The 54,532-nt window shown below is 67.2% G+C and carries 58 protein-coding genes, 1 pseudogene and 1 riboswitch (1 of these 60 cut by a window edge); of the genes and pseudogenes, 16 read left to right on the plus strand and 43 right to left on the minus strand.

The window, feature by feature from the left end; translation table 11 throughout:
• Positions 1 to 125 precede the first annotated feature (125 nt).
• The 12 genes and pseudogenes from OC184_RS07285 to OC184_RS07340 form a co-directional block, all read right to left on the minus strand.
• A pseudogene (locus OC184_RS07285) lies at positions 126 to 553 on the minus strand (transposase); the annotation flags it as partial.
• Between the two features lie 289 nt (positions 554 to 842).
• The gene (gene ggt / locus OC184_RS07290; RefSeq protein ID WP_265506530.1) at positions 843 to 2,648 is read right to left on the minus strand and encodes a gamma-glutamyltransferase; all 1,806 of its coding nucleotides are present in this window, start codon (positions 2,646 to 2,648) and stop codon (positions 843 to 845) included.
• A 68-nt stretch (positions 2,649 to 2,716) separates the two neighbouring features.
• The gene (locus OC184_RS07295) at positions 2,717 to 3,259 is read right to left on the minus strand and encodes a DsbE family thiol:disulfide interchange protein (protein ID WP_265506531.1); all 543 of its coding nucleotides are present in this window, start codon (positions 3,257 to 3,259) and stop codon (positions 2,717 to 2,719) included.
• Entirely contained in the window at positions 3,252 to 3,395 is a 144-nt protein-coding gene (ccmD, locus tag OC184_RS07300) for a heme exporter protein CcmD (protein ID WP_265506532.1), read from the minus strand. Before ccmD ends, OC184_RS07295 begins: the two co-directional genes overlap by 8 nt.
• The gene (locus tag OC184_RS07305) at positions 3,392 to 4,117 is read right to left on the minus strand and encodes a heme ABC transporter permease (protein WP_265506533.1); all 726 of its coding nucleotides are present in this window, start codon (positions 4,115 to 4,117) and stop codon (positions 3,392 to 3,394) included. Before OC184_RS07305 ends, ccmD begins: the two co-directional genes overlap by 4 nt.
• A gap of 40 nt (positions 4,118 to 4,157) precedes the next feature.
• Positions 4,158 to 4,814 (minus strand): heme exporter protein CcmB, encoded by a 657-nt coding sequence (ccmB, locus tag OC184_RS07310; protein WP_265506535.1) that lies wholly within the window; start codon positions 4,812 to 4,814, stop codon positions 4,158 to 4,160.
• The gene (ccmA, locus tag OC184_RS07315; protein WP_265506537.1) at positions 4,811 to 5,440 is read right to left on the minus strand and encodes a heme ABC exporter ATP-binding protein CcmA; all 630 of its coding nucleotides are present in this window, start codon (positions 5,438 to 5,440) and stop codon (positions 4,811 to 4,813) included. The genes ccmB and ccmA overlap by 4 nt, the downstream gene beginning before the upstream one ends.
• Positions 5,437 to 5,787, minus strand: a complete 351-nt coding sequence (locus OC184_RS07320) for an Mth938-like domain-containing protein (RefSeq protein ID WP_265506538.1) — start codon at positions 5,785 to 5,787, stop codon at positions 5,437 to 5,439. The genes ccmA and OC184_RS07320 overlap by 4 nt, the downstream gene beginning before the upstream one ends.
• On the minus strand, positions 5,787 to 6,782 hold the full coding sequence (gene secF / locus OC184_RS07325) for a protein translocase subunit SecF (RefSeq protein WP_265506539.1): 996 nt from the start codon (positions 6,780 to 6,782) through the stop codon (positions 5,787 to 5,789). The genes OC184_RS07320 and secF overlap by 1 nt, the downstream gene beginning before the upstream one ends.
• A gap of 1 nt (position 6,783) precedes the next feature.
• Positions 6,784 to 8,448 carry a protein translocase subunit SecD gene (gene secD, locus OC184_RS07330; protein ID WP_265506540.1) on the minus strand — a complete coding sequence of 555 codons (1,665 nt, stop codon included), beginning with the start codon at positions 8,446 to 8,448 and terminating at the stop codon, positions 6,784 to 6,786.
• A gap of 15 nt (positions 8,449 to 8,463) precedes the next feature.
• Complete coding sequence (gene yajC, locus OC184_RS07335; RefSeq protein ID WP_265506541.1) at positions 8,464 to 8,796, minus strand: preprotein translocase subunit YajC; 333 nt, start codon at positions 8,794 to 8,796, stop codon at positions 8,464 to 8,466.
• Between the two features lie 212 nt (positions 8,797 to 9,008).
• The gene (locus OC184_RS07340; protein WP_265506542.1) at positions 9,009 to 10,169 is read right to left on the minus strand and encodes a M20 aminoacylase family protein; all 1,161 of its coding nucleotides are present in this window, start codon (positions 10,167 to 10,169) and stop codon (positions 9,009 to 9,011) included.
• A gap of 65 nt (positions 10,170 to 10,234) precedes the next feature.
• Here OC184_RS07340 and mazG point away from each other — a divergent pair, with 65 nt between their 5' ends.
• Complete coding sequence (mazG, locus tag OC184_RS07345; RefSeq protein ID WP_265506543.1) at positions 10,235 to 11,047, plus strand: nucleoside triphosphate pyrophosphohydrolase; 813 nt, start codon at positions 10,235 to 10,237, stop codon at positions 11,045 to 11,047.
• Between the two features lie 2 nt (positions 11,048 to 11,049).
• Here the strand turns inward: mazG and dusA are convergent, their stop codons facing one another.
• Complete coding sequence (gene dusA / locus OC184_RS07350) at positions 11,050 to 12,045, minus strand: tRNA dihydrouridine(20/20a) synthase DusA (RefSeq protein ID WP_265506544.1); 996 nt, start codon at positions 12,043 to 12,045, stop codon at positions 11,050 to 11,052.
• A gap of 154 nt (positions 12,046 to 12,199) precedes the next feature.
• A riboswitch (cobalamin riboswitch) is annotated at positions 12,200 to 12,416 on the plus strand.
• A 150-nt stretch (positions 12,417 to 12,566) separates the two neighbouring features.
• Between dusA and OC184_RS07355 the strand changes: the two genes are divergently transcribed.
• The 3 genes from OC184_RS07355 to OC184_RS07365 are packed head-to-tail and all read left to right on the plus strand — an operon-like array spanning position 12,567 to position 15,387.
• On the plus strand, positions 12,567 to 13,574 hold the full coding sequence (locus tag OC184_RS07355; protein WP_378926960.1) for an ABC transporter substrate-binding protein: 1,008 nt from the start codon (positions 12,567 to 12,569) through the stop codon (positions 13,572 to 13,574).
• Positions 13,571 to 14,626 (plus strand): FecCD family ABC transporter permease, encoded by a 1,056-nt coding sequence (locus OC184_RS07360; protein ID WP_378926962.1) that lies wholly within the window; start codon positions 13,571 to 13,573, stop codon positions 14,624 to 14,626. Before OC184_RS07355 ends, OC184_RS07360 begins: the two co-directional genes overlap by 4 nt.
• Positions 14,623 to 15,387: an ABC transporter ATP-binding protein gene (locus OC184_RS07365; RefSeq protein WP_265506546.1), complete on the plus strand. Its 765-nt coding sequence runs from the start codon at positions 14,623 to 14,625 to the stop codon at positions 15,385 to 15,387. The genes OC184_RS07360 and OC184_RS07365 overlap by 4 nt, the downstream gene beginning before the upstream one ends.
• Before the next feature lie 112 nt (positions 15,388 to 15,499).
• On the opposite strand, the gene OC184_RS07370 is transcribed toward OC184_RS07365, so the two are convergent.
• Positions 15,500 to 16,216: a sugar transferase gene (locus OC184_RS07370; RefSeq protein ID WP_265506547.1), complete on the minus strand. Its 717-nt coding sequence runs from the start codon at positions 16,214 to 16,216 to the stop codon at positions 15,500 to 15,502.
• Between the two features lie 357 nt (positions 16,217 to 16,573).
• A complete protein-coding gene (locus tag OC184_RS07375) occupies positions 16,574 to 17,206 on the minus strand; it encodes a flavodoxin family protein (protein ID WP_265506548.1) in 633 nt (210 codons plus the stop codon).
• A gap of 62 nt (positions 17,207 to 17,268) precedes the next feature.
• Here OC184_RS07375 and OC184_RS07380 point away from each other — a divergent pair, with 62 nt between their 5' ends.
• A complete protein-coding gene (locus OC184_RS07380) occupies positions 17,269 to 18,639 on the plus strand; it encodes an erythromycin esterase family protein (RefSeq protein WP_265506549.1) in 1,371 nt (456 codons plus the stop codon).
• Positions 18,640 to 18,665: 26 nt separating this feature from the next.
• On the opposite strand, the gene OC184_RS07385 is transcribed toward OC184_RS07380, so the two are convergent.
• The 3 genes from OC184_RS07385 to OC184_RS07395 are packed head-to-tail and all read right to left on the minus strand — an operon-like array spanning position 18,666 to position 21,614.
• Positions 18,666 to 19,448, minus strand: coding sequence for an ABC transporter ATP-binding protein (locus OC184_RS07385; protein ID WP_265506550.1), 783 nt, complete (start codon positions 19,446 to 19,448; stop codon positions 18,666 to 18,668).
• Positions 19,442 to 20,500, minus strand: a complete 1,059-nt coding sequence (locus OC184_RS07390) for a FecCD family ABC transporter permease (protein WP_265506551.1) — start codon at positions 20,498 to 20,500, stop codon at positions 19,442 to 19,444. The genes OC184_RS07385 and OC184_RS07390 overlap by 7 nt, the downstream gene beginning before the upstream one ends.
• Complete coding sequence (locus OC184_RS07395; RefSeq protein WP_265506552.1) at positions 20,490 to 21,614, minus strand: ABC transporter substrate-binding protein; 1,125 nt, start codon at positions 21,612 to 21,614, stop codon at positions 20,490 to 20,492. The genes OC184_RS07390 and OC184_RS07395 overlap by 11 nt, the downstream gene beginning before the upstream one ends.
• A gap of 183 nt (positions 21,615 to 21,797) precedes the next feature.
• Between OC184_RS07395 and OC184_RS07400 the strand changes: the two genes are divergently transcribed.
• The gene (locus tag OC184_RS07400; protein WP_265506553.1) at positions 21,798 to 21,968 is read left to right on the plus strand and encodes a hypothetical protein; all 171 of its coding nucleotides are present in this window, start codon (positions 21,798 to 21,800) and stop codon (positions 21,966 to 21,968) included.
• Positions 21,969 to 22,054: 86 nt separating this feature from the next.
• On the opposite strand, the gene madM is transcribed toward OC184_RS07400, so the two are convergent.
• The 4 genes from madM to OC184_RS07420 form a co-directional block, all read right to left on the minus strand.
• Positions 22,055 to 22,816: a malonate transporter subunit MadM gene (gene madM / locus OC184_RS07405; protein ID WP_265506555.1), complete on the minus strand. Its 762-nt coding sequence runs from the start codon at positions 22,814 to 22,816 to the stop codon at positions 22,055 to 22,057.
• Between the two features lie 3 nt (positions 22,817 to 22,819).
• Positions 22,820 to 23,212 (minus strand): malonate transporter subunit MadL, encoded by a 393-nt coding sequence (gene madL, locus OC184_RS07410; RefSeq protein ID WP_265506556.1) that lies wholly within the window; start codon positions 23,210 to 23,212, stop codon positions 22,820 to 22,822.
• Positions 23,213 to 23,277: 65 nt separating this feature from the next.
• Entirely contained in the window at positions 23,278 to 24,792 is a 1,515-nt protein-coding gene (locus OC184_RS07415; protein WP_265506557.1) for a malonate--CoA ligase, read from the minus strand.
• 18 nt (positions 24,793 to 24,810) lie between these two features.
• On the minus strand, positions 24,811 to 26,121 hold the full coding sequence (locus OC184_RS07420) for a malonyl-CoA decarboxylase domain-containing protein (protein WP_265506558.1): 1,311 nt from the start codon (positions 26,119 to 26,121) through the stop codon (positions 24,811 to 24,813).
• A 115-nt stretch (positions 26,122 to 26,236) separates the two neighbouring features.
• On the opposite strand from OC184_RS07420, the gene OC184_RS07425 reads away from it, so the two are divergent.
• Positions 26,237 to 26,884 carry a GntR family transcriptional regulator gene (locus OC184_RS07425; protein ID WP_265506559.1) on the plus strand — a complete coding sequence of 216 codons (648 nt, stop codon included), beginning with the start codon at positions 26,237 to 26,239 and terminating at the stop codon, positions 26,882 to 26,884.
• A 13-nt stretch (positions 26,885 to 26,897) separates the two neighbouring features.
• On the opposite strand, the gene OC184_RS07430 is transcribed toward OC184_RS07425, so the two are convergent.
• On the minus strand, positions 26,898 to 28,226 hold the full coding sequence (locus tag OC184_RS07430; RefSeq protein WP_265506561.1) for a mechanosensitive ion channel family protein: 1,329 nt from the start codon (positions 28,224 to 28,226) through the stop codon (positions 26,898 to 26,900).
• A gap of 314 nt (positions 28,227 to 28,540) precedes the next feature.
• On the opposite strand from OC184_RS07430, the gene ccrA reads away from it, so the two are divergent.
• Entirely contained in the window at positions 28,541 to 29,830 is a 1,290-nt protein-coding gene (ccrA, locus tag OC184_RS07435; RefSeq protein WP_265506562.1) for a crotonyl-CoA carboxylase/reductase, read from the plus strand.
• An 11-nt stretch (positions 29,831 to 29,841) separates the two neighbouring features.
• On the opposite strand, the gene OC184_RS07440 is transcribed toward ccrA, so the two are convergent.
• Both OC184_RS07440 and OC184_RS07445 read right to left on the minus strand, forming a co-directional pair.
• On the minus strand, positions 29,842 to 30,048 hold the full coding sequence (locus OC184_RS07440) for a hypothetical protein (protein ID WP_265506563.1): 207 nt from the start codon (positions 30,046 to 30,048) through the stop codon (positions 29,842 to 29,844).
• A gap of 141 nt (positions 30,049 to 30,189) precedes the next feature.
• Entirely contained in the window at positions 30,190 to 30,396 is a 207-nt protein-coding gene (locus OC184_RS07445) for a hypothetical protein (RefSeq protein ID WP_265506564.1), read from the minus strand.
• 98 nt (positions 30,397 to 30,494) lie between these two features.
• Here OC184_RS07445 and OC184_RS07450 point away from each other — a divergent pair, with 98 nt between their 5' ends.
• The gene (locus tag OC184_RS07450) at positions 30,495 to 32,027 is read left to right on the plus strand and encodes an ATP-dependent DNA helicase (RefSeq protein ID WP_265506565.1); all 1,533 of its coding nucleotides are present in this window, start codon (positions 30,495 to 30,497) and stop codon (positions 32,025 to 32,027) included.
• Between the two features lie 67 nt (positions 32,028 to 32,094).
• Here OC184_RS07450 and OC184_RS07455 read toward each other — a convergent pair whose 3' ends face one another.
• Both OC184_RS07455 and OC184_RS07460 read right to left on the minus strand, forming a co-directional pair.
• Entirely contained in the window at positions 32,095 to 32,862 is a 768-nt protein-coding gene (locus OC184_RS07455) for an EcsC family protein (RefSeq protein ID WP_265506566.1), read from the minus strand.
• The gene (locus OC184_RS07460; protein ID WP_265506567.1) at positions 32,831 to 33,421 is read right to left on the minus strand and encodes a GNAT family N-acetyltransferase; all 591 of its coding nucleotides are present in this window, start codon (positions 33,419 to 33,421) and stop codon (positions 32,831 to 32,833) included. Before OC184_RS07460 ends, OC184_RS07455 begins: the two co-directional genes overlap by 32 nt.
• A 109-nt stretch (positions 33,422 to 33,530) precedes the next feature.
• Between OC184_RS07460 and OC184_RS07465 the strand changes: the two genes are divergently transcribed.
• On the plus strand, positions 33,531 to 34,133 hold the full coding sequence (locus OC184_RS07465) for a flavin reductase family protein (protein WP_265506568.1): 603 nt from the start codon (positions 33,531 to 33,533) through the stop codon (positions 34,131 to 34,133).
• Entirely contained in the window at positions 34,130 to 34,663 is a 534-nt protein-coding gene (locus OC184_RS07470; RefSeq protein WP_265506569.1) for an adenine phosphoribosyltransferase, read from the plus strand. Before OC184_RS07465 ends, OC184_RS07470 begins: the two co-directional genes overlap by 4 nt.
• Here OC184_RS07470 and OC184_RS07475 read toward each other — a convergent pair.
• The 10 genes from OC184_RS07475 to coxB form a co-directional block, all read right to left on the minus strand.
• Entirely contained in the window at positions 34,660 to 36,057 is a 1,398-nt protein-coding gene (locus OC184_RS07475) for an FAD-binding oxidoreductase (protein WP_265506570.1), read from the minus strand. The two genes, OC184_RS07470 and OC184_RS07475, sit on opposite strands and share 4 nt — an antisense overlap.
• A complete protein-coding gene (locus OC184_RS07480; RefSeq protein WP_265506606.1) occupies positions 36,057 to 36,638 on the minus strand; it encodes a GNAT family N-acetyltransferase in 582 nt (193 codons plus the stop codon). The genes OC184_RS07475 and OC184_RS07480 overlap by 1 nt, the downstream gene beginning before the upstream one ends.
• A complete protein-coding gene (locus OC184_RS07485) occupies positions 36,638 to 37,912 on the minus strand; it encodes a M16 family metallopeptidase (protein WP_265506571.1) in 1,275 nt (424 codons plus the stop codon). The genes OC184_RS07480 and OC184_RS07485 overlap by 1 nt, the downstream gene beginning before the upstream one ends.
• Complete coding sequence (thrC, locus tag OC184_RS07490) at positions 37,909 to 39,315, minus strand: threonine synthase (RefSeq protein WP_265506572.1); 1,407 nt, start codon at positions 39,313 to 39,315, stop codon at positions 37,909 to 37,911. Before thrC ends, OC184_RS07485 begins: the two co-directional genes overlap by 4 nt.
• A 10-nt stretch (positions 39,316 to 39,325) precedes the next feature.
• A complete protein-coding gene (locus OC184_RS07495) occupies positions 39,326 to 39,997 on the minus strand; it encodes an SURF1 family protein (protein WP_265506573.1) in 672 nt (223 codons plus the stop codon).
• A gap of 74 nt (positions 39,998 to 40,071) precedes the next feature.
• Complete coding sequence (locus OC184_RS07500) at positions 40,072 to 40,899, minus strand: cytochrome c oxidase subunit 3 (RefSeq protein WP_265506574.1); 828 nt, start codon at positions 40,897 to 40,899, stop codon at positions 40,072 to 40,074.
• Positions 40,900 to 40,931: 32 nt separating this feature from the next.
• Positions 40,932 to 41,504, minus strand: a complete 573-nt coding sequence (locus OC184_RS07505; RefSeq protein WP_265506575.1) for a cytochrome c oxidase assembly protein — start codon at positions 41,502 to 41,504, stop codon at positions 40,932 to 40,934.
• A complete protein-coding gene (locus OC184_RS07510; protein WP_265506576.1) occupies positions 41,501 to 41,704 on the minus strand; it encodes a hypothetical protein in 204 nt (67 codons plus the stop codon). Before OC184_RS07510 ends, OC184_RS07505 begins: the two co-directional genes overlap by 4 nt.
• Positions 41,704 to 42,621, minus strand: a complete 918-nt coding sequence (gene cyoE / locus OC184_RS07515; protein ID WP_265506577.1) for a heme o synthase — start codon at positions 42,619 to 42,621, stop codon at positions 41,704 to 41,706. The genes OC184_RS07510 and cyoE overlap by 1 nt, the downstream gene beginning before the upstream one ends.
• 64 nt (positions 42,622 to 42,685) lie before the next feature.
• The gene (coxB, locus tag OC184_RS07520; RefSeq protein WP_378926972.1) at positions 42,686 to 43,576 is read right to left on the minus strand and encodes a cytochrome c oxidase subunit II; all 891 of its coding nucleotides are present in this window, start codon (positions 43,574 to 43,576) and stop codon (positions 42,686 to 42,688) included.
• Positions 43,577 to 43,791: 215 nt separating this feature from the next.
• Between coxB and tldD the strand changes: the two genes are divergently transcribed.
• The 4 genes from tldD to OC184_RS07540 all read left to right on the plus strand — a co-directional run bounded on the left by tldD (position 43,792) and on the right by OC184_RS07540 (position 49,697).
• Positions 43,792 to 45,213, plus strand: coding sequence for a metalloprotease TldD (gene tldD / locus OC184_RS07525; RefSeq protein ID WP_265506579.1), 1,422 nt, complete (start codon positions 43,792 to 43,794; stop codon positions 45,211 to 45,213).
• A gap of 66 nt (positions 45,214 to 45,279) precedes the next feature.
• Positions 45,280 to 46,407, plus strand: a complete 1,128-nt coding sequence (dprA, locus tag OC184_RS07530; protein WP_265506580.1) for a DNA-processing protein DprA — start codon at positions 45,280 to 45,282, stop codon at positions 46,405 to 46,407.
• A 70-nt stretch (positions 46,408 to 46,477) separates the two neighbouring features.
• Positions 46,478 to 49,150 carry a type I DNA topoisomerase gene (gene topA / locus OC184_RS07535; RefSeq protein WP_265506581.1) on the plus strand — a complete coding sequence of 891 codons (2,673 nt, stop codon included), beginning with the start codon at positions 46,478 to 46,480 and terminating at the stop codon, positions 49,148 to 49,150.
• A gap of 91 nt (positions 49,151 to 49,241) precedes the next feature.
• On the plus strand, positions 49,242 to 49,697 hold the full coding sequence (locus OC184_RS07540; RefSeq protein ID WP_265506582.1) for a DUF2380 domain-containing protein: 456 nt from the start codon (positions 49,242 to 49,244) through the stop codon (positions 49,695 to 49,697).
• Positions 49,698 to 49,716: 19 nt separating this feature from the next.
• Here the strand turns inward: OC184_RS07540 and OC184_RS07545 are convergent, their stop codons facing one another.
• From OC184_RS07545 to OC184_RS07570, 6 genes are all read right to left on the minus strand, one after another.
• Positions 49,717 to 50,706: a magnesium transporter CorA family protein gene (locus OC184_RS07545; RefSeq protein ID WP_322630189.1), complete on the minus strand. Its 990-nt coding sequence runs from the start codon at positions 50,704 to 50,706 to the stop codon at positions 49,717 to 49,719.
• Positions 50,707 to 50,804: 98 nt separating this feature from the next.
• Positions 50,805 to 51,002 (minus strand): CsbD family protein, encoded by a 198-nt coding sequence (locus OC184_RS07550; RefSeq protein WP_265506583.1) that lies wholly within the window; start codon positions 51,000 to 51,002, stop codon positions 50,805 to 50,807.
• A gap of 65 nt (positions 51,003 to 51,067) precedes the next feature.
• Positions 51,068 to 52,015, minus strand: a complete 948-nt coding sequence (locus OC184_RS07555) for a 2-hydroxyacid dehydrogenase (RefSeq protein WP_265506584.1) — start codon at positions 52,013 to 52,015, stop codon at positions 51,068 to 51,070.
• The gene (locus OC184_RS07560) at positions 52,012 to 52,344 is read right to left on the minus strand and encodes a tRNA-binding protein (protein ID WP_265506585.1); all 333 of its coding nucleotides are present in this window, start codon (positions 52,342 to 52,344) and stop codon (positions 52,012 to 52,014) included. Before OC184_RS07560 ends, OC184_RS07555 begins: the two co-directional genes overlap by 4 nt.
• The gene (gene proC, locus OC184_RS07565; protein ID WP_265506586.1) at positions 52,341 to 53,156 is read right to left on the minus strand and encodes a pyrroline-5-carboxylate reductase; all 816 of its coding nucleotides are present in this window, start codon (positions 53,154 to 53,156) and stop codon (positions 52,341 to 52,343) included. Before proC ends, OC184_RS07560 begins: the two co-directional genes overlap by 4 nt.
• Positions 53,157 to 53,193: 37 nt before the next feature.
• Positions 53,194 to 53,697: a type III secretion system chaperone family protein gene (locus tag OC184_RS07570; RefSeq protein ID WP_265506587.1), complete on the minus strand. Its 504-nt coding sequence runs from the start codon at positions 53,695 to 53,697 to the stop codon at positions 53,194 to 53,196.
• Between the two features lie 195 nt (positions 53,698 to 53,892).
• Here OC184_RS07570 and cobD point away from each other — a divergent pair, with 195 nt between their 5' ends.
• Positions 53,893 to 54,532, plus strand: partial view of a threonine-phosphate decarboxylase CobD gene (cobD, locus tag OC184_RS07575; RefSeq protein WP_265506588.1) — the 5' portion only. Its footprint extends 332 nt past the window's final position; the window shows 640 of its 972 coding nt (coding positions 1–640); the start codon lies at positions 53,893 to 53,895; the stop codon falls past the right edge of the window.

Raw genomic sequence — 54,532 nt, forward strand, 5'->3', positions numbered from 1 at the left:
TCTTGGGGAAGAAAGGGCGAAGGCGCACCATCTGTACCTCGGTCAGCCAAAACAGATTGCTCATCAATCAGGTCTCCTTACGAGCCCTGAATCACGCAAAGGAAGTGAAATCAATGGGTCTGGAGCCTATGGCTGGCTGGGCGGCTGCGAAAGGCCCGTAATCCACGCGGGCTGACATTCATCACCTGGCACAGCCGGTCGATCGGGAAGGCCCCATGCTGTTCTTCGATGAACCTGAACCTCACGGTGTCGGGCATTCACTCGGACCCATGGCGTTCATGCCCTCCATGGCTCGCGAAGAACTGGGTGGCTTTTTTAGGATGTCCCTCTCCTCCTTGAGGATACGGTTCTCGCGCCGAAGCCGTTCGTTCTCACGCGCCAGCTCGCGATCCTCGGCTGAGACTACGTCCGTGTCCCGAAGTGCGTTCACCCACTTATTGAGGGTCGACAAGCCGACCCCAAGATCATCCGCAACTTGACGCCGCGAAAGCCCGCTGGTCAGCGTAATCCGCACTGCATCCTTGCGAAATTCATCCGTCCTGACTGTGCCCATGGTTCATCTCCTCTGCTGCACATTACGTGGTCAAAGGAGCGGCACCAAACCGCGACAGGTCCGAAGGTCTTCTTCTCGGCGATCGCGCTCGCCGCAACCGTTATCTATTGGTTATGAGTGCAAACCCTAGACGGCCAAGGGGATCTTGCAGAGCCGAGCCATGACGCAAGACGCGGCCTGCCGCATCGTCTATGCCATTCCGCAGTCCGGCTAACTCCGTTCTGGCTAAGCTAGCCGCGACGCTGCCTGCCGGTTGGGCGGTCGATATGGCGACCGACCGTGCCGGTGATCACCCCCCGATGGCAATGCCTTCGCGGCGGGGGTCCGCCCCGCCCTGAAGCCCCTCGGGCGTGATCACGATACCCTGCAGCCCTGAGGTCAGGTCGGTCTCGTTCACCTCGAACCCCATCGCGGTCAGGTCGTCGGTCAGCGCGGCGGGAAGGTCCGCCTCGACGTCCATGGTGCCGAAACGGTTCACCAGATTCGGCGTTGCGACCGCCTGCTGGATGTCCATGCCCCAGTCCAGATGCGCGACGATGGCCTTGGCGACATAGCCGATGATCCGGCTGCCGCCGGGCGATCCAATAACCATCACCGGCTGCCCGTCCTGGCGCACGATGGTCGGGGCCATTGACGACCGCGGCCGTTTGCCCGGCGCCACCGCATTGGCGATGGGCCAGCCATTGGCGTCATGCGTCTCGAAGCTGAAGTCGGTCAGTTCGTTGTTCAGCAGGAATCCCGCCGCCATCAGGCGCGATCCGAACCCGTTCTCAATGGTCGTGGTCATCGACAAGGCGTTGCCATAGCTGTCGACAATAGAGATATGCGTGGTGGAGGGCAGTTCCAGCGCGCTGTCCTGACCCCACAGCATTGCGTGGCTCCAGCTTGGGTTGCCGGCGCTGACCTCGGGCAGGCTGTCGTCGCCTGACAGAAGTTCGGCACGCCGGGCCAGATAGGCCGGGTCCAGCAGCCCCTCGACCGGCACCGGGACATAGTCGCTGTCGGCCATGTAGCGGCCGCGATCCGCGAAGGCCAGCCGCGAGGCATCGCCGATCAGCCGCCACGCATCGGCACTTTCCGCGCCCATCGAAGCCAGGTCATAGCCGGCCAGCATCCCCAGGATCTGCCCCACCGTCAGCCCGCCGGACGAGGGCGGCCCCATCCCGCAGACGTCGTGGTCACGGTATTCGACGCAGACGGCAGGCCGCTCGACCACGTCATATGATGACAGATCCTCCTGCGACAGCAGGCCCGGATTGTCCTCGGCCCCGCGGACGGCGGCGACGATGTCCTGCGCGATCTCTCCGGTATAGAAGGCATCGGCGCCATCGGCGGCCAGCATCCGCAGCGTTTCGGCATAGGCGGGGTTGGTCAGCGTCGCGCCCTGCGCGATTGGATCACCGCTCGGAAAGAAGTAATCCGTCGTCGCCGGATAGCGGGACAGCGCGTCACCCTCTTCGGCGACCAGTCCGGCCAGGCGGGGCGAGACGGTGAATCCCTCCTCAGCCAGACGGATGCCATCCTCGAAGAGACCCGCCCAGTTGGCGCGTCCCCACTTGCGGTGGGCGACCTCCATCAGCCGAGGTGTGCCGGGGGTGCCGACAGAGCGTCCTCCGACCACGGCCTCCATGAACTCCAGCGGCTCGCCGTTGTTGTCCAGAAACAGGGTCGGCGTGGCCGCCATCGGCGCAGTCTCGCGGCCGTCCAGGGTGGTGATGTCGCCGGTGTCGCCGTCGTGCCAGACAAGGAACGCCCCGCCCCCCAGACCCGAGCTCTGCGGCTCGACCAGACCCAGGACGACCTGTACGGCGACCATGGCATCGGCTGCAGTGCCGCCCTGTTCCAGCACCCGCGCCCCAGCCTGGACCGCCAGCGGATGCGCGGCCGCCACCATCCAGTTCTGTGCGGCGACCGGCCGCCCGTCGGCCTTGGCCGCCAGCGCGTCCCGCGCCGCCTGCGTCAGGTCGCCGAAGCCGTCGGTGGTCACGTCGGCGCCAGATGCGCCCTCGGGCGCCAGCGCGTCGGCGGCCTGCTGTGCGGATACGAATGTCGCGCTGCCCAGAAGCAGCGCCAGTGCAAGTCCTGTCCGTGTCATCGGCTGACCTCATCTGTTCATGATGAAGTCAGTCTGACCCCGGCTTGCCTGTCGTGCAACCCTGAGGATCAGTCCTCGGCCGCCAGTGCGCGTTCCAGTTCGGGCAGGAAGCGGTTCTCGTAATCCTCGCGGATCAGCGGGCCGGCGTGGCGATAGAGGATTTCACCCTCGCCGTTCACGATGAAGGTCTCGGGCGGGGCGGTGACGCCCCAGTCGATGGCGGTGCGCCCGCGCGGATCGGTGGCAAGTGCCGCGAAGGGGTCGCCGTCTTCGGCCAGGAAGGACAGCGCATTGGCCTCGGGGTCCTTCAGGTCGATGCCATAGACCGGCAACTGTTCGGATAGGGCCGTCAGGGTGGGGTGTTCGGCCCGGCAGGGCGGGCACCAGCTGGCCCAGAAGTTCACCAGCTTGACGCCCGGCTCGCGCAGCATCGCATCCGTCAGCTGGGTCTTGCCCGGCAGGGTGGTCTGCGGAACGGCGGGTGCCTGCCGCCCGATCATCGCGGATGGCAGCTTGCCCGGATCGTCGCGGTTCATTCCCCAGAGGAAGGTCGCCGCAAGGGCCGCGAAGACCACGGGCGGCAGGATCATCAGCGGTGACAGCTTAGCCATTTTTGTCATGCTCTTCCAGGGCGCGGCGGGCGCGGGCGTTGGCGGCGACGGTCTGCCAGATCAGTCCCGCCAGCAGGGCCAGCCCCACGCCGTAAGCCAGCCAGACGGTGGCGGCGTATTTGCCAAGGTCGATCATGCGCGCATCTCCCGTGCCTGGAGGGCGGCTAGGCGCCGCCTGCGGATCTCGGTCCGGGTCCGGATCAGGACCAGCGCCAGGAACAGCAGCATGAAGCCCAGCATCGAGAGATAGAGGGGATAGCGATAGACCGCGCTCATCCGTTCGCCGGGCGCGACGGACAGCGACGCGCCCTGGTGCAGGCCCTGGTTCCAGAACAGCACCGCATAGCGCGACAGAAGCGCGAAGACCGATCCGACCAGGCACAGGACGCCCGTCAGGTCGGCGGCGCTGTCCGGGTCTTCGACCGCGGACCAGAGCGCGATATAGCCGACGTAGAACAGGAACAGGATCAGGAAGGAGGTCAGCCGCGGGTCCCATTCCCACCAGGTGCCCCACATCGGCTGGCCCCAGATCGCCCCGGTCGCCAGCGCGATCAGCGTCATCACGGCACCGATGGGCGCGGCGGCCTTGGCGGCCAGGGCGCTGACATGATGGCGGCGGATGATCCAAATGAGGGACGCGACCAGCATCATCACCCAGATGTTGATCGCCATCATGGCGGCGGGGACGTGCAGGAACACGATCTTGACCGTCGATCCCTGGCGGAAATCCTGGGGCGTCAGGAAGCCCCAGACCAGACCGCCCACGCAGCAGACGGCCGCGCCTGCAACCAGCCAGGGCAGAAGCCCGTCGGTCGTGCGCATGAACTTGGTCGGGTTGGCGTATTCCCAGATCGACATTCTTCCTCCTACCCGCGCGGTACGCGCCTTCTCAAGGGCTTCACCGCAGATTGATCCGCAACGCGGCGGCGGCGGCGAAGGGGATCAGCGCCGCCGCCGCCAGCGTGATGCCGGCCAGGAAGACCAGCGGCGTCTGGACGGCCGCACCCTCGGCCCCCCGGCGCGTCACCTCGGCCCCGAAGATCAGTGTGGGGATATAGAGCGGCAGGACCAACAGCGACAAAAGCAGCCCCCCGCGGCGCAGGCCCACGGTGATCGCGGCGCCGAATGCCCCCAGCATTGACAGCGCCGGCGTGCCCAGCAGCAGCGACAGGACCAGCCACGGCATCGCCGCCGGCGGCAATTGCAGCAGCACGCCGAAGACTGGCGCGGCCAGGATCAGCGGCAGGCCCGTCGTGATCCAGTGCGCCAGCGCCTTGACGGCGACCGTGCCTTCCAAGGGCAGGGGCGCCGTCGCCAGCAGGTCCAGGCTGCCGTCCTCGTGATCCAGCGCGAAGATGCGGTCCAGAGACAAAAGGCAGGCCAGCAGCGCGCCAACCCAAAGGATGCCGGGCGCGACCGGCGCCAGCGCCGCGCGATCCGGCCCGATGCCGAAGGGCACCAGCGCCGAGAGGACCAGGAAGAACGCCACACCCAGGCCAAAACCGCCCCCTGCCCTGGTCGCCAGCCGCAGGTCGCGGATCAGCAGCGCGATCATGCAAAGGCCTCGTTGAAGCCCGAGGGGCGGGACGTGCGGCCGGGCCGGGCGCGGAAGGGCGTCAGGTCCAGCACCCGCGCCTCGGCCACGCCAAGGTCGATATGGGTGGCGATCAGCGCCGCGCCCCCTTGCCCCAGGTGGTCGCGAATCACGACTGCAAAGCGCGCGACCGAGGCCGCGTCGAGGGACACGGTCGGTTCGTCCAGCACCCAGAGCGGCCGCCCCGTCACCAGCAGGCGCGCCAGCCCCAGCCGGCGCTTCTGCCCCGCAGACAGTGCTGCCGCCGGACGGTCGGCCAGCGCCTGCAGGTCCATCGCCGCCAGCGCGGCCGCCACACCGTCGCCGCCGAAGACCTGCGCCCAGAAACGCAGGTTCTCGGCGGCGGTCAGGGCGGGCTTCAACCCGTCGGCATGGGCGGCGTAGGCCACCGCGTCATCGGGAATGGTGATGCGCCCTTCCACCGGCGGCTGAAGACCGGCGACGGTGCGCAGCAGCGTCGTCTTGCCGATGCCGTTGGGGCCGCGCAGGATCAGCGCCTGCCCCGGATCGAGGGTGAAGCCGACGCCCTCGACGGCGCGCAGACCGCCGCGGGACACCGCCAGCCCCTCGACGGTCAGAAGCGTCACAGGGGCAGCAGCGCGCAGGCGACGCGGCGGCCTTCGGACAGGGTGACGTTGTAGGTCCGGGCCGCGGTGGGCGACGGCATCGACTCGACCCGGATGCCCAGCCCCTCCAGCAGCGCGGTCAGGGGCCGGGGGGCATAGCCGATCTGCTCGCCAAGGCCCAGGAACAGGACGTCGACCCGACCCTCCAGCGCCCGCAGCGGGTCAAGGTCGCCCAGCCCCTGCCATTGCTGGATGCGGTCGCCCTCGACCACGACGCCGCCTTGGAAGACCTTGCCGGCAATGCGGAAGAAGCCGGGGCCATAGCTGTCGACGGCGTTCTTCCCCTCGAAGTCGGTCGGCTCCAGCACTAGACCTCCTCGGCGCCCTCGAAGGGCGACACGTTGCGGCGCGTCTTGGGGTCCTTGGGATCCGGCTTGCCCCAGTCGCGGCGCACGCCCAGCCACAGGACCACGTTCTTGGCGACGTAGATCGACGAATAGGTACCGATCAGGATGCCGAAGGTGATCGCGAAGACAAAGCCGCGGATCACGTCGCCGCCCAGGGCCAGCAGCGCGATCAGCGCCACCAGCGTCGTGCCCGAGGTCATCACGGTCCGCGACAGCGTCTCGTTCACCGACAGGTTCATCAGTTCGCGCAGCGGACGGGTCTTGTACTTGACCAGGTTCTCTCGCAGGCGGTCGAAGACGACGACGGTGTCGTTGATCGAATAGCCGACGATGGTCAGCAGCGCCGCGATGGTCGTCAGGTCGAACCGGATCTGGAACAGCGCGAAGACCCCCATCGTGATCAGCACGTCATGGAGCAGCGACACGATGGCGCCCATCGCGAACTGCCATTCGAAGCGCAGCCAGATATAGATCGAGATCGCGACAAGCGACGCCAGCACGGCGTAGACCGCCGTCTGCACCAGTTCGCCCGAGACCTTCGGCCCGACCGATTCGACGGACGGGAAGGTGATCGAAGGATCGACCTCCTGCAGCGCGCTTTCGACGGCGGCGATGGTGTCGGGTGTCACGGCCTCGGCCCCGTCCTGGGCGCTGATGCGGACCTGGGCCACGTTCTGTTCGGGCCCGAAGGTCGGGTCGAACACCTCGGTGATGGCGACGTCGCCCAGGTTCAGCGGCTGCAGCGCATTGCGATAGGCACCGACATCGACCGGCTGCACCGATTCCGTGCGGATCGTCGTGCCGCCGCGGAAGTCGATGCCGAAGTTCAGCCCGTTCAAGAACAGCACCACGACGGACGCCACCGCCAGCAGGGTCGAGATCCCGAAGGTCAGGAACTGCCAGCGGAAGAAGTCGATCCGCGTTTCGTCGGGAACCAGTTTCAGACGAAATGCCATGTCAGACCTCAATCTCTTTCGGGCGGGCGCGTTCGAACCAGATGACGGTGATCAGCCGCGTCAGGAACAGCGCTGTGAAGACCGAGGTCACGATGCCGATGGTCAGGGTGACGGCGAACCCCTTGACCGGGCCGGACCCCAGAACAAACAGGATTGCCGCAATGATCAGCGTGGTGATGTTGGCGTCAACGATGGCCGACATGGCCTTTTCATAACCAAGCTCGATCGCGCGGGCGGGGCCGCGGGCGGTCTTCAGCTCTTCCCGGATGCGTTCGAAGACCAGTACGTTGGCGTCGACCGCCATGCCGATGGTCAGCACGATCCCCGCGATGCCAGGCAGCGTCAGCGTCGCGCCGATGATCGAAAGCACGGCGAACAGAAGCAGCATGTTGAAGGCCAGCGCAACGGTCGCGAATATGCCGAAGCGGCCATAGGACAGGATCATCAGCGCCACCACGGCGACGAAGCCCACCGCGGCCGCGACCTTGCCGGCATCGACGCTGTCCTGGCCAAGTTCCGGCCCGATGGTGCGTTCCTCAAGGAAGGTCATCTCGGCCGGCAGGGCGCCTGCGCGCAAAAGGACCGCCAGCCGGTTCGCCTGGTCAAAATCCATCGAGCCCGATATCTGGCCCGACCCCGTCGTGATCGCGGACCGGATCACCGGGGCCGAGATCACCTCGTTGTCCAGGACGATCGCGAAGGGCTGGCCGATATTGGCCGAGGTATAGGCCCCAAAGGCGCGCGCGCCGGTCGGGTTGAACCGGAAATTGACCGAGGGCAGGCCGTTCTCGTCAGTCGCCGGCATGGCGTCGACCAGATCCTCGCCGGTGACGACGGGGCTGTCCTCCAGGATATAGTAGAGGCCTTCCTGATCCACCGACGGCGCGATGGTCTGGCCCAGACCCGGCTGCGCATTGGCATCGCCGGTCGATCCGACGACCGGGTTGAAGGTCAGCTGCGCGGTCGTGCCGATCAGCTCCTTCAGTTCGCTGGCCGAACCGATGCCGGGGACCTGGATCAGGATGCGATCCTCGCCCTGGCGCATGATCGTCGGTTCGCGGGTGCCGACCTCGTCGACGCGGCGGCGCACGATCTCCAGCGACTGCTGGATGGTGCGGTCGTCCGTCACGGCCTTTTCGGCGTCCGACAGCTGGATGGTCAGGGTGGCGCCCTGCGCCTGGATCGCCAGCGACTGCTGACCGGCCCCGGTCAGCGTGGTGACGGGGTTGGAAAAGCCGCGGACGATTTCCACCGCGCGGGCCATCTGGTCAGGGTTGCCGATCTCGATCGCCAGTGTGCCTTCGGGGGAGGGCACGCGGCGGATGGCGCCGACCGTCTCGCGCTCGGCCGCCAGGGCGCGGCGCAGTTCCGGCCAGAGCGAATCCATGCGGGCCTTGTAGACCTGCTCGACCTGCACCTCGCCCAGAAGATGGGCGCCGCCGCGCAGGTCCAGGCCCAGATTGACCAGGCTGTTGGGCATCCAGGACGGCCAGCCGTCACGGGCCGCCGCCAGTTCGGGCGTCTCGACGCCAGTCGCCTCGATCCGGGCCACGGCGTCGTTATGCGCCTCGACCCGCGAATAGAAGGCATTGGGCAGCGCATAGAGCAGGCCCAGAAGGCAGATCCCGATGATCAGGATGCGCTTCCAGCGGTCAATCTGCAGCATGGTGGCTTACGCCTTTCACTTGTTGGCGGCGACCGGTTCGGTCTTGCTGACCACCTGGGCCAGGGTGCTGCGGATCACGCGGACACGGACGCCCTGCGCGATCTCGACTTCCAGTTCATCGTCGCGGACGGCGGCGACCTTGCCCAGGATGCCGCCCTGTGTGACCACCTGATCGCCCTTCTTGACCGCCTCGACCATGGCGCGGTGCTGCTTGAGGCGCTTCTGCTGCGGGCGGATCATCAGGAAGTACATGATCGCGAAGATCAGGATCAGCGGGATGAACTGCGCGAAGGCAGCGCCCGCACCGGCGCCGCCGGCGGCTTGGGCATAGGCGGGGGTCACGAACATCGATGGTCCTTTCGGTCAGGTGGCACGGCCCCTTGGCCGCGTCAGGATTGGCGCGCAACCTATCCGCGCCGCCCGCCCTTGGCAAGAAAGCGGCCCCCGCCTGCCCGACAAGTGCCGTGACGGCTTCGTGATCGGGGTGAAGCCTGACCACGTGCGGGCGGGCGGACTGGAAAACGCGTCGCCAGTGGCCGCCGCGCTTGAACGCAAACCGCTCAGACCGGCTGCGCGCGTTCCACCAGCCGCGCAAAGAAGCTGGCGCCGACGGGGGCGATCTCATCGTTGAAGTCGTACGTCGGATTGTGGACGCCCGGCCCGTCCCCCTGCCCCAGGAACAGATAGCAGCCCGGACGCGCGTTCAGCAGATAGCTGAAGTCCTCGGCCCCCATCTCGCGCCCGCTGTCTGGGGCGACATTTGCCTCACCTGCGATTTCGCGGGCGACCTCGACCGCGAAGGCAGCCTCTGCGGAGTCGTTGACGGTGGCCGGATAGCCCTGCTGATAATCCAGCGCGATCTGCACGTCATAGGCCGCGGCCTGGCCCTCGCAGATCTGCGTCATGCGGCGGCGAACCATGTCGCGCACCTGCGGCGCGAAGGTACGGACCGTGCCGCAGATGTAAGCGGTGTCCGGGACGATGTTGTCGGCGCTGCCGGTGTGGATCTGCGTCACCGACAGCGCCAGGTCGTCCAGCGCGTAGTGGTTGCGGCTGGAGATGGTCTGGATCGCGCTGACGACGCCCACCGCCGCGACGACCGGATCGGCGGTCAGGTGCGGCAGCGCCCCATGTCCGCCACGCCCCTTCACATGGATCTCGAACGTGTCGACGGCGGCCATGATGGGTCCCGGCGTGGTGCGGAAGCTGCCCGCGTCCTGACCCGGATTGTTGTGCATGGCGAAGACGCGGGTGATGCCGAAGCGGTCCATCAGGCCGTCCCGCACCATCGCCTCGCCACCGCCGCCGGCCTCTTCGGCGGGCTGGAAGATCAGCGCGACGCGCCCCGCGAAGTTGCGCGTCTCGGCCAGATAGCGCGCCGCCCCCAGCAGCATTGTCGTGTGGCCGTCATGTCCGCAGGCATGCATCCGCCCCGGCACGATGGAGGCCCATTCAGCCCCCGTCACTTCGTCCATCGGAAGCGCGTCCATGTCGGCGCGCAGGCCGATCGTCGGACCGTCACCCTGCCCCTGGATGATGCCCACGACACCGGTCCGGCCGATCCCCTCGTGGATCTGGTCCACGCCGAAGTCGCGCAGGCGCTGGACCACGAAGGCAGCGGTCTGGTGGCAGTCGAAGCCCAGTTCGGGATGCCGGTGAAGGTGGCGCCGCCATGCGGTCATGTCATCAGCGAAATCCGCAATGCGGTTCAGGACGGGCATGTGGACTTGGACCTTTCGCTGTGGCAGTCGGAAGGGGCATCTTCAGCGTCCGCAAGGGAATTGCAATGGCCGACACACGCGACCCCTCAGCCGAGATCACGCGCCTTCTGAGCATCATGGCCGCGCTTCGCGACCCCAAGACCGGCTGCCCCTGGGACATCGAGCAGACCTTCGCCACCATCGCCCCCTACACGATCGAAGAGGCCCACGAGGTCGAGGACGCGATTCAGCGCGAGGCCTGGGAGGAGCTGCCGGGAGAGCTGGGCGACCTGCTGTTGCAGGTCGTATTCCAGGCGCAGATCGCGCAGGAAGGCGGGATGTTTGATTTCGCCGACTGTGCGGCGGCCATCAGCGACAAGCTGATCTTCCGCCACCCGCACGTCTTTGGCGACGAATCCCGCGACAAGTCGGCCGAGCAGCAGGTGAAGGACTGGGAAGCGATCAAAGCGGTCGAGCGTGCGGGCAAGGCCGAACGTGGCACGCTGGACGGGGTGGCGTTGGGCCTGCCGGCGCTGACGCGGGCGGTCAAGCTGCAGAATCGCGCCGCGCGCGTCGGCTTCGACTGGCCGGGCCCCGGCGACGTGCTGGCCAAGATATCGGAAGAGACGGCCGAGTTGGTCGAGGCGCGGGACGAGCTTGGCCCAGACGCGCTGGAGGAAGAGTTCGGCGACCTGATGTTCGTGATGGCGAACCTGGCGCGCCACCTGAAGATCGACCCCGAACTGGCCCTGCGCCGCGCCAACGCCAAGTTCACACGTCGCTTCCAGTCGATCGAATCCGCGCTGGCCGCCGAGGGCCGCAGCCCCCAGGACAGCCACCTGGCCGAGATGGACCGGTTGTGGGACAAAGCCAAGCTGGCCGAAAAGGCTGCCCGCTGACCTCAGGCGGGTTGCGCCACCTGTCCCAGCGCGGCGTCATAGACCTCGATCCCGCCTTTCGGGGCACCTTCCGACAGGGTGCGTTTCCAGCTGCGGGCGCCGGGGCGGCCGTGGAAGAGGCCCAGCATGTGGCGCGTGAACTGGTGCAGTCGCCCGCCCTGAGCCAGGTGGTCGGCGATCACAGGGCGCATCGCCCGCGCCACGTCCAGCGGATCGTCGAAGGGTGGCCGTTCCCCCCAGAGGCTGTCGGCCGAACCGAGGATGTTCCACGGCTCGTGATAGGCAGCGCGTCCGATCATCGCACCGTCCATGACCGCCAGGTGACTCCGCGCCTCCTCAAGGCCGGGGATGCCGCCGTTCACCGACAGGTGCATGTCCGGAAACTGCGCCTTCATCGCGTGGACCAGCGGATAGTCCAAAGGCGGGATCTCTCGGTTCTCTTTGGGGTTCAGGCCCTGCAGCCAAGCCTTGCGGGCATGGATGGCCATGCGGCGGATGCCGGCCTGTCGCATCGTCTCGATGAACTGCGGCAGAACCTCCTCGGGCTGCTGGTCGTCGACGCCGATGCGGCACTTGACGGTGATCTCGACCGGGCTGACGGCCTGCATCGCCGTGACGCAATCGGCGACGACCTGGGGGCTTTTCATCAGAACCGCACCGAAGGCCCCGGACTGGACCCGGTCGCTGGGGCAGCCGCAGTTCAGGTTGATCTCGTCATATCCCCATTCCCCGGCGATCCGCGTCGCATCGCGCAATTCGGCCGGGTCGGAACCGCCCAGCTGAAGCGCCAGCGGATGCTCATCCGCATGAAAGTCCAGAAGCCGCGGCCGGTCGCCGTGAATGACCGCCGGCGCCGTCACCATTTCGGTATAGAGCAGCGCCCTGCGCGACATCAGCCGGTGGAACCGGCGACAGTTGCGGTCTGTCCAGTCCATCATCGGCGCGACCGAGAGCCTGGCGGCCCCCCCAACGCCATCATTCGCTAAGTTGTCTTTCAAGCATCACCCGTGTGACTTGACCCGAAACCGCATCGGCGCAGGCGGAAGGACGGCACCCTATCCCAACTTGCGCCGATCGGCAAACCTCTGCCCCCTGCTTCGGTCGAGATGACCACGGGGGCATTCTTCCACGTTGACCTCGGCCCAGTTTGCGGGCATCGCTGTGGCCGATGGTTCCCGTGTCGGCCAAGGCTCCGACCGGGTGAAAAGGGAACGCGGTGAGGAGTAGCCAACAGGCGCCGAATCCGCGACTGCCCCCGCAACTGTAAGCGGCGAGCCGACCCCACGATGCCACTGGCGCACCTGCGTCGGGAAGGCGGGGAAGGCCATGATCCGCAAGTCAGGAGACCTGCCATCGTCACCGAAGCCAGCCCGGGCGGGGTGCCCCGGAGAAAGACCGCATGTGCCGACACGTGGCGATCGCCAAGCCTGACCGCCGGATGCCGCGAAGCCGATGGGTAACCCCTGTCCTTCGTCGTTGCGCCTTCTTCAGCCCCGTCCTTCGCATGATGAAGGACGACATGATGACAAGATTTCCCCTGATCACGCTGGTGGTCCTGGCGTCGGCACCCGCCGCCATGGCCGCGCCGACCGAATATCCCCTGACCATCGACAATTGCGGCCACGCCCTGACGTTTCCGGCACGACCCGACAACGTAGTGTCAATCGGGCAGGCCACGACCGAGATCCTCTATGCCCTGGGCCAGGCCGACCGCATGGCGGGCACCTCGCTGTGGTTCAACGAAGTGCTGCCGCGTTTTGCGGAAGAAGACGCGAAGGTCGAGCGGATCAGCGACAACGCGCCCAGCTTCGAATCCGTGGTGAACAAGCGCCCCGGCTTCGTGCCGGCGGTGTTCGAATGGATGATCGGCGACCAGGGCGCGGTGGGCACGCGGCAGCAGTTCGCCGACCTGGGCGTCCCGGCCTATGTCATGCCCGCCGACTGCCAAGGCAAGGACAACCTGGTGGGCTCGGACGGCACGCGGCTGGTGCCCTTCGACATCCAGACCCTGTGGGACGGGATCGACCAGATGGCCGAGGTCATGGACGCGCAGGAGGCCGGTGATGCGCTGATCACCGATCTGCAGGCGCGCGAGGCTGCCGTCGTCGAACGGGTCCGGGACTTGGACCTTGCCGATGTATCCGCGGCGGTCTGGTTCTCGTCTGCGGATCTTGAGCTTGATCCCTACATGGCGGGCGGCATGGGCATCCCCGCCTGGATGCTGCAGCGGTTGGGCCTGCGCAATGTCGTCACCTCTGACGAGGAATGGCCGACCGTGGGATGGGAGACGATCGCCCGCGCCGACCCGTCCGTCCTGGTGATCGCACGCATGGACCGCCGCCGCTTTCCGGCTGACGATGTCGACGAAAAGCTGCGCTTTCTGAAATCGGACCCAGTGACCAGCCAGATGATCGCCGTGAGGGGAAACCGCATCGTGATCCTGGATGCCGAGGCGATGCATGCCAGCATCCGCCTGATCGACGGGCTGGAGCATCTGGCACGGGGCATGGAAGGACTGGCTGAATGACGACCGACGCCGGTGTCATGGTCCGACCCCGCCCGGGGCTTGCTGCCTGGTGGTGGGTGCCGCTGCTGATCCTGGCCGCGCCCTTGGCCGGCACGGCGATGGGAGAAACCCCCATCGCCCTGGGCACGGTCCTGCGGGCCTTCGCCAACCAGTTGTGGGACGCCGGTTATGCGGTCGATCCGATCGACCAGGGCATCGTCTGGTCCTATCGCCTGCCGCGCGCGCTGGTCGCCGGGGCCTGCGGGGCGGGACTGGCGATCTCGGGCCTGGTCCTGCAGACCCTGCTGCGCAATGCGCTGGCCGACCCCTATCTGCTGGGCATCTCGGCCGGGGCGTCCACGGGGGCGGTCGTTGTGGCGGTGGCCGGGATCGGCGGCGCGTTCCTTCCGATGTCTGCGGGTGCGCTGCTGGGCGCCATGGCGGCGTTCGGAATGGTCACGGGACTGGCCCGGCTGGCAGGCGGGGGGCCCACTGCGCGAGGGGCGGCACAGATCGTGCTGGCCGGCATCGCGGGGTCGCAGCTGTTCAACGCGCTGACCAGCTTCATCATCGCCCGGTCCGCCAGTGCCGAGCAGGCCCGCGGGATCATGTTCTGGCTGCTGGGCAACCTCTCGGGCGTCAGGTGGGACGACGTCGTGCTGGCGGTCGCTGCCGTGACGACTGCCCTGGGTGCGGCGTTCTGGCATGTCCGGTCGCTGGACGCCTTCACCTTCGGCAGCGAATCGGCGGCCTCTCTCGGGGTGCCGGTGCGGCGGGTGCAGGCGGTGCTGATCCTGGCCACGGCGGCGGCGACGGCCGCGATGGTGTCGATCACCGGCGCCATCGGGTTCGTCGGCCTGGTGGTCCCGCATGCCGCGCGGCTTCTGGTCGGCAGCCGGCACGCGCGCCTGGTGCCGGCGTCGGCGCTGATCGGCATGGTCTTCCTGATCGCGGCCGACGTGATCGCGCGGATGCTGGTGCCGGGCCAGACCTTGCCCATCGGCGTCGTGACCGCCCTTGTCGGCGCCCCGGCCTTCGCCGTGATCCTGATCCGCGCAAGGTCCGCGGCATGATCCTTGAGGCGCGTCACGTGCGGCGCCGGGTTCGCGGCCGCACCCTGCTGGACGACGTCAGCCTGACAATTTCCACGGGCGAGGTTCTGGGCCTTGTCGGGCCCAACGGTTCGGGAAAGTCGACGCTGATGCGGCTGCTGGCGGGGCTGGTTCGCCCGGACCGGGGTCACGTGATCCTGGACGGTCGCCCCATGGCCGACCTGTCGCAGCGCGAAATCGCGCGTCGGATCGCGCTTGTCGCCCAAAGCGCCGAGACTGCGGATCGCATCACCGTCCGCGACGCCGTGGCCTTGGGCAGGACCCCTTGGCTGGACGCCCTGAGCCCGTGGTCCGCGCAGGACGATGCCGAGGTGGCCCATGCGCTGAGGCGGGTGGACCTGGCGCACCTTGCCCTGCGCGACTGGTCGACCCTGTCGGGAGGAGAGCGCCAGCGTGCCCATATCGCCCGCGCGCTGGCGCAGACTCCGCAAATCCTGCTGCTGGACGAGCCGACGAATCATCTGGACATCCGGCACCAGCTGTCGGTCCTGGATCTGGTCGGCGGCTTGGGCGTCTCGACAGTGATCGCCCTGCACGACCTGAACCACGCGATGCGATGCGACCGGCTTGCGGTGCTGCAGGACGGCCGCCTTCAGGCGCTCGGCCCGCCGGCAGAGGTGCTGAACCCCGCCATCCTGGCCCAGGTCTTCGGCGTCCGCGCCAGCGCCTTGATCGACCCCCAGGACGGCAGTCGAATCATGCGGTTTCATCCGATCGACTGAGGGGGCCGCGCCACGCCCAGGCTGAGCCGCGCGGCCGGGTGCAACAGCATCGCGTGTCCGACCCGTGGCAGCTTCTGCCGCCCATCACGTCATAAGGTTCAGCCTGCGACGATCAGTGCGCGCCGCGAGAGCTCAGCAGCGCCGGGACCGTCTTGACCATGATCTGCAGATCGCGCCAGTGACCCCACCGCGAGACATAGCGGCGATCCAAGCGGACACGCTCGGCATAGGTCGTGTCGCTGCGGCCGCTGACCTGCCACAGTCCGGTCAGGCCCGGACGCGCGGACAGATAGTACCGGGCGGTGCTGCCATAATAGGCCAGCTCATCCTCGACCACCGGGCGGGGGCCGACCAGGCTCATCTCGCCGCTGAGGACGTTCAGAAGCTGCGGCAGCTCGTCCAGGCTCAGCTTGCGCAGGACCCTGCCAACCGGCGTGATTCGCGGATCGTTGGTCAGCTTGCGTTGCATGTTCCAGATGATCCGGTCGGCCGGGTGCTTCTGAAAGTGCCGCTCCAGCACCGCATCGCCATCGACGACCATCGTGCGAAATTTCCAGCACTTGAACTCGCGTCCCTGGAAGCCGACGCGGCGGTGCCCATAAAGCAGCGGCCCGTTGTCCGTGCGTTTGATCAGCAGCGCCAGGCCCAGCATCAGCAGCCCCAGCAGCGGCAGCGCCACCAGGACCAGTGCGATATCGACAGCGCGCTTGGTCCGGCCGCCAAGCGGACGTGCGGACGAAATGCTTTTGTCTCCGAACGACCTCACATGCCGAACGGGCGTCTCGACCTTGGTAGCGTAGTCGACGCGAATACTTTCAGAACTGAACATCGGCGCACCCTAGATGAACTGGCTAAAACTTAGCTAGAAATTGAGTCACTTTCGTCACATGTTCAACCCTGTTCTGCCAGAAACTATGCTTTGCCAGCACTAAGTTGTTTTTGTCGTGAACACGGTGGACAGCTTGATGCGAACTGCGACACAGTGGCTATAGAAGCAGCAGAATTTGCACATACTTTCCCAACGGACTGCGCTTGAGGGATTTTTCCGCGTCGACGGCAAAATCGCCTGCAACTGCAGGGACGCCAGCAACATCCGGTCCGGCAACCGCCAAGTTTGACGGCGATTTTCCGCCTAATACGGTTCAATTCGCTTGGCTGTTGCCGAAATGCATCAGCTCCTGAGATATCAATCTGTCCCGGGGAACCTATCCACCTTGAGCAGCCGCGCAAGGTGGGCCGCTTTTGAGGCGGCGGTCCTCAGCGAAGACGCCAGCGCATCCGGCGTCTGTTCCAGATCGACATAGTTCGTCCCCTGCATCGCCTCGCCCACCCAATAGATCCCCGAATTTGGGGGGATCGTGAAGCCGACGTCGTTCAGCGCCTGGAAACAGGCGGCGTGGCTGGCATGGGCACCGTCCTCGTTGCCGACGACGGCGACAAGGGCGACCTTGCCCACCGCTGGCATCCTGTTGCGGTCGTCGACCTCGGACAGGAAGGCGTCCAGGCGCTCCATGACCCTCTGCGCGATGCTGGACGGGTGGCCCAGCCAGATCGGCGTTCCCAGGATGAAGATGTCGGCCGTGAGGATCCGCGACCGCAGCGCGGGCCAGGCGTCGCCCGGACCCATGTCCGACAGCACCCCCGGCTTCACGTCGTGGTCGGCGACGCGCTCGATCTCTCCGGAAATCCCGTGCGGACGCATCGCCTCGAACAGGTCCATGATCATCCGGTCGGTAGAACTCTTTTCATCCGAGGACGATTTGCGCAACGAGCAGTTGAGGGCAAAGGCTTTCAGGTTCGGCTGATCGACAGGTGGCATCTTCTGATCTCCCCGGATTGCTGACGTCGGGCGGTAAGACCCGTCAAGGAGGATTTGTTCCCGTGGCCGGCGACCGGGGAACATCCGGCTGCCACGGCGGTTCGGCGATCTTCACGACCGAAGGGGACAAGCCGATGTGTTCAGCGATCTCTGCAGGCGCGACGGCGGGATTGATCGGGGCCGCCGCCCGGCCGCTGCCGCCGACCGGCGATGCGGGCTTTGCGACCGCCTTCGATTCCTGGGGCGAACGGCGCGTGCTGATGCTGGGCGAATCCAGTCACGGCACGGACGACTTCTACCGCGCCCGAGCCGCCATCACCCGCCACATGATCCAGCACCACGGCGCCACCATCGTCGCGGTCGAGGCGGACTGGCCCGACGCGGCGGTCCTGAACCGCCATGTGCGTGGACTGCCGCAGGGCGACGCGCCCCCGCCCTTCCGCCGCTTCCCGCGTTGGATGTGGCGCAACCGCCCCATCGGCGAGCTGATCGACTGGATGCGCGACTGGAACCGGAACCGCCCACCCGAGCGGCAGGCGGGTTTCTTCGGCCTCGACCTCTACAACATGACGGCGGCGATGCGATCCGTGATCGCCTACCTGGCCGAGGTCGATCCCGGCGCCGCCGAGATCGCCAGGACGCGCTATGGATGCCTGCAGCCCTGGAGCGAACGGCCCGGCGCCTATGGCCGCGCGGTCCTCAGCGCCGGATACGATGCCTGCGAGGACGCTGTCGTCGCGCAGTGCCGGGACCTTCTGAACCGCCAGGCGCCCGGTCCCGATGCGCTCGACGCGGCGCAAAATGCTCGGCTGGTCGCCTCGGCCGAACGCTATTACCGGGTCATGTACCGCGGTGGGCCTGAGGCGTGGAACCTGCGCGACAGCCACATGTGCGGCACCTTGGCGCATCTGCTGGAGGCTGCGGGACCCGACGGCAAGGCCGTGGTCTGGGCGCACAATTCGCACATCGGCGATGCGCGGCACGGCGAAATGGGTCAGGTCATGGGCGAGCACAACCTGGGCCAACTGGCCCGCCAGCGATGGGGCGACCAAGTCGCGCTGATCGGCTTCGGCACCCATGCGGGGACGGTGACGGCGGCCTCCGACTGGGACGGTCCGGCCGAGGTCAAGACCGTCCAGCCGTCATACCCCGACAGCTTCGAGCGGCACTGCCACGACAGCGGGAACACGCGGTTCCTGCTGGACATGGCAGCGGACCCCGCCCTGACCGAATCCTTGGCCGCGCCGCATCTGCAGCGCTTCATCGGCGTCATCTACCGGCCAGAGAGCGAGCTTGCCAGCCACTACATGCGGACGCTGCCGTCGCGGCAGTACGACGCCTGGGTCTGGTTCGACCGCAGCTCGGCGCTGGCCGTTCCCACCCTCGACGGCGCGCCAAGGGACGTGCCGGACACCTGGCCCTTCGGCACGTGACCGCCCCGGCAAAGATTTCTCGCTGGTCAGACCGCAACGGCGCGGCAGAGGCAGGATTCGTCCGCGCGGCCGTCGACGATCAGCTGCGGCAGGCCGGCCGAGCAGCACTCGATCCGCGTCTCGACCCCGAAGACCTGGCGCAGCAGCGACGGCACCACCACCTCCGAGGTGGGGCCGCAGGCGACCAGCCCACCCCTGTCGATGACCATCGCCTGGTCGGCATGGCGCAGCGCATGGCCCAGGTCGTGCATCGCCACCACGATCAGCAGGTCCCGGTCCCGCGTCAGGCGGCGCAGCAGCGCCATCAGGTCCAGCTGGCGGCTGAGATCCAGCGCCGAGGTCGGCTCATCCATCAACAGGATCTGCGGGTCCTGCACCAGCGCCTGCGCGGCACCGACCATCTGCCGCTGACCGCCGCTGAGGTCGCCGACACTGCGCGCCCGCAGGTCGGTGATGTTCAGCATCGCCAGCACATGCGCCACCTTGGCGTGATCCTCGGGCCCGACCTTCAGGCGCCCGCCCTGCATCCGCGCCAGCAGAACGGATTCATAGACCGAGAGGACCGGGCGGCCGCCGTTGTCCTGCGGCATGTAGGCGATCGGACGTGCCGAGGTCGCGCCCTGGATGTTGACCTGCCCGCCCCCGCGGGCCAGCCCGAAGATCCGCCGGAACAGCGTCGACTTGCCGGCCGCGTTCGGTCCCAGCAGTGCGACCAGATTGCCGCCTGTCAGCGGCGGCGTGGTGATGCCGGACAGGATCTGCCGGCCGCCGACGCGAGCGCCGAGATCCTGAAGCTGAAGACTTACCATGACGACACCCTGCGGCTGAGAATCAGGTAGAGGAAGAAGGGGATCCCCGCGATGGCCGTGACGATGCCGATCGGGATCACCGTGCCGGGGATGATCGTCTTGGACAAAACCGACCCCACGGACAGGATCAGCGCCCCCGCCAGCGCGGACCCAGGCAGCAGGAAGCGCTGATCCTCACCCAGAAGCATCCGCGCGATGTGCGGGCCGACCAGGCCGATGAAGCCGATGGTGCCGACGAAGGACACCGATACCGAGGCCAGCAGGCTGACGATCAGCAGCACCTCCAGCCGCAGGGCGCGCAGGTTCACGCCCATGCTCTCGGCCTTGGCGTCACCCAGCCGCATCGCGGTCAGCGCCCAGCCCCGGCGCATCAGCAGCGGCGTGGCGGCGACCAGGATCGCCAGCAGGATCCACAGCTTGGGCCAGGTGGCCTTGGTCAGGCTGCCCATCGTCCAGAACACCACCGCCGCGACGGCCTGCTGACTGGCAAAGAACTGGATCAGCGACATCAGCGCGTTGAAGATGAAGACCAGCGCGATGCCGAGCAGGATGATTGTCTCGTTGTTGACCCCCTGCCGCAGGCTGAGCGCATAGATCGCCAGCGAGGTCAGCATCGCCATCAGGAAGGCGTTCACCGGGATGATGTATTCGGCCGCGAGGGGAAACAGCGCCACGCCGAAGGCCAGCGCCAAGGCCGCCCCGAACCCCGCCCCGGCCGAGATGCCAAGCGTGAACGGGCTGGCCAGCGGGTTGTTCAGGATCGTCTGCATCTGCATGCCCGCCACCGACAGGCTGGCGCCCACGACCAGCGCCATCAGCGCCACGGGCATGCGGATCTCCCACAGGATGACGCGCGCCTGTTCGTCGACGCTGCCGGGCCAGAGCAGCGCCTCGACCACTTGGCCCAGGCTGTAACGCGCAGGCCCCAGTGCCAGGTCGGTGCAGAGGCTGAGGAAGACAGCCGCCGCCAATGCCAGCAGGATCAGCTGGCGCCGGAGAACCATCGAGGCATAGAAATCGCGCCCCTGCACCGCCACGGCATCACTGCTCATCGAGCGAGACCCAGTAGCCCGGCTCATAGGATACGGGCAGGAACCGCTCGTGCAGCTCGATCAGTGTAGCCTCTGGGTCGAGGTCGGCGAACAGGTCGGGATGCAGCCACTTGGCAATTCGCTGGATGGCGACAAAATAGTACGGGTTGTCATAGAACTGGTGCCAGATGGCATGGAAGTTGCCGTTCTGGACAGCGCTGATGCCGGTCATGGCCGTGCGCTCGGTCAGGGCCTGCAGCTTGTCGCGCGCCATGTCCATGTCGGAACCCGGACCCATGCCGACCCAGGCGCCACCCGGCACATAGGCCTCCCACTCGCCGCCGGTCACGATGACGTGGTCCGGATCGGCCGCGATGATCTGTTCGGGGTTCAGCGTGCCGAAGGTCGAGGGCAGGATGTCGCCGGCGATGTTCGTCCCGCCCGCCATCTCGACATACTCGCCGAAGTTGCCGGCCCCGAAGGTCATGCAGCAATCCTCGGAATAGCCGCCGGCGCGGTCGACGAAGACGTCAGGACGCTCGAAAGTCGCGCCCGCCAGTACGTCGGTCACCCGCGCCACCTGCGCCTCGACGAAGTCGATATATTCCTCGGCCCGCTCCTCCTGCCCGACCAGCTGACCCATGATGCGCATGGACTGAAGGCTGTGGGCCATCGGATCTTCGCGGAAGTCCACATAGACGATGGGAATGCCCAGCTGCGCCAGCTTGTCGTCATATCCCGCATCCTCGGTCGCGGCGCGGGATTCCAGGTTCATCAGCACCACGTCGGGCTGCAGCGCGGCCGCCTGCTCGACGTCGAAGGTGCCGTCCTTGAAGCCGCCGAAGGTCGGCAGGTCCTTCAGCTCGGGGAACTTCTCGGCATAGAGAGCATAGGAGGCGGGGTCGGCCTGCAGGAGGTCCTCGCGCCAGCCGACGACGCGGCCGAAGGGGTCATCACGCTCGAGCGCGGCCAGAAGATAGATCTGCCGGCCCTCGCCCAGGATGATGCGGTCGGCCGGAGCATCGACCGTGACCTCGCGTCCGGCGACGTCGGTGATCGTGACCGGCTCGGCCAGCGCGGGGGGCAGGCCGGCAACAAGGGCCGCCGTTGAAAGGCCAAGAAGACGCGAGATCATGGGAAGGTCCGTTCTCAAGGGGTACTCGAGGGCGGTAAATTAAATCCTTGGAAAAAAGTCAAGTTTAACCTTGTCTGCTGGCCGCACCGGCAGCCCGTCGCCATCGACACCACAGAGTTGCCGGTTCCATGAAACAATTGGCCCTCGCCACGGTTGAGAGGAAACCGCAAAAGGAGGCTTTGCATGGTCAAGGAACCGAAACCTGCGCGCGGCATGCCGCGGTCGCTGATCTACATGCTGATCCCCGGAGGCTTCCTGCTGCTGGTGCTTGTGCTGGTCCTGAGCGGCGTCTTCGCCGATCCTGAACCCGAGGTCGAGACGGTGCCGGTCATCCCGGAAGCCGCCACAGAGTAGCCTGACAACTTTGCGGCCAGCGCGGACCCGCACGGACGCCGTCGAAAGCAGGCCGCGGCGCGGCCTGCTGACGAAGGTGTGAACGCTCAGCCGCCGGTAACGGCCAGCAGCGCCAGATAGATCAGCGACGGCCCCATCAGGCAGCCGAGGCCGGTATAGAAGGTGGCCGTCATCGCGCCATAGGGAACCAGACGCTTGTCAGTGGCCGCCAAACCGCCGGCCACGCCGCTGGTGGTGCCCATCAGCCCGCCGAAGGCCATGGCCGACTTGGGGTTGTTCAATCCGATGAGGGGGGCGACGAACGGTGTCCCGATCATCACCAGAACCGCCTTCAGCAATCCCGCGGCGACAGAGAGCGCGATGACCTCGGAACTGGCGCCAAGCGCCGTGCCGGTCACCGGGCCCACGATATACGTTGCCGCACCGCCGCCGATCGTCGCCATGCTGACTGCGTCGGTATAGCCGAAGGCCGCGGCCACGGCAGCGCCGACGATGAAGGACACGCAGATGCCCAGGACCAGCGATGCAACGCCTGCCGCCCCCGCCTTGCGGATTTCCCGCATGTCGACGCCATAGGCCGTCGACACGATGGCCAGGTCGCGCAGCATCGCCCCGCCCATCAACCCGATGCCCGCGAACAGCGGCACGTCAGCGATTCCCTTGGTCCCGCCGGTCATGGTCCCGCCGATCCAGGCCAGGACCAGCCCGATGATGATGGCCACCGCCGACCCGTGCAGCCGACCCGCCGACAGCCGGTCCGACAGCTGGTAGGACACCCACATGACAACGCCCACGACGACGAAGGCGAAGACGAGGCCGTTCTTGGCCAGAAGTTCCGCGATGTCCATCGATTAGGCCTCCTGCGCAAGGGCGGGCGGCAGCGGGGCGTCCTGCCCGCCGATGCGGGCCACGACCGGCACCAGCGCCACGCAGGCCAAGGTCGCACCGACACCTGCGATGACCGCGATGGGGCCGCCGGCCAGCGCGGCGACCACGTTCTGCTGCGCGGCCATGGCGACGACGATGGGGATGTACATCGCGCTCCAGAAGAGGACGCCCTGTTCGGTCAGCTTGGGCAGACGGCCGGTCCGGCGCATCCAGTCCGTGGCGACGATCAGCAGCAGCATGGCGAAGCCCACGCCGCCCACGTTTGACTGAACGCCCAGAAGGACCCCCAGCAGGTCGCCCAGGATCACACCCGCTAGGTGGCAGGCGGCCAGGGCCGCGACTCCATAGATGATCATTGTTTCCTCCCTTGATTTGGACCGGGGTCCCGCACGACCTCCTCCGTCGTGCGGGCGGTCAGATGTCAGGCATCGGCTTTGGCATAGAGATCTGCATGGGTGCGGCGCAGTTCCGCCTTCTGCACCTTGCCCATCACGTTGCGCGGCAGCGCCTCGGCCACGATCACGCGCTTGGGTTGCTTGAAGCGGGCCAAGTCCGACAGGGCCGCGCGGATCGCATCGGGGTCCAGATCGCCCTCTTTCGGCACGACGACGGCGGTCACCGCCTCGCCCAGGTCGGGATGCGGCAGGCCGATCACGGCGCTTTCCAGAACGCCAGGCAGCGCGTCGATCGCCTCTTCGACCTCTTTGGGATAGACGTTGTAGCCGCCCGAGATCACCAAGTCCTTGTCGCGGCCGACGATGCGCAGATAGCCGTCATTGCCGATGGTGCCCAGGTCGCCGGTAATGAAGAACCCGTCCTTGCGGAATTCGGCCGCGGTCTTCTCGGGCATGTTCCAATAGCCTTCGAAGACGTTCGGCCCCTTGACCTCGATCAGGCCGATCTGCCCGTCGGGCACCGGCGCGGCGCTGTCGCGGTCGGCGATGCGGACGGTGATGCCCGGCAGCGCCATCCCGACCGCGCCGGGGATGCGGTCGCCGTCATAGGGGTTCGACGCGATCATGCAGGTTTCCGTCATGCCATAGCGCTCCAGGATCTGATGCCCTGTGCGTTCGGCAAAGGCGCGGTGATCCTCGGCCAGAAGCGGTGCCGAGCCTGACACGAACAGGCGCATGTTCACCGTGGCCTCGCGGTCCAGGCGCGGCGACTTCAGAAGCCGGGTGTAGAAGGTCGGGACTCCCATCAGCACCGTTGCCCGACCCATCAGGTCGATGGCCTGTTCCGGATCGAACTTTGTCAGGAAGATCATCGTGGCGCCCGCGACCAGCGCCATGTTGGCCGCGACGAACAGCCCGTGGGTGTGAAAGATCGGCAGCGCGTGGATCAGCCGGTCCTCGGCGGTGAAGCGCCAGCACTCCAGCAGCGCCTCGGTGTTCGAGGATAGATTACCATGAGTCAGCACCGCGCCCTTCGATCGTCCCGTCGTCCCCGATGTATAGAGGATCGCTGCCCGGTCATCAGGTCCGGCCGGGTGCCGATCCTCGCGCGCGGTGGCCTGGGCCGCGCGGTCCATCAGCGATCCGTCGGCGTCGGCACCCAAGGTCTCGACCGCCAGGCTGTCGCCGGCGCGATGGGCATGGGCGGCCGACTGCGACGGGTCGCAGACGAACAGCCGGGGCGCGGCGTCGCCAATGAAATAGTCGATCTCGGCCCCAGTATATGCGGTGTTCAGCGGCAGGAAGATGCCGCCGACCTGCAGCACCGCCAGATAGAGCGCGATCGCCTCGGGCGACTTCTCGACCTGCACCGCCACACGGTCGCCGGGGGCGACCCCCAGTTCCGTCAGCGCGCCCGCCATGCGTTCAACCATGTCGCGCATCCGGGAAAAGCTGATGTCCGGGCGGCCGGGGCGTTCGAAAAGAGTCTTGCCCTGCATCACCTCGGCTGTCTGGATGAAGTGTTCGTGAATGGTCTGCATTGGGTCCCCTCCCCTTTCTTAGCGGTTCAGCGCGTCGGCCAGCTGCTGGCCATGGGCCACGGCACCGTCGCGGACAAAAGCCTCGTGCCGGCTTTCGATCCGGTCGAGTTCGTAAAGATAGTTGATCATCAACCCATGCGCCGAGGCCAGTGCCCCCGGTGCGAAATCGGCGGGCCAGTTCAGCCGTTGCGCGCAGGCGCCGTTGCCCAGGTGGAACCGTGCGACCGGATCAGCGGGCTGCCCGCCTTTGCCCTTGGCCTCGACGATATAGCGCGCAGCCAGGGCCTCGACCTCGGGGTGCATCGCGTGGACGGCATCGGGATCGTTCTGCCAGTCGCCGGCCAGCGCCTTGGCAACCGCCTTGCTGCGCGGATCGTCCTGCCTTCGCAGCCAGGCGGCGAAACCCGGCACGGGCGACAGGGTGACGAAGCATCGCAGTTCAGGCAGCTCCGCCGACAGTTCGGCCACGACCTGCTTGATCAGGAAATTGCCGAAGCTGACGCCCTTCAGGCCCGGCAGCGAATTGTTGATCGAATAGAAGACCGCCGTGTCGGCGGGCGCCGGATCGGCGCTTTCGGGCGCCGTCAGGATCGGGCCAATCGCGTCCGGGATGCCGCGGGTCAGCGCGACCTCGACGAAGATCAGCGGCTCGTCCCCGGTGGCCGGATGGAAGAAGGCATAAAGCCGACGGTCGGTCAGCGCCAGCCGCCGCTTCAGGTCCTGCCAGCCCTGCATCTGGTGCACGCTTTCATAGCGCATCAGCTTTTCCAGGATCGCCGCGGGGGTGTTCCAGTCGATGCGCCGCATCGTCAGGAAGCCGCGGTTGAACCACGACGCCAGAAGATGCGCGAAATCCTGGTCGATGGGTGCCAGGTCCGGGTCCTCGCGGATCGCCTCCAGCAGGTCCTGGCGCATCCGGACCAGCCGCAGCGTTGCCCCCGGCGCCAGGTTCAGCCGCCGCAGCAGCGCCTGCCGCGAAGGCTCGACCGCGCGGAACAGACCCGCCACTGCCTTGGCGTCGGGGCTGGCGTCCCAGGCCGCATAGGCGTTGCGGATCGCCTGGGGATCGACTCCGTGATCGTCGCGCAGGCTGCGGAAGAACTCGACCTTCTCATCGTCGGTCAACTCACCATAGGCCGAGAGCGCCTGTTCCGCCACCGCCACCCGCGCCGCGTCGCCGATCCGTCCCATCAGGACGGCGCAGGCTACGCGTGCCCGTTCCGATGCCGGCCGCGCCAGCGCCTTCAGCGTCTCGGCCTCGCCGCCGCGCGCCCGGCGGGTGATGGCTTCGACGAAATCCGCCAGGAATGCCAGTCGTTGCTTGCCCATGATGCCGTCCTCCTCGGATCCTCCAATACGCCAAAACGATGCTGTTGTATATAACAATGCGGCTGATGGACATTTCCGGCCAAGGGGCACATGATGGTCCCCCGTAGGAGCGCCCATGACACTTCCCACCGCACATCGCATCCGCCTGGCCTTGGAGAACGCTATCGTTGACGGACAATATCTTCCCGGCCAGAAGATCGATCCCGATGCGATCGCGCGGGACTATGGCTGCTCGCGCACGCCCGTGCGCGAGGCGCTGCAGGCGCTCGAAGCGTCGGGCCTGCTGATCGTGCAGCCCAAGCGCGGCACCTTTGTGGCCAAGCTGGGGGTGTCCGAACTGATGGAGCGGTTCGAGCTGATGGCCGAGATGGAGGCGTTCTGCGCCCGCCTGGCCTGCAGGCGGGCGGATGCGCAGGACATCGCGGCCATCACGGCCAGCCTTGAGGCCTGCGAGGCCGCGGCAGAGGCCGGCGACAGCGACGCCTATTACGCGCAGAACACGCGCTTTCACCAGGCGATCTACGGCGCCGCGCACAATGCCTTCCTGGAGGCCGAGACGCTGCGCCTGCAGGCGATCCTGCAACCCTATCGCCGCCGCCAGCTGCAGGCGCGGGGGCGGGTTCTGACATCGCTGGACGAACATCGCCACATCGCCGCCGCGATCCGGTCCGGCGATGCGGCGAGGGCGGCGCAGGTGATGACCGATCACGTCCTTGTCCAGGGAGAGCGGTTCCGCGACCTGGTGGCGCTGCTGCAGGACTAGCTTTGCTGCCCGGTCAGTCCTGCGGGTTGCCGCCTGAAGGGTTCAGGATGCGGACCTCTCGCTGCGGGAAGGGGATCGTGACGCCATGCGCCTTGAACGTGTCCCACAGCGCCAGGAACACCTTGCCGCGGATGTTGGTCAGCCCGCCGGTGGGGTCCTTGATCCAGAAGCGGAGCACATAGTCGACGCTGGAGTCGCCGAAGCCGACGATGTGGCAGACGGGGGGGCGGGTGCTCAGGACGCGGCTGTCGGTCAGCGCGGCCTCGACCGCGATCCGGCGGACCATGTGCGGGTCGTCGCCGTAAGAGGTGCCAAAGTTGATGTCCAGGCGCACGAACTCGTCCGAGTGGGACCAGTTGACGACCTGACCGGTGATCAGGTCCTCGTTCGGGATCAGGTATTCGCGCCCGTCGCGGGTCGAGATCGAGGCGTAGCGTGCGCCCAGCTTGTTGATCCAGCCGAACGTCTCGCCGATCGAGATGACGTCGCCGGGCTTGATCGACTTGTCCATCAGGATGATCACGCCAGACACCAGGTTCGACACGACCTTCTGCAAGCCGAAGCCCAGGCCCAGGCCGATCGCGCCCGACATGAAGGCCAGCGCCGTCAGGTCGATGCCGATGGCGCGCAGCCCGATCACGAAGGCCAGCCCGAACAGCACCGCCTGCAGCAGCTTGACGGTCAGGACCCGCATCGAAGGCGTCAGATCCTCGCTGGCCGCGATGCGCGCCGACAGCCAGCGAGAGGTGAACTTGGCGATCAGGAAGAACACCGCCAGCGTCGCCACCATCTGCACCAGCGTCAGGACCGAGATGCGGATGTCGCCCATCTCGATGGCGATGCGGTCGAGGAACAGGGCGACGCTGTCGGTCAGGTCGAACAGCCGCAGCGTCACCCAGGTCAGGGCGCCCCATCGGACCGTCTTTCGCAGCAGCGAATTCACGATCAGTCGGGTGGTGAAGACGATGATCAGCCAGGCCAGCGACAGGCTGGACATCAGCGCCAGCAGATAGGACCGGCTTGGCCAGGTCACCTCGCGCAGTACCAGGACGACCAGCCATGACAGGATCACGAAGATGATGGCGCGCAGGCGGCGGTGAACCAGCACCAGAAGGCGCATCCGCCAGATCGGCCAGCCTTCGCGCGTTTGCATCCAGCTGCGCAGCCGCGGCGCCAGCACCATGCGCAGCAGATGGGCCAGCGCGAACAGCGCCAGTCCGACCGCGATCTGATAGCCGTTCCACGGCCTCATCAGGTTCGCGTAGAACAGATCCAGGCGCTGCGCCAGCACCTGCCCGAGCCTCGCAAGCTCCTCTGCCAGCGTCTGGTTCTGAGGTTCCATCAGTCCCGCCCCTGCCGTTCAAGCGGTATCTGCTTCAGCCTGACGCAGATGCGGCACGGGGGCAAGCAACGTCGCCAGCCGCATGCACGCGGCGTGTCGGCTTCAACAAAGGGCGGCGCCGCCCCTCGACGGTCAGCGCCGACCGGCATGCGGCGTTGCAGCAACGGGAAGCCATATCTGCAGTCGGCAAACCACCTGTACGACATAAAATTGCCATTATGCCGATACTATAGTTGCAAAATTGCTCAGGCAACTTTATTTCTCAGTTTACAGGCGCCGTGATTCTGCGCTGCGGCAACAGGAAGGAGATCCCGATGGCCCTTGATGCCCCGACCCAAATCGCGCCCTATTCGGCGCCCGTGAAGGACCTCTATGAGGTTGGCGAGATGCCCCCCCTGGGCCATGTGCCGGCCCGCATGCATGCCTGGGCGATCCGCCGCGAACGGCAGGGCGAACCCGATCAGGCGATGCAGCAGGAGGTCGTGGAGACGCCTACCATCGACAGCAACGAGGTGCTGGTCCTGGTGATGGCGGCGGGCGTCAACTACAACGGGATCTGGGCAGGCCTGGGCAAGCCGATCAGCATGTTTGACGTCCATCAGCAGCCCTATCACATCGCCGGGTCGGACGCGTCGGGGATCGTCTGGGCCGTGGGCGACAAGGTCAAGCGGTGGAAGGTCGGCGACGAGGTCGTGATCCACTGCAACCAGGACGACGGCGACGACGAACACTGCAACGGCGGCGACCCGATGTATTCGCCCACGCAGCGCATCTGGGGGTACGAGACGCCGGACGGCAGCTTTGCCCAGTTCACCCGTGTCCAGGCCCAGCAGCTGATGGAGCGTCCGCGCCACCTGACCTGGGAGGAATCCGCCTGCTATACCCTGACGCTGGCCACTGCCTATCGGATGCTCTTCGGGCACGAACCGCACGAGCTGAAGCCCGGCATGAACGTGCTGGTCTGGGGGGCCTCGGGCGGGCTCGGATCCTATGCGATCCAGCTGATCAACGCGGCCGGCGGCAACGCCATCGGCGTGATCTCCGAGGAGGACAAGCGCGACTTCGTGATGGGCCTGGGCGCCAAGGGCGTCATCAACCGCAAGGAGTTCAAGTGCTGGGGCCAGCTGCCCACCGTCAACACGCCCGAATACAAGGAGTGGTTCAACGAGGCGCGCAAGTTCGGCAAGGCCATCTGGGACATCACCGGCAAGGGCAACAATGTTGACATCGTCTTCGAACATCCCGGCGAGGCGACCTTCCCCGTGTCCACGCTGGTCTGCAAGAAGGGCGGCATGGTCGTCATCTGCGCCGGCACCACGGGGTTCAACTGCACCTTCGACGTGCGCTACATGTGGATGCACCAGAAGCGCCTGCAGGGCAGCCACTTCGCGCATCTGAAGCAGGCCAGCGCCGCCAACAAGCTGATGCTGGAACGCCGCCTCGACCCCTGCATGTCCGAGGTCTTTCCCTGGACCGACATCCCGGCCGCGCACATGAAGATGTACCGCAACCAGCACAAGCCCGGAAACATGGCCGTGCTGGTCCAGTCACCCGTCACCGGACTTCGGACCTTCGAGGACGCGCTGGAAGCCGGCCGGCGCTGAGGGCGCGCGGATCAGGCCGCGCGTTCGGCCCGGTCGGACAACTTGCACCGCCAGCGCGTGATGCGCTGGCGCGGATGGGCTTCGGCCCATTTCGCAAGCTGGGACTGGGCGCCCATCATGCACCCGAGGACGCTGATGTCGTCGGTGAAGACAAGGCTGCGGTCGCGGCAGCTGGCGGGATCTGCCGAAAGGCAGGCAACGAAGAGCAGTTCGATCATGGGCAGCACCTTCGGTTTGCCCTCCCCGACCCAACGTCTCACGGCCGGGCGATATCGGGCAAGCGCGGCGGCCGTCATGGACCGGCGCATTCGGCGGCTGCCCGGAATGCGGTCACCTGCTGCAAGCGCAGCAGACAGGCATCACGCCTTCCGGTCGCCCTCACCCGCATAGCGGCATTTCCATTCGCTCACCTGTTCGGAGGGATGTGTTTCGACCCAACGGGCCAGTTCGGTCTGGCTCTGGATCATGCAGGTGAAAAGGCCGTTCCGCTCCTCGAACAGCAGGCTGTGGTCGGTGCAGCGGTCGGGTTCTGCCAGAAGGCAGGTGACGAAGAACAGTTCGATCATCGCGACTCTCCGTGCAGGGGTTGAAAGATTTCACGCACCAGCCGTGGAAAAGTTGCACGGCGCTTCGCTTTTCCTTTCCGGCACGGTAAGGGGGCGTCATGAACGCGCCTGCCCCCGCCCCGACCCTTTCGCCCGACCAGGCCGACGCATGGGATGCGTTGGCCGACACCTTTGGCGCGGCCGGAATCGACATCGTCGCCGAGGAGGTCCATCCCCCCGCGCCCGGAAAGGGCCGCGTCATGGCGGTGATCGGCAAGGCCGGATCGGGCAAGACGCTGATGCTGTCGCAGATCACCAAGGCGCTGCTGGCCTCGGGGGTCGAGCTGATCAGCCCGGACTACGAAGGCAAGAAGCGCAAGGACCGGCGCAGCGTGGCGATCCTGGCGCCAACTAACAAGGCGGCCTTCGTGCTGCGCATGCGCGGCGTGCCGGCGACGACGATCCACCGCATCCTTTACACCCCGGTCTATGACCCGGAATACGAAAAGATTGCCGAGTGGCTGACCGGCCAGGGCGACCGCCCCACGATCGAAGGTCTGAACGAGGCCGCGATGGACAAGGCCAAGGCGTTCTTCGACCTGCACACGTCAATCCCCGGTGCCTTGGCGACGGCGGGCCTGCGCGGGTCGGACTTCATCCGCGGTTGGAAGCGGCGTGAGGACGGGCTGGACGTAGGCCTCATCGACGAAGCGTCGATGCTGGATGAAAAGCAGTTCGAGGATCTGCGGGAAATCTTTCCGGTCCTGGTGCTGTTTGGCGATCCGGCGCAGCTGGCCCCGGTCGGCCAGTCGGGAGAGATGGTCTTCGACAGGCTGGCGGCGCCTCAGCGGCTGATCCTGAACCGCATCCACCGGCAGGCCGACGACAGCCCAATCCTGGATCTGGCGCATGCGCTGGCCGACGACCAGTTGGGCTTTGATGCATTCGAGAGCATGATCCGCGCCGCCGCCCGCAAGGACGATCGCGTCGTCTGGGCCGAGCGGGTGGAAAGCGACCTGATGGCCCGCAGCCCGGTGTTGGTTTGGCGCAACGCGACGCGCATTCGGCTGATCCATGCCTTCCGCACCGCCTTCGGCGCACCGGGCGACGCGCTTTTGCCCGGAGAGCCGCTGATCTGCGATGGGCTGGAACTGCCCCTGAAGCACCGCAAGAAGCGCATCGACCTCGAGGCGCGGGGCCTGATCAAGGGGGCGCAGGTCGTCTATCTGGGGCCGGGCCGCAAGCCGGGCTTCTCGCGCCTGCATGTCATCGGGGCCGAGGACCCGCGCCTGTCCGCCGCCAGCATCGTCAAGATCGAGATGCCGGACGAGGAAGAGCCATTCATCCCCTATGCCGCGCGCATGGGCGCGGCCTTCCTGCACGGCGCGGCGGTAACGATCCACAAGGCGCAGGGCAGCCAGTGGCCCGAGGTGCAGGTCTTCGGCCCCGACATCAGTGCCGCCGCATGGTCGAACCGGACAGAGGCCGGCGTGCCGCTGTGGAAGCGCCTGACATACGTCGCGATCACCCGCGCGCAGGAGCGGCTTTACTGGGTGACCAAGGCGCGGCTGGCGCGGCCCTCGGGTCCGCTCAGCACGGACGACCTGGCCGCCCCCGTGGCACCACTGTCGCTGGACGCCGAGGCGGACTGAGCGTCCCGCGGCCGCCGGGGGCTTCGCGCCCCCGGACCCCCGCGGGGTATTTCGGCAAAGAAGAAGATCAGGAGCGCTTGCGGCGTTCGATCGACAGGCGCAACGCCTCGGTCAGGACCTCTCGGGGAAGGCCGGTTTCCTGCGACAGGCGCATGATCCCGAAATGGACGCGGGCCATTTCCTGGTAATAGCGGGCAAAGGTATAGTTGATCGTGGCCCCGACCACGGCCCCGAAGACCGGCGCCGCCTGCGCCGCCATCTTCTGCCCCAGCGAAACCGACAGACGCGGCGCCACCCGGCTGACCAGCCCCTGAAGTGTCTGCCCGGTGACCGAAAGGCGCGCCGCCAGAAGGCCGAGGTCGGACGAATCGTCATCAGCCATGGGTCCGGCCGCGGCGAAGATGCGCAGGCATTCCAGGCGGACCTCCTCGCTGTCGGGGTCCAGCCCGTGTTCGGCGGCGATCTCCAGCATGGCGCGAAGAAGAAGGGTCACCGTGAACGGAAGTTCGACCAGGGCGCCGGCGAAGCCGCCGATCCCGCCGGCGGCACCGCTGACCGTCGAGGCCATGCGGTTGAACCAGTCGCCCCTGTCCCTGACCACCCGGCGGCTGCGGGATGCGGCGCCGAAGGCGCGGGTCAGGGCGGCGCGGGTGGCGCTGTCCAGCCGAGCGCGCACGAAGTTCGGCAGGCGCTGGATCAGGTTCTCGGCGCTGGTGCCGATCCGGGCCATCGCCTGCATGCCCAGTCCCGAAGCCTCGTCATGGCGCCGGGCCAGGCGGTCGATCTGGGCAAGGACGGAAGGATCAGCGATCGGCGGCAGGATCAATTGTGTCATGAACGGCTTCCTTCGGGGATGCGACCATGGCGCAGGGTTGGCCTTGCGGCGCATTTGGCGGTCTTGTCACGGCGCCCGGCGCGCGGGTCACCAGGCCCGCCACACCAACCCAAGCCCCCGGCCGAAGTTCCAGGCCCAGCACCCGGTCCGGATTGGTCGGTGGCGGCATCACGACATCGTCCAGCCGCCTGAAGCCGAAGCGCGAATAATAGGGCGCGTCGCCCACCAGAAGCACGCGCGAGAACCGCATCCGGCGGGCGCGGGACAGGCTGTCGCGCATCAGAAGCCCGCCCAGTCCCTCGCCCTGGGCCGTCGGGTGAACCGCGATCGGGCCCAGCAGCAGCACCCGCCGGGCGCCGATGCGGGCGGGCCAATAGCGGATCGCGGCCATCAGCTGCCCATGCGGATCGCGCAGCACCAGGCACAGGTCGGCGACCCGCGGCACGCCGTCACGCAGGCGATAGGACGACAGCGCGGTCCGCCCCGGCGCGAAGCACAGGTCGTAAAGCGCCTCGACCTCGGGTTCATCGGCGGGGGTTTCGGGGCAGATCTCGAACATCGCGCCTCCTGTCGGTCTTGGGCCGCTTAGCACGGGTTTGCGACAGGCGGAACATTGCACCGCGTGAAAAGCGGTGGCAGGTTGGCGGCGCAACCACAGGAGGCCGACCATGTTCTATCGCCCCGAAGCCGGACACGGCCTGCCCCACAACCCGTTCAACGCCATCGTCGCGCCCCGGCCCATCGGCTGGATCTCGACCCGCGGGACGCAGGGCGACAATCTTGCGCCCTATTCCTTCTTCAACGCGGTGGCCTATGTCCCGCCGCAGGTGATGTTCGCCTCGACCGGCAAAAAGGGCGACCGACACGGCACCAAGGACAGCGTCGCCCAGATCATCGAGACCGGCGTCTTCTGCGTGAACATCGCTACCGGCAATCTGCGCGACGCGGTCAATGCCAGCTCGGCGCCCTTGCCCGCGGGCAGCAGCGAATTCGACGCCGCAGGGATCGGCAGCACCCCCTGCACGACCATCGACTGCCTGCGCGTGGCCGGTGCGGCGGCGGCGCTGGAGTGCCGGATGACGCAGATCGTCCCCTTGGCGGGCGAGGCGAATTTCGCCGTCTTCGGCGCCGTCACCGGCGTCCACCTGCGCGACGACTGCGTGGTGGACGGCCGCTTTGATCCCCGTGCGGCGGGTGGCTGGATTGCGCGCCTCGGCTACAAGGACTATGCGGCGGTGCACGATATCTTCGAAATGGAACGCCCCGCATGAGCCGCAGCGTCAAGGACTATGTCCGCTCGATCCACGACTTTCCGCACGAAGGCATCATCTTCCGCGACGTGACCACGCTGTTCGCGGATGCGCGCGGCTTCCGGATGGCGGTGGACCAAATCCTGCATGCCTATGCCGGGACGCGGATCGACAAGGTGGTGGGCCTCGAAGCGCGCGGCTTCATCCTGGGCGGCGCGGTGGCGCACCAGTTGTCGACCGGCTTCGTGCCGATCCGCAAGAAGGGCAAGCTGCCCGGTACGGTGATCTCCGAAGCCTACCAGCTGGAATACGGCGAGGCGATCATGGAGATCCATGACGACGCCCTGCGGGCCGGTGAAAAGGTGCTGATCGTCGACGACCTTCTGGCGACCGGCGGCACGGCTGCGGCGGCGATCACGCTCTGCCGCCGGCTGGGCGCCGAGGTGATCGGCTGCGCCTTCGTGATCGACCTGCCGGAACTGGGCGGTCGCCGCGTGCTCGAGGGACTGGACATGCCTGTCCACGCGCTTTGCGAATTCGAGGGCACCTAGACCAGCACGGCACCCGGATTCATGATGCCGAGGGGGTCGAGCGCCCCCTTTATGGCCCGCATCGCCGCCAGCCGGGCGGGATCGCCCCACCGCGCCAGGTCCGCGGCCTTGAGCCGCCCCACGCCATGTTCGGCCGAGAACGAGCCGCCGCGCGCGACGACCATCTCGTGGATCAGGTGGGACAGGTCCCGGCGGATGTCGTCATACTCTTCCCGGCGGCGGCCTTTGGCAGGGAACAGGTTGTAGTGCAGGTTGCCGTCGCCCAGGTGGCCGAAGCAGTTGATCCGCATGTCACCGCGCGCGGCGATCGCCTCTCCGGCATCGGCGACGAAGTGCGCGACCTCTGACAAAGGCAGGCTGATGTCATGGCTGGCGATGGCGCCGACATGACGGTTGGCCAGCGGAATATGCTCGCGCAGCGCCCAAAGGTCGGCTGCTTGCTGCCCCGATTGCGCGATGACGCCGTCACGAACCAGCGCGGCCTCGGCACCGGCCGTGAACAGCCCCTCGAGCGCGGCATCGGCCGACAGGCCCGCAGGCAGCCCGACCTCGATCAGCACCAGCCAGTCGGGACGGCTGTCAAAGGGCTGGCGCATGTCGGGAAACGCCGCGTCCAGGAACCGCAACCCCTGCCCCGAGATCAGCTCGAACGCCGTGACGCCGCCGGCCATGCGCGCCTGCGCCAGGGCCAGAAGCGACAGGGCGGCGGCAGGACTGTCCACGACCATCATGGCCACGCCGGTCTCGGCGGGGACCGGCGCCAGCACCAGCGATGCGGCCGTGATGATCCCCAACGTCCCTTCAGCCCCGATCAGCAGGTCGCGCAGGTCGTAACCGGTGTTGTCCTTGCGCAGCCGCTTGAGGTCGCGCATCACCTCGCCATTCGGCAGGACCGCCTCGACCCCCAGGCAGAGGGCGCGGGCATTGCCGTATCGCAGGACGTTGACGCCGCCGGCGTTCGTGGACAACACCCCTCCGATCTGGGCCGATCCCTGCGAGGCCAGTGACAGCGGGAACTGGCGGCCGACCGCCGCGGCCGCCTGCCGCGCCTCGTGCAGGGTGGCACCGGATTCGGCGATCAGCACCCCCTCCTCGGGCCAGACGTCGCGGATCGCGGTCATGCGTTCCAGCGACAGGACAAGCGGTGCCGGACCGTCGGCGACAAGCTGCCCGCCGACAAGCCCCGTGCCGCCGCCGCGCGGAACGACGGGCACGCGTGCGGCTGCGCAGGCGCGGATGACGGCCGCGCATTCATCGGCGTCGCGCGGCGCGGCGATCAGGCCTGCCAGTCCGCGGATGCGGCCCCGCGGCTCTTCGACATAGGCGGGAGCGGCATCCCTGAGGACGCCCTGCGGCAGTTGCGCGGCAAGGGCCGCATCGGCAGGATTGAGCATCAGCGCACCTCGGTCTTGCCGCGGCGGTCGCTGCGGAGATTGGCGTAGAGCACATGGTTCCGCCAGCGCCCGTCGATCTGCAGATAGCTTTGGGCCACGCCCTCGTACTTGAAGCCCGACCTTTCCAGCACGCCGCGGGAAGCAGCATTCTCGGGCAGGCAGGCAGCCTCGATCCGCGACAGGTCGAGCGAGGTGAAGGCGTGGTGGACCAGCACGCCGATCGCCTCGCGCATGTAACCCTGCCGCGCATGGGCCTGCCCGATCCAGTATCCGATGGTCCCCGACTGCGCCGGGCCGCGGCGGATGTTGTCCAGCGTGATCGCCCCCAGCAGCACCCCGTCGCGGCGCAACAAGAACAACGGAAACGCCGTGCCTGCCTTGCAGGACCGGCCGGCCCAGTAGACGCGGTTGGTAAAGCTTTTCCGGGACAGGTGGTCCGGCGACCAGACAGGTTCCCAAGGGGTCAGGAAGGCGCGGCTTTCGGATCGCAGCGCCGTCCAGGCGTTGAAGTCCGAATGCATGGGAAGGCGCAGCACAATCCGTTCGGCGTCTAGCCGAAAAGGACGGCGCCGCGCCAGGATCACGCGGCCAGCCTTTCCGCAAGCGCCTCGCGCGAGGGGGCGCGGTCGACCGGACCGTAAAGCGCCAGCGCCGGGCGCGCCTTCGCCAGAAGCGTCTCGGCATGGGCGCGGATGTCGGCGGCGGTGACGGCGGCGATCCGTTCGGCGACCTCGGCGGGGTCCGGCACGCGGCCCCAGATCGCCAGGCTGCGGGCCATTCGTTCGGCCTGGCCCGACGGGCTTTCCAGCCCCATCAGCAGGCCCGCGCGCAGTTGCGCCTTGGCGCGGGCGATCTCGGCCTCGGACATGTCCTCGGCGGCGCGCTTGATCTCGTCGATGGTCAGCGTCGCCAGGTCGTCCAGATCCTCGGCTCCGGTTCCGGCATAGATGGTCAGCATCCCGGTATCGTCGTGAAAGCCCGACTGGGCGAAGATCGTGTAGCAGAGGCCCCGCTCTTCCCGGATCTTCTGGAACAGCCGTGACGACATTCCCCCACCAAGCGCCGAGGAAAAGATCTGCGCGGCATAGAAATCCGGCGCCAGGTATCCCGGCCCCTCGAGCGCCAGCGCGAAATGTGCCTGCTCTAGCGGCTTGACCTTGCGCGCTTCAAGGCCCTGCCAGCGCGCGGTTTCCCGCCGCCCCTGGGCCACGGGTGTCATGTGACCCAGGACCTTTTCGGCCAGCCGGACGATCCGGTCGTGATCGACGGCCCCCGCCGCGGCGACGACCATCTGGCCGGGACCGTAATGCTCGGCCACGAAGCCCGCCAGGTCGGCGCGGCCGAAATGGCTGACACGCTCGGCCGGGCCCAGGATCGTGCGGCCCATCGGCTGGTCGGGATAGGCGGCCTCTTGCAGCCAGTCGAAGATGATATCGTCTGGCGTGTCCAGCGACTGGCCGATCTCTTGCAGGATCACGCCACGCTCGACCTCGATCTCCTTGGGGTCGAAGACCGGGTTCAGAACGATGTCGCTGATCACGTCGAAGGCCAGATCGACGTCATCTTCCAGGACACGCACGTAATAGGCCGTCGCATCGCGCGAGGTATAGGCGTTGATATATCCGCCCACGTCCTCGATCGCCTCGGCGATCTGCAATGCGCTTCGGGTTGCAGTGCCCTTGAAGGCCATGTGTTCCAGGAAATGGGCGATGCCGTTCTGCTCGGCCCGTTCGTCGCGCCCGCCGGCGCTGACCCAGATGCCGAGTGCTGCGGAATGCAGTCCCGGCATCTGGCGGGTGACAATGGACAGGCCGTTGGGAAGGGTCGTCAGGCGCGGCGTGGGGTCTTGGCTCAATTGGTCCTCCGGTCGAGGATCAGCGACTTAAGCGCCTCCACGTCGTTTTCAACCCGCGTCACCCGCTCGGGCAGGTCGAAGAGGTCGGCCATGTGCGGTGGCAGTGCCGGACGGATTCCGGTTGCGCGTTCGACCGCATCCGGAAACTTGGCCGGATGCGCGGTGGCCAGCGTCACCATGGGCACCCCCGGCTCGATGTGACGCTGTGCGACGGCGACGCCCACGGCACTGTGCGGGCACAGCACCTCTCCGGTCCGGTCGCGCATGTCGCGGATCGTCTCCAGCGTCTCCTCCTCGGACACGCGGCCCGAGCGGAACTCTTCGCGCAGCACCTCCAGCGCCCCCTGGCTGATGGTGAAGCCGCCCTGCTTCAACTCGTCCATCAGCTGCCTGATGGCTCCGGCGTCGCGGTCATAGGCCAGGAACAGCGCCCGCTCGAAATTCGAGCTGACCTGGATGTCCATCGACGGGCTGATCGACGGCTCGACCCGATCGGTGCGGTATTCGCCCTGGGTCAGCGCCCGGTGCAGGATGTCGTTCTGGTTCGTCGCGACGATCAGGCGGCGGATCGGCAGGCCCATGCGCCGCGCGATGCTGCCAGCGAAGATGTCGCCGAAATTGCCTGTCGGCACACAGAAATCCGTCTGCCGCATGCCAAGCGACGCGCAGGCGGTGAAGTAATAGACGATCTGCGCCACCACGCGTGCCCAATTGATGCTGTTCACGCCGGCCAGGCCGACGCTGTCGCGGAAGCCGTGGTCGTTGAACAGGTCCTTCAGCCGCGCCTGGCAGTCGTCGAAATGCCCCGTCACCGCCAGCGCATGGACATTGGCTGCGGGGGGCGTGGTCATCTGCCGGCGCTGCACGTCGCTGACGCGGCCGTGCGGGTACATGATGAAGACGTCCACGTTGTCGATGCCACGGAAAGCCTCGATCGCGGCCGACCCGGTATCGCCCGAGGTGGCGCCGACGATGGTGATCCGCTGTCCCGACCGCGTCAGCGCAATCTGGAACAGCTGCGCGATCAGCTGCATCGCGAAGTCCTTGAAGGCCAGGGTGGGCCCGTGGAACAGCTCCAGCAGGTGGTGGCCGGGGGCCAGCTGCACCAGCGGCGCGCGGGCGTCGTGGCTGATCCGCGCATAGGCCCGGTCGATGGCGCCGCGCAGTTCATCGTTGCTGAAGCTGTCGCCGCGCAGTTCATCGTTGCTGAAGCTGTCGCCGGTGAAGGGGCGCACGACGCGGAAGGCGACCTCTTCGTAGGTCATGCCGTCGAGGTCGGACAGTCCTTCGAAGACGGGGATCGTCTCGGGCAGATAGAGCCCTCCGTCCCGCGCCAGCCCCGACAGCATGGCCTGTTCGAAATCCAGAACCGGGGCCTGGCCCCGCGTCGAGACGTAACGCATCGGTCTTCCTTCAGTAGCTGCGCTGCCTGATACGCCAGATCAGCGCCAGTGTCATCACCGCCCAGGTGGCCGCGATAAGGAACCATTGGACGGCATAGGACAAGTGGTTGTTGGGGATGCCCTCGACCGCGACAGGGACCGGCTCGGCCCCCTGGTTGTCGCCGGTGATGAAGCTGGCCACGACCAGCACGGGCTGCGTGTCCAGCGTCCGGGCCATGGCGTCGACGTCGCGGGCGAACCAGATGTTCTCGTCCAGGTTCGGCGCAGGGGTCGAACTGCTGGCGTCCTGCGGCCAGTGCAGGTTGCCCCGCACCTGCAGGCGGACCGGCGGTCGCGCGACGTGGCGCAGCTCTTGCGGGACGAAGCCCCGGTCCAGAAGGATCGCCCGGCCGTCATCCGTCACGAACCGTGAGACGACCTGATAGCCCGCGCCCTGGTCGCGGTCGTGGGACAGCACGTCGATTTCCTGGCCGGTCGTGGTGCCGGTGACGGTCACCGGCAGGTACTTCATCGACGGATCAACCTCTGCCGGCAGCGGGACGGGCTCTGCGTCGATCCCTGCCCTGATCTCGTCCAGCATCGATTCCTTCCAGGCCAGCCGGTCCAGCTGCCACAAGCCCAGCTGGATCAGGATGGCGCAGCCGACGATGCCGAGGATCAGGGGGAACAGATAGCGGCGCATGGGAACGCTCCGGGTGGCAATGAAAAACGCGCGGAGGTGACCCCCCGCGCGCCCTTGGTCTTCCGTCGGGGTGGTCAGCTGCCCCAGACGTAGATGACAGCAAACAGGACCAGCCAGATCACGTCGACGAAGTGCCAGTACCAGGCCGCGGCCTCGAAGCCGACATGTTGGTCGCGGGTCATCTGGCCGCGGCTGAAGCGCAGCAGGCAGACGGCCAGGAAGATCGTGCCGATGATCACGTGCAGGCCGTGGAAGCCGGTGGCGATGTAGAAGGCCGAGGCGTAGGCCGTGTCGGCCAGGCCGAAGGCGGCGTGGCTGTATTCATAGGCCTGCAGGCCGGTGAATGCGATGCCCAGGACGACCGCAATGGCCAGGCCGTTGATCGCAACCTTGCGGTCGCCTTCATGCGCCCAGGCATGGTGGGCCCAGGTGACGGCCACGCCCGACAGCAGCAGGATCAGCGTGTTAATGAACGGCAGGTGCCAAGGGTCGAAAGTCACGATCCCTTCCGGCGGCCAGACGCCGTCGACGATGGGGCTTTCCTCGCCCATCGGATACATGGCGTGCTTGATGAAGTTCCAGAACAACGTGACGAACAGCATCGCCTCGGACATCACGAAGAGGATGAAGCCGTATTGCAGGCCGAGGCGCACGACCGGGGTATGATCGCCGGCCTCTGCCTCGCGGACGATGTCGGCCCACCAGGCAAAGCTGACATAGGTGGTCGCGACCAGGCCGATTGCGAACATCCAGGGGCCCGTGATGGGGGCGCCCATCAGCGTCACTTCGCCCGTCATCCAGGCCACGGCGCCGAACAGCATGACGAAGACCGACACGGCCGCCAGGAACGGCCAGACCGAGGCCGGAAGAATATGATAGTCGTGGTTCTTAGCGTGCGCCATGGCGGATCCCCGTCGGCTCCCTCGAATTCGTCTCAGTTGATGGTGTCGGCCGTGCCGGTGTCAAGCGCGGCCTGCCGCGGCTCGGTCTTGTGGAAGGTGTAGGACAGCGTGATATCGCGCACGAAATCAGCGTCCCGATCGGTGACCAGATCGGGGTCGACAAAGAAGCTGACCGGCATCTCGACCCGCTCACCCGGCTGCAGCGTCTGTTCGGTGAAGCAGAAGCATTCGACCTTGATGAAATAATACCCCGCCACCTCGGGGGCGACGTTGTAGCTGGCCGTTCCGGTGATCGGCACGTCGGAATTGTTGATCGCCTCGTAGAAGGCCAGCCCGTTCTCGCCGATCTTCAGGTCCATGCGGGTCTGCATCGGCCGGAACGTCCATTCCAGGTTGTCGTCGGTGTTGGCGTCGAAGCGCACGCGCACGACCTCGTCCAGGACCTCGTCCGAGGCGGAGTCCGAGACCTGCGTCGTCCCGCCGAAGCCTGTCACGCTGCAGAACCAGTTGTAGAACGGCACCGCCGCCCAGGCCAGCGCGCCCATGGTCACGACGACGCCCAGCAGCATGGCGACGGTGCGGCCCTCGGGGCTCAGGCGCTTCATGGCGTGACCTGCGGGGCGGGTTCGATCGGCGTCAGAGACACGCGGGGCTGATGGTCGAACGCCTCGACCAGGCCGCCCTGGCGGACCTTGACGACCGTCAACGCGAAGACCAGCGCCACGAAGGCCAAGAGCACGATGCCGAGCCCCATGTTGCGGGACCGACGGCGACCATGCAGCTCATGTTCGGCGTGAAGTGACATCACCAACCTCCCATCCAGCCCTGAACCAGCAGGGCGAGGAAATGCAGGAACAGATAATAGAGCGACAGCTTGAAGACGCGCTTTTCGACCGCGTAGCCATCTGCGACGGCCTCGTCCTCGGCCCGGCGCAGGATCTGCCAGCCGCCGTGGATGAAGGCCGCGTTCAGCACCACCGCCACCGCCATGTAGAGCGGCCCGCCGACCGAGGTCAGCCCCAGCCAGATCGCGAAGGGCGCCAGGACCAGCGTGTAAGCGAAGATGTGGATGCGGGTGCTGCGGCGGCCATGCGTCACCGTCAGCATCGGCACTCCGGCCCGGTGATAATCCTCTTTCATGAACAGCGCCAGCGCCCAGAAATGCGGCGGCGTCCAGAAGAATATCAGCGCGAACATCAGCGCCGATTCGATGCCGATGCCGCCCGTCGCGCAGGCCCATCCGATCATCGGAGGAAAGGCCCCGGCCGCACCGCCGATGACGATGTTCTGCGGCGTCCAGCGCTTGAGCCAAACGGTATAGATCACCGCATAGAAGAAGATCGTGAAGGCCAGGAAGCCCGCCGCGAACCAGTTGGCCACCAAGCCCAGCATCATGACCGAGATCAGGCCCAGCACGATGCCCAGCCCCAGTGCCTCGTTGCCCTGCACGCGGCCCGAAGGGATGGGGCGGCCCTGGGTGCGGTTCATGATCGCGTCGATGTCGCGGTCGTACCACATGTTCAGGGCGCCGGACGCGCCGCCGCCAAGTGCTATGAACAGGATCGAGCAGAAGCCGATGAAGGGATGCACGTCCACCGGCGCCACCCACAGGCCCACGAAGGCCGTGAAGACGACAAGCGACATCACCCGCGGCTTGAGCAGGGCGACATAGTCGCCGAACTCGGCCTCGGGCGCGGTGTCATATGCGTTGATGTCGGTCATCGCACCTTCGTTCGGTTGGCCTGGATCGCGCCGGCCGGCGGCAGGCGCGATCTGGGGATCTTGGTTATTCAGCGCGGGCCAGATCCACCTCGGCGGCGGGGTCCAGGCTGGCGGTCGCGGCCTCGGGCTCGCCCAAGGTGCCGCCCTGCTCGGCGATCCAGGCGGCATAGACCTCGGGGGTGACGGCCTTCACGACGATCGGCATGTAGGCGTGGTTGATGCCGCAAAGCTCGCTGCACTGGCCGAAATAGACGCCTTCCTGTTCGACATTGAACCAGGCTTGGGCGATGCGGCCGGGAACGGCGTCCTGCTTCACGGCGAAGGCCGGGATGGTCCAGGAATGGATCACGTCGCTGGCGGTCACCTGCAGCAGGACGGTCTGGCCCACCGGCACGACGACGGCGGTGTCAGTCGCAAGCAGGTATTCGTCCTCGGAATAGCCGTATTCCGCCAGCTCTTCCTTGGGCAGCAGCAGCGAATCGAACGCCACGCCGTTTTCGGGATATTCATAAGACCAGTACCACTGGTGGCCGGTCGCCTTGATCACGATGTCGGGGTCGGGCGGCATCTCCTGGCTGCGGAACAGGATCGGCAGCGAGAACGCACCGATGCCCACCAGGATCAGCACCGGGCCCAAGGTCCAGCCGATCTCCAGCACGGTGTTGTGGGTGAACTTCGCTGGCACCGGGTTCGAGCGGGCGTTGAAGCGGAAGATCACGATCAGGATCAGGACGCAGACCAGCACCGTGACGGCGGTGATCAGAAGCAGCACGTAATGGTCCAGCCACTGCTGGTCGCGCGCCAGTTCGGTCGACGCCGGCTGGAAGCCGGTCGAGCCGTTGATCGGCTTTCCGATAATGGGCAGTTCGCCCAGCACATCCTGCGCCAGCGCAGTTCCGGCCAACATGCCCGCAGATGCGAACCCCGTAGCTGCCGCGACTGCACGGCGAATCATCGCTCTTGCCATCATTCCATCCCGTTGCGTTGGCCCGACCGTCATGGCCGCAAGGGCCGCCGCAGGCTGCCCCTTTTCCTTTCACAGTGACCGCTCTATGACCATATCTCGCCCTTACGGGCAAGACATACCTACAGCAAATCCCGCCGAAGGGGGAACGCGACCCGCTGCCGCGCCCGTCCGATCCGGGTCCCCTCCCCCGCAAGGAGCCTCGCATGACCCGCCAGACCTTCGACCCCTTCGCCGCGCATCTGGACCGCGACCGCGCCCTGGCCATCCTGCGGGACGCGGTCCACGGCGCCGATGATGGAGAGCTGTTCTTCGAACGCAGCCAGTCCGAGTCGCTGGTCTTCGACGACGGCCGCCTGCGCAATTCCAGCTTCATGGCAGGCCAGGGCTTCGGTCTGCGCGCCGTGCGCGGAGAGGTGTCCGGCTATGCCCATTCGACCGAGATTTCCGAGCCCGCCCTGCGCCGCGCCGCGGAAACCGCGCGCCTGGCGGTCGGCCAGGGTGGCGCCACCCTCGCGCAGGCCTCGGCCATGCGGCCGGTGAACCTTTATCCCGCGATTGATCCGGCCGAGGGCATTTCTGTTGCACGCCGCATCGCATTGTTGCGCGAAATCGACGACTTCGCGCGCGCGCTGGATCCGCGGGTGGTGCAGGTCACCGTCTCGATGGGCAGCAGCGTACAGGAGGTGGCGATCCTGCGCCCCGAAGGCGGGCTTGCCACCGACACGCGGCCGATGACGCGGCTAAGTGTCACAGTCATCGTCGAGAACAACGACCGCCGCGAAAGCGGCAATGCCGGCGGCGGCGGTCGGCACGCGCTGGACCAGCTGATGGCGCCCGACCACTGGCAGGGCCTGGTACACGAGGCGCTGCGGATCGCGCTGGTCAACCTGCGTTCCGTGCCCGCGCCTGCCGGCGTGATGGACGTGGTCCTGGGGCCGGGCTGGCCGGGGATCCTGCTGCACGAGGCCGTGGGCCACGGACTGGAAGGCGACTTCAACCGCAAGAAGGCCAGCGCCTTCGCCGGGCTGATGGGCCAGCGAGTCGCCGCGCCCGGCGTGACGGTCGTGGACGATGGCACCATCGAAGGCCGCCGCGGCAGCATCAACATTGACGACGAAGGCACGCCCCCCGCCCGCAACGTCCTGATCGAGGACGGCATCCTGACCGGCTACATGCAGGATCGCCAGAACGCGCGGCTGATGGGCGTGGCCCCCACTGGCAACGGACGTCGCGAAAGCTTCGCCCATGTCCCGATGCCGCGGATGACGAACACTTACATGCCCGGCGGCGATGCGGACCCGTCGGCAATCCTTGCAGACCTGAAGGACGGCATCTACGCGACAGGCTTCGGCGGCGGGCAGGTTGACATCACCAACGGCAAGTTCGTCTTTTCCTGCACAGAAGCCTATCGCGTGAAGAACGGTATCGTCGGCGACCCGATCCGGGGCGCAACGCTGATCGGCGATGGCGCAACGGCGCTGCAGCAGGTGCGCGCGATCGGCAACGACATGGCACTGGACCCCGGCATCGGCAACTGCGGCAAGCAGGGACAATGGGTGCCGGTGGGCGTCGGCCAGCCGACGCTGATGATCGGCGGGCTGACGGTGGGTGGCTCGGCCACCTGACGGAGCTGCTAACCGATTGTTAACCATCCGTGCGCTAGGTCCTGCCCATGATCCGCAGGAGGTTGGATGGACAGCGCACGATTCGGCATGCCGGCACCGGCGTCGCCTGACGACGACCTCTCGGTGCTGCGTCTGATCCGGTCGCGCCGGGTCGGCCCCGCCACCTATCACCGGCTGATCGCCGAGCATGGCTCGGCCCGTGCCGCGCTCGAGGCGCTGCCGGCCATCGCCGCCGAGGCCGGAATCGATGCCTATCGCCCCTGCCCCGAAGGCGTGGCCGCGGCCGAGCTTGCGGCCGGCCGCCGCGCCGGCGCACGGCTGATCCGCTGCGACTCGGCCGACTATCCGCCCGCCCTGCGCGACATCGACGGTGCGCCGCCGATCCTCTGGGTGCGTGGCGATCCATCTTGGCTGTCGCGGCAGGTCATTGCGGTGATCGGCGCACGGAACGCCTCGTCCCTTGGCCTGCGGATGGCGCGGGGCATGTCCGCCGGCCTGGGCGAGGCCGGCTTCACGGTTGTCGCAGGCTTGGCGCGCGGCGTCGACACCGCCGCGCATGTGGCCGCCCTCGGGACCGGCACCATCGCCGTCATGGCGGGCGGCGTCGACGTGGTCTATCCCCCTGAAAACGCCTCGCTGGCCGCGCAGATCGCCGAAGCCGGCGCCATCGTTTCAGAGCAGCCTTTGGGGACCGAGCCCCAGGCGCGCCATTTCCCGACCCGCAACCGCATCGTGTCCGGTCTGTCTGCAGCCGTCGTCGTGATCGAGGCCGCGCAGCGCTCCGGCACCCTCATCACCGCAAAGAACGCCTTGGATCAGGGGCGCGAGGTGATGGCGGTGCCGGGGCATCCGATGGATGCCCGCGCCTCGGGCTGCAACGCGCTGATCCGCGACGGGGCAACGCTGGTGCGCAGCGCCGCCGACGTGGTCGATGCGCTTGGCGCCGTAGCGCCCGATCGCCTGCCCCGGCCGATGCGGCCTTCGGTCGTCCCGCCCCCCGCGCCGCCGCCGCCCACGCCTCCGCTGCAGCTGGAAGGGCAGATCCTGTCGCGGCTGACCCCTTCGCCCACCGAGGAGAACGACCTGATCCGGGACCTGGGCGTCCCGGCATCATCGGCCAGCGCGGCAATCCTGTCGCTGGAGCTGCAGGGCCGGGTGACGCGCCTGGCGGGGGGACGGGTGGCGCTGTCCTGATCGGCGCCCCGTTGACACCGCGCCGCCCGGCACTCATGTTGCCGCCCCATTGCAGTTGCCCGAGATCATCATGCCCGTTGTTGTCGTCGAATCCCCGGCCAAGGCCAAGACCATCGAGAAATACCTCGGCGGCGACTACCGCGTTCTGGCCAGCTTCGGCCATGTCCGCGACCTTCCGCCCAAGGATGGCAGCGTCGATCCCGATCACGACTTCGACATGAAGTGGGAAGTGGCTGCGGACAGCAAGAAGCACTTGAAGGCGATCAAGGACGCGCTGAAGGACGACCAGTCGCTGATCCTGGCCACCGACCCCGACCGCGAGGGCGAGGCGATCAGCTGGCACCTGCTGGAGGCGCTGGCCCCGGCCCTGAAGAAGGGCAGCGACGTCAGCCGCGTGACGTTCAACGCGATCACCAAGGCCGCCGTGACCGAGGCGATGGGCAAGCCCCGCCAGATCGACCAGCCGCTGGTCGACGCCTATCTGGCCCGCCGGGCGCTGGACTATCTGGTGGGGTTCAACCTGTCGCCGGTCCTCTGGCGCAAGCTGCCAGGGGCTAAGTCAGCCGGTCGGGTGCAGTCCGTCTGCCTGCGCCTGATCGTTGATCGGGAAATGGAGATCGAGGCCTTCAAGCCGCGCGAATACTGGTCGGTCCACGCTCGTCTGGCGACGCCCGGTGGCGATGAATACGACGCAGCCCTGGTGTCGCTGGCCGGCAAGCGGCTGGACCGCTTTGACCTGGCGACCGCCGAACAGGCCGCGATGGCCGTCAGCGCGGTGGCCAGCCGCGACCTGAAGGTTAGCTCGGTCGTGGCCAAGCCCGCGACCCGCAACCCCTGGCCGCCCTTCATGACCTCGACCCTGCAGCAGGAGGCTAGCCGCAAGATGGGCATGGGCGCCAAGGCCTGCATGTCCGCGGCGCAGCGTCTCTATGAGGCCGGGCTGATCACCTACATGCGGACCGACGGCATCGACATGGCGCCCGAGGCGGTGATGGCCGCCCGCGACGCGATCAAGGCCAAGTTCGGCGACAAGTACCTGCCGAAAAGCCCGCGCATGTACAAGAACAAGGCCAAAAACGCGCAAGAGGCGCATGAATGCATCCGGCCGACCGACATGATGCTGTCGCCCGACAAGCTGAAGGTCAGCGCCGACGACCAGCGCAAGCTCTATGACCTGATCTGGAAGCGCACCATCGCCAGCCAGATGGAAGCCGCCCGGATGGAGCGGACGACGGTCGAGATCGCCAGCCCGGACAACCAGGTCGGGTTGCGCGCCACGGGACAGGTGATGCAGTTCGACGGCTTTCTGCGCGTCTATGACCAGGGCCGCGACGACGACGAGGGCGAGGACAGCGCCCGCCTGCCCGCCATCTCCGAGGGCGAGGCCGCGCGCCTTGTTCCCGCCGCCTTCGAGGACGAGCTGGCGAAGGCCCGCGACAAGGGCGGCGACCCGGTCAGCGCCCCTGCCGGCCAGCGCGGCGCACCTGGCCTTCTGACGGACGAACGCGCCGCCGCCGCTGCGCGCCAGCACTTCACCCAGCCCCCGCCCCGCTATACCGAGGCGACGCTGGTCAAGCGCATGGAAGAACTGGGCATCGGCCGCCCCTCGACCTATGCCAGCATCGTCACCACGATCCAGGACCGCGACTATGTCCGCAAGGACAAGAACCGCCTGATCCCCGAGGACAAGGGCCGTCTGGTCACGATCTTCCTGCTGAAATACTTCCCGCGCTATGTCAGCTATGACTTCACGGCGGATCTGGAGAACGAGTTGGACGAGATCAGCGCCGGCGACCGCCTGTGGCGCGAGGTTCTGGGCCGCTTCTGGAAGGATTTCTCGAAAGCGCTGGAGGGCACTTCGGAACTGCGCATCACCGAGGTTCTCGAGGCGATCGACGATGCCCTTGCGCCGCATCTCTATCCGCCGCGGGCGGACGGGGGCGATCCGCGCACCTGTCCCCTCTGCGGTCAGGGCCGGCTGAACCTCAAGACCGCGCGGTCGGGCGGCGCCTTCATCGGCTGCACGAACTATCCTGAATGCCGCTATACCCGCCCGCTGTCGGTCCCTGACGGAGAGGAGCCGGTCGGCGACCGCATCCTGGGCGAGGATGCCGGCGATCCGATCAGCCTGAAGACCGGGCGCTTCGGCCCCTATGTCCAGCGCGGAGAGGCCACCGAGGAGCAGCCCAAGCCGCCGCGCGCGTCCATCCCGAAGGGCTGGGATGCCGCCGCCATCGACCTTGACAAGGCGGTGCAGCTTCTGTCGCTGCCCCGCCCCGTCGGCCCCCACCCCGAGGATGGTGTGCTGGTCGAGGCGGGCATCGGGCGCTTCGGCCCCTACGTCAAGCACGGCAGCAAATACGCCAATATCGCCGATGTCGACGAGGTCTTCACGATCGGCATGAACCGCGCGGTCGAGGTTCTGGCCTCGAAGCAGACCCGCGGCCGGGCGGCCGCCGCAGCGCCCTTGCGCGAGATGGGAGAGCATCCCGATGGCGGGCCGATCCAGGTGATGAACGGCCGCTATGGACCTTACGTCAAATGGGGCAAGGTGAACGCCACCCTGCCCCGCGACGTGACGCCCGAGGACATCACCGTCGAACAGGCACTGGAACTGATCGCCGCCAAGGCCGCCAAGTCGCCGAAGAAGGCGGCCAAGAAGCCCGCAGCGAAGAAGCCTGCGGCCAAGAAAGCCGCCCCGAAGAAGGCCGCGCCGAAGAAGGCGGCCAAGGGGAAGGAGTAGACCGCGGCCACGCCCGCGAATATGCGACCAAAGGCGGATTCCACCGCCACGATGTTCCGATAGCCTGTCCCCCTTTGGTGGAGGAAGGCACATGCGCAGCGTCCAAATGGCAGCCCTGCTGTGGCTCGGGACTCTCGTTCCAGCCACGGCCGAGACGCTGGCGATCTTTCCGCCCAAGTTTCTGGACACGTCCCACGAGGTCCGCGACCAGAGCGTGGATCACCAGCGCCGGCTGGATCTGCTGGCCGAGACGCTCAACGATGAGTTGACGCCATCGGTGGTGATCGGCAGGCCTCAGATCGCTGCGACCTGCACCCCCGAGACGACGGACTGCCTTCTGTCGCTGGCGCACGAGGCGCAGGCAGAGCGGTCCCTGTTCGTCGTCGTCCAAAAGACCAGCACGCTGATCATCCAGATCTTCGTCACACTGGTTCACAGCGGCACCGGCCAGCTGATCGCCAGCCCTAGCCTGAACTTCCGCGGCGATACCGACGAATCCTGGCACAGGGCCGCCAGGTTTCTGGCGCGCGAGCTGCAGGACCTTTAGCGGCCCTTCGGTCCCGCCGTCAGATCCAGTGCTTCCAGCGCAGGAACAGCCAGGTCCCCAGGGTCGTGACACCCATCAGCGCCAGTGCGAAGCCATAGCCCCATGGCTCGTCCAGTTCCGGCATGTGGGTAAAGTTCATCCCATAGATGCTGGCGATCAGCGTCGGCGGCAGGAACAGTGCCGCGATGACCGACAGGATGCGGACGGTGTTGTTCTGCTGCAGGTTGATCATGCCAAGCGTGGTGTCCACGGCAAGGCTGACCCGGCTGCCCAGGAAGTCGGCATGGACCTCCAGCGCCTGCACGTCGCGGATCTGCGCACGGATGGCGGGGCGCAAGCGGCCTGAATCGGGACGGTCCTCGATGATGGCGGTATAGAAGGCCAGGATCCGCTCGATGGTCAGAAGCCCTAGGCGGACGCGCGCCATCAGTTCGGCCTCGCGGCCCACCGCCTCCAGCGCCGTCTGCAGGCGGTCGGGGCCGGACCTGGCGGCGCCCCTCTCGAAGATGCCGGCGGTGGTGTCGTCCAAGACCCGGCCCGCCCCTTCCAGGATGTCCGCCAGCCGGGCGATGATCTCCTCGAGAAGGCCCAGGAACAGACGGTCGGGATCACCGCAGCCCAAGGTCGACCGCTCGGCCCGGTTCGGGAAGGTCAGGAACGGGCGCGGGGAATGGTGCCGCACCGTCACCAGACGCTGCCCCGACAGAACGAAGGTTACCGGCATCGAGACGCGGTCGCCGCCCGCCTTTTCTCCGGGCAGGACGGCGGTCATGTAGTCCAGGCCATCCTCGCGGTAGAGCCGGTTCGACAGCTCGATCTCTTCCATCTCGGCCAGCGACGGCAGGATCACCCCCATGTCGCCCAACTGCCGCATCTCGGCGTCGGAGGGCTGGACGAGGTCGATCCACATCGCCTGCGTCAGGTCGCCGTCGCTCGGCATGGAGATCAGCCGGTTGCCGTGGACGTTATAGGCATAGAGCATCGGCGGGTCCTTGAACTGTCCGGGCATTGGACCCGCCCCCCTTCGTGCCAAAGCCCCCGGAGGCATTCAAGCACGCGGGCATGAAAAAGGCGCCCAGTGGGCGCCCTTTCCGGTCGGCGCTCCGCTTACTTGTCGCGGAAGTAGTCGTCGATCTGGCGGTCGGCGTCGGCCTTGGTCCAGCCGTATTTCTCTTGCAGCTTGCCGGCCAGACGGTCCTTGTCGCCGTCGATCTGGTCCAGTTCGTCGTCGGTCAGCTCGCCCCACTTTTCCTTGGCAGAGCCCTTCAGCTGCTTCCATTTGCCCTGAATGATATCCCAGTTCATGTCGCACCCGTCGGTTCAAGTTCATGTTGATGAAGAACCTTGCCGGTGCCCGTGCGGTTCCGCTTCTACACGATCATGTCAGGTGGCGTCTGCCCCTCGGCGTGGGCGACCAGGTTCTTCAGCGCGCGCAGACCCATCAGCGTCCGCGTCTCGTCCGTCGCGGTGCCCAGATGCGGCAGCAGGGTGGCATTGGGCGCATCCAGCAGCGCCTGCGGCACTTCGGGTTCGCGGGCGTAGACGTCCAAGCCCGCCCCGGCGATGGTGCCCGCCTGCAGCGCGTCGATCAGCGCATCCTCGTCCACCACATCGCCGCGGGCGATGTTGACCAGCACCGACCGCGGCCCGAGGGCGCGCAGCTCGGCCGCGCCGATCATGCCGCGCGTGCCGGGACCGCCCGGAACAGCGATGACGGCCACGTCGCAGGCCCAGAGCATCCGGTGCAGATCCGCGATCTGGCGGGCCGGGACGTCCAGGGCCGACACCGCCGAGCGGTTGAAGAACACCACGTCCATGCCGAAGCCCAGGTGGCAGCGGCGCGCGATGGCCTTGCCGATGCGCCCCATGCCGACGATGCCGACGATCCTGCCGGTCATCTCGTGCCCCAGAAGCTGGGTGGGGTTCCAGCCGGTCCACTGTCCGGCGCGCAGCAGACGCTCACCCTCGGACGCACGGCGCAGGGTCATCAGCATCAGCGTCAGGGCGATATCGGCGGTGGCGTCGGTGACGACATCGGGCGTGTTCGTCACCGTGACACCCCCCGCCTGCGCGGCCGCCACGTCGATGTGGTTATAGCCGGCGCCGAAATTCGCCAGGATCCGGCACCGCAGGTCGCCCTGGAAGGCCTTTGCCGTAAAGGCATCGCCAAGCGTGGGCATGATGGCGTCAAAGTCGCGCATCGCCTGCGCGGCCTCATCCGCGGTCAGGGGGGTGTTGTCGCGGAAGGTCGCGTCGAAGCGGCCGCCGATCGCTGCGGTCGCGCGGGCCGTCATGGGGCGGGTGACAAGCAGCCTCAATAGAGCCTCCCTCCGTTCGGCACGGGCTGGTCTGGTGCGATCAGCACGACATTGTCGTCCGTGTCCGGAACGCCCAGGACAAGAACCTCGGACATGACCGGCCCGATCTGGCGCGGCGGAAAGTTCACGACGCACAGCACCTGCCGCCCGACAAGCGCATCGGGGTCGTAGTGCCGCGTGATCTGGGCCGAGGATCTGCGCTCTCCCATCTCTCCCAGGTCGAGCCACAGCTTGATGGCAGGCTTCCTGGCCTCGGGAAAGGGTTCGGCGCGGGTGATCGTGGCGACGCGGATGTCGACCTTCTGGAAGTCGTCGAACGTGATCGTCATGCCTCACCCCGGCCCAAGGCGCGGCCCCGTTCGGTCGCCGCGGCGACGGTGCGGACCATCAGGGGCGGCAGACCGGCGTCCTGGTCCATCAGCACCTCCAGCCCCGCCGCCGTCGTGCCGTTGGGCGAGGTCACGTTCTGGCGCAGCACGGCCGGATCCTCGTCCTCGTGGACAGCCAGCGCGCCGGCGCCCGCCACGGTCGCGCGCGCCAGTTCCAGCGCCAGTCCAGCGGGCAGGCCCTGAGCCTCTCCGGCCTTCGCCATCGTTTCGATCAGGTGGAAGACATAGGCCGGGCCGCTGCCGGACAGGCCGGTGACGGCGTCCATCTGGCCCTCGTCATCCAACCGGACGACGCGGCCCACGGCGCGCATCAGCGCCTCGGCCAGGTCCAGATGCGCGGCCGTCGCCCGGCTGTTGCCGATCATGGCCGAGATGCCCTGCCCGATGGCGGCAGGCGTGTTGGGCATGACCCGCACGATGGGCGCGCCGGGAAACGTCGCCTCGAAGCTGGCGATGGTGGTGCCGGCCGCGACCGAGACGACCAGGGTGTCCGACAGCTTCGGCACCTGCCCCAGGGCGTCGGCCATCATCTGCGGCTTCACGGCCAAGACCAGGACGGCCGGGTTCCCCGGCAGATCGGCGTTCACGCGCAGGCCCTTGTCCTGCCATTCCGGCGCCAGATTCGGGTCGATGACGGTGACTGCGTCGGGCCGCAGCCCGCGGGCCAGCCAGCCCTTCAGCATCGCCCCGCCCATGCGGCCGCAGCCGACCAGAACCAGCCCACGCGCGTTGATATCGTCGAATTCGGTCATCCTGCTCCCCTTGTCCGCGGGGGACAAGGCGCCCCCGTCAAGCCCGTCCGTAGGCCTGACCCAAGGCGATGTCCAGCGCCGCCGCCGGGCCGGTGTCGCCCCAGCCCACCAGCTGGAAGCTGGGATAGAACCGTTCGCACGCGGCGACGGCGTTGCGGATCATCTGGTCGACCTGTTCGGGCAGGGCGATGGCATCGCCCGCCAGCACCAGGCCATAGCGCCACACCATCAGCTGCTGCGCCGTCCAATAGGTGAAGCTGCCGTCCCAGACCTGGTCGTTGACCATGTTGATCGTCTCGTAGATCATCGGCAGCTTGTCCTTGGGCGGGTCCAGATCGAAGGTGCAGACCAGCCGCAGCACTTCCTCCCTGGGCGACCAGGCGAGGGTCAGCGAATAGCTGCGCCACTGCCCCTCGACCACCATGGCGATCTGATCTTCGGCCAGCCGGTCGAAGTCCCATTCGTGATGGGTCGCCACGGCCTCGACGATGTCGATCGGGTGGATCTCGTCGCTGGCGATGAAGTGATCGGTCTGTGCCATGGCTGCCTCCTGCCTTGCAGGGCCACGGTGCGCCCGAGCCCTTGGTGGCTACACAACACCGGGCAGAGTCGCCCGAATGTTCTTACCATATATCGTGGTCGGGTTAACCGGGCGTGTAAAGCGATAATTCGGTGACGCATTGCGGGCCGGTCGCTGCTGCCCTACCACGGGCAAAAGGGCTTCGGGACGGGCAGCATGCAACGGGATCACGGGGGAAATGCCGACGTGGCGCGCGCCCTTTATGGCGGCGACGACTGGATCGACCTGTCGACCGGAATTAACCGGCGCCCCTGGCCGCTGCCCCCCCTGCCCGACGCCGTCTGGCGCGACCTGCCCACCGCCCAAGCCGAGGCGGGGGCCATCGCCGCCGCCGCCGACTGGGTCGGCTGCCGCCCCGGCCGGGTGCACCCGGTGGCCGGCGCCTCGGCCGCGATCCAGCTGCTGCCGCGCCTGTGGACGCCCGGCCAAGCGGCAGTGCTGACGCCCAGCTACAACGAACACGCCGCCAGCCTGGCCGCCGCCGGCTGGCAGGTCCGGCCCGCCGCCGATCCCGACGAGATGGCCGGCGCCGATCTTGCGGTCGTGGTGAACCCGAACAACCCCGATGGCCGGGAATGGCCACCCGAGGTCCTGGCGCAACTGGCCAGCCGCGTCGGCCGCCTGATCGTCGACGAAAGCTTTGCCGATCCGCGTCCCGACCTGTCGCTGGCCCCGGCCCTGCCCGCCAACGCCGTCGTCCTGCGCAGCTTCGGCAAGTTCTGGGGGCTGGCCGGGCTGCGGCTTGGCTTCGTGATCGGCGCCCCCGACCTGCTGGCCAAGCTGAGAGAAGCAGCTG

Origin of the sequence: Paracoccus rhizosphaerae, from assembly GCF_026162645.1 — a bacterium.
GTDB classification, from domain to species: Bacteria; Pseudomonadota; Alphaproteobacteria; order Rhodobacterales; family Rhodobacteraceae; genus Paracoccus; species Paracoccus rhizosphaerae.

Bases quoted from the DNA above. Each gene is read 5' to 3' on its own strand.
- ggt (WP_265506530.1), bottom strand. From the start codon at position 2,648: ATGACACGGACAGGACTTGCACTGGCGCTGCTTCTGGGCAGCGCGACA.
- OC184_RS07295 (WP_265506531.1), bottom strand. From the start codon at position 3,259: ATGGCTAAGCTGTCACCGCTGATGATCCTGCCGCCCGTGGTCTTCGCG.
- ccmD (WP_265506532.1), bottom strand. From the start codon at position 3,395: ATGATCGACCTTGGCAAATACGCCGCCACCGTCTGGCTGGCTTACGGC.
- OC184_RS07305 (WP_265506533.1), bottom strand. From the start codon at position 4,117: ATGTCGATCTGGGAATACGCCAACCCGACCAAGTTCATGCGCACGACC.
- ccmB (WP_265506535.1), bottom strand. From the start codon at position 4,814: ATGATCGCGCTGCTGATCCGCGACCTGCGGCTGGCGACCAGGGCAGGG.
- secF (WP_265506539.1), bottom strand. From the start codon at position 6,782: ATGGCATTTCGTCTGAAACTGGTTCCCGACGAAACGCGGATCGACTTC.
- secD (WP_265506540.1), bottom strand. From the start codon at position 8,448: ATGCTGCAGATTGACCGCTGGAAGCGCATCCTGATCATCGGGATCTGC.
- yajC (WP_265506541.1), bottom strand. From the start codon at position 8,796: ATGTTCGTGACCCCCGCCTATGCCCAAGCCGCCGGCGGCGCCGGTGCG.
- OC184_RS07340 (WP_265506542.1), bottom strand. From the start codon at position 10,169: ATGCCCGTCCTGAACCGCATTGCGGATTTCGCTGATGACATGACCGCA.
- mazG (WP_265506543.1), top strand. From the start codon at position 10,235: ATGGCCGACACACGCGACCCCTCAGCCGAGATCACGCGCCTTCTGAGC.
- OC184_RS07355 (WP_378926960.1), top strand. From the start codon at position 12,567: ATGATGACAAGATTTCCCCTGATCACGCTGGTGGTCCTGGCGTCGGCA.
- OC184_RS07360 (WP_378926962.1), top strand. From the start codon at position 13,571: ATGACGACCGACGCCGGTGTCATGGTCCGACCCCGCCCGGGGCTTGCT.
- OC184_RS07365 (WP_265506546.1), top strand. From the start codon at position 14,623: ATGATCCTTGAGGCGCGTCACGTGCGGCGCCGGGTTCGCGGCCGCACC.
- OC184_RS07370 (WP_265506547.1), bottom strand. From the start codon at position 16,216: ATGTTCAGTTCTGAAAGTATTCGCGTCGACTACGCTACCAAGGTCGAG.
- OC184_RS07375 (WP_265506548.1), bottom strand. From the start codon at position 17,206: ATGCCACCTGTCGATCAGCCGAACCTGAAAGCCTTTGCCCTCAACTGC.
- OC184_RS07385 (WP_265506550.1), bottom strand. From the start codon at position 19,448: ATGGTAAGTCTTCAGCTTCAGGATCTCGGCGCTCGCGTCGGCGGCCGG.
- OC184_RS07390 (WP_265506551.1), bottom strand. From the start codon at position 20,500: ATGAGCAGTGATGCCGTGGCGGTGCAGGGGCGCGATTTCTATGCCTCG.
- OC184_RS07395 (WP_265506552.1), bottom strand. From the start codon at position 21,614: ATGATCTCGCGTCTTCTTGGCCTTTCAACGGCGGCCCTTGTTGCCGGC.
- OC184_RS07400 (WP_265506553.1), top strand. From the start codon at position 21,798: ATGGTCAAGGAACCGAAACCTGCGCGCGGCATGCCGCGGTCGCTGATC.
- madM (WP_265506555.1), bottom strand. From the start codon at position 22,816: ATGGACATCGCGGAACTTCTGGCCAAGAACGGCCTCGTCTTCGCCTTC.
- madL (WP_265506556.1), bottom strand. From the start codon at position 23,212: ATGATCATCTATGGAGTCGCGGCCCTGGCCGCCTGCCACCTAGCGGGT.
- OC184_RS07415 (WP_265506557.1), bottom strand. From the start codon at position 24,792: ATGCAGACCATTCACGAACACTTCATCCAGACAGCCGAGGTGATGCAG.
- OC184_RS07420 (WP_265506558.1), bottom strand. From the start codon at position 26,121: ATGGGCAAGCAACGACTGGCATTCCTGGCGGATTTCGTCGAAGCCATC.
- OC184_RS07425 (WP_265506559.1), top strand. From the start codon at position 26,237: ATGACACTTCCCACCGCACATCGCATCCGCCTGGCCTTGGAGAACGCT.
- OC184_RS07430 (WP_265506561.1), bottom strand. From the start codon at position 28,226: ATGGAACCTCAGAACCAGACGCTGGCAGAGGAGCTTGCGAGGCTCGGG.
- ccrA (WP_265506562.1), top strand. From the start codon at position 28,541: ATGGCCCTTGATGCCCCGACCCAAATCGCGCCCTATTCGGCGCCCGTG.
- OC184_RS07440 (WP_265506563.1), bottom strand. From the start codon at position 30,048: ATGATCGAACTGCTCTTCGTTGCCTGCCTTTCGGCAGATCCCGCCAGC.
- OC184_RS07445 (WP_265506564.1), bottom strand. From the start codon at position 30,396: ATGATCGAACTGTTCTTCGTCACCTGCCTTCTGGCAGAACCCGACCGC.
- OC184_RS07450 (WP_265506565.1), top strand. From the start codon at position 30,495: ATGAACGCGCCTGCCCCCGCCCCGACCCTTTCGCCCGACCAGGCCGAC.
- OC184_RS07455 (WP_265506566.1), bottom strand. From the start codon at position 32,862: ATGACACAATTGATCCTGCCGCCGATCGCTGATCCTTCCGTCCTTGCC.
- OC184_RS07460 (WP_265506567.1), bottom strand. From the start codon at position 33,421: ATGTTCGAGATCTGCCCCGAAACCCCCGCCGATGAACCCGAGGTCGAG.
- OC184_RS07465 (WP_265506568.1), top strand. From the start codon at position 33,531: ATGTTCTATCGCCCCGAAGCCGGACACGGCCTGCCCCACAACCCGTTC.
- OC184_RS07470 (WP_265506569.1), top strand. From the start codon at position 34,130: ATGAGCCGCAGCGTCAAGGACTATGTCCGCTCGATCCACGACTTTCCG.
- OC184_RS07475 (WP_265506570.1), bottom strand. From the start codon at position 36,057: ATGCTCAATCCTGCCGATGCGGCCCTTGCCGCGCAACTGCCGCAGGGC.
- thrC (WP_265506572.1), bottom strand. From the start codon at position 39,315: ATGCGTTACGTCTCGACGCGGGGCCAGGCCCCGGTTCTGGATTTCGAA.
- OC184_RS07495 (WP_265506573.1), bottom strand. From the start codon at position 39,997: ATGCGCCGCTATCTGTTCCCCCTGATCCTCGGCATCGTCGGCTGCGCC.
- OC184_RS07500 (WP_265506574.1), bottom strand. From the start codon at position 40,899: ATGGCGCACGCTAAGAACCACGACTATCATATTCTTCCGGCCTCGGTC.
- OC184_RS07505 (WP_265506575.1), bottom strand. From the start codon at position 41,504: ATGAAGCGCCTGAGCCCCGAGGGCCGCACCGTCGCCATGCTGCTGGGC.
- OC184_RS07510 (WP_265506576.1), bottom strand. From the start codon at position 41,704: ATGTCACTTCACGCCGAACATGAGCTGCATGGTCGCCGTCGGTCCCGC.
- cyoE (WP_265506577.1), bottom strand. From the start codon at position 42,621: ATGACCGACATCAACGCATATGACACCGCGCCCGAGGCCGAGTTCGGC.
- coxB (WP_378926972.1), bottom strand. From the start codon at position 43,576: ATGATTCGCCGTGCAGTCGCGGCAGCTACGGGGTTCGCATCTGCGGGC.
- tldD (WP_265506579.1), top strand. From the start codon at position 43,792: ATGACCCGCCAGACCTTCGACCCCTTCGCCGCGCATCTGGACCGCGAC.
- dprA (WP_265506580.1), top strand. From the start codon at position 45,280: ATGGACAGCGCACGATTCGGCATGCCGGCACCGGCGTCGCCTGACGAC.
- topA (WP_265506581.1), top strand. From the start codon at position 46,478: ATGCCCGTTGTTGTCGTCGAATCCCCGGCCAAGGCCAAGACCATCGAG.
- OC184_RS07540 (WP_265506582.1), top strand. From the start codon at position 49,242: ATGCGCAGCGTCCAAATGGCAGCCCTGCTGTGGCTCGGGACTCTCGTT.
- OC184_RS07545 (WP_322630189.1), bottom strand. From the start codon at position 50,706: ATGCCCGGACAGTTCAAGGACCCGCCGATGCTCTATGCCTATAACGTC.
- OC184_RS07550 (WP_265506583.1), bottom strand. From the start codon at position 51,002: ATGAACTGGGATATCATTCAGGGCAAATGGAAGCAGCTGAAGGGCTCT.
- OC184_RS07560 (WP_265506585.1), bottom strand. From the start codon at position 52,344: ATGACGATCACGTTCGACGACTTCCAGAAGGTCGACATCCGCGTCGCC.
- proC (WP_265506586.1), bottom strand. From the start codon at position 53,156: ATGACCGAATTCGACGATATCAACGCGCGTGGGCTGGTTCTGGTCGGC.
- OC184_RS07570 (WP_265506587.1), bottom strand. From the start codon at position 53,697: ATGGCACAGACCGATCACTTCATCGCCAGCGACGAGATCCACCCGATC.